Origin of the sequence: Brevibacterium linens ATCC 9172 (assembly GCF_900169165.1) — a bacterium.
GTDB classification, from domain to species: domain Bacteria; phylum Actinomycetota; class Actinomycetes; order Actinomycetales; family Brevibacteriaceae; genus Brevibacterium; species Brevibacterium linens.
The window spans coordinates 1-40,632 of record NZ_FXYY01000027.1 but is presented as its reverse complement, the minus strand read 5'-3'; the positions used below and the strand labels follow the sequence as shown (position 1 = coordinate 40,632).

The window sequence follows — 40,632 nt, the reverse complement described above, 5'->3', positions numbered from 1 at the left end:
AGCTTCGAGGGCGTCGAGGACCATGCGGACTGCTCGTTCGCGTAGCTCGAGGGGGTACTTCTTTTGGGGCATGACAGGGAAGTCCTTTCCGTGGCTTCACTGTCTCCATTATTCCCGGGGCGAATCACCCTTTCCAGAAGCCGCCGATGCAGTGCCAGACCGTGTTGTGATTGCCGCGGGCAATCCACAGCTCTATGTCCACGCTGTCGGACTCGGAGTACCGAAATCCCTGGTCGGGACCTATCAGTCAGTGGTCACCGAGGACGCTTACACCTTGTTCGACCCGACCACTGGTGAGGAAGCGGTGTATTTTCCGCTGCCAATTCGCACCGCTGAAACAGTCAGGCGGTATCCGTTGTGGAGAGTCGTTGGAGCCAGAATGCGTGGAGCTACGAAGACGTGGCTGACGAAACAGCATGACTATCTGCTCAAGCATTTCCCATCCGAGGCACCAGCTGACCGGACCGTCACGATATGTCACTGAAGAAAAGACAACCCCGCCCAGAGTGTCTGCAACCTAGTGAGTCAGGTTGTCAGCACGCTGGTGAGCGAGGTTGTCAGCAAGGTAATGAGTGAGGTTGTCAGCAAGGGGGACTGATGCAAAGAAAGGTGACAGTTTGAGTGTCAAGCGGCGAGAGCAGCTGGCTCTATGATTGCTTCGTACTCTACTGGTGTCAATCGACCCAACCGGGCTTGTCGGCGACGTCGGTGATATGTCCGCTCGATCCAGGTCACGATCGCGATTCTCAACTGGTCGCGAGTGGTCCACCGCCACCGAGACCGCCGACGGACAGCGGGCCGCACGTCTGGCGACCCTACTCGGCCACGACGGTGACCAGGCCGCACCCTTGTTCCCGTTGGGGCACTGGCTGCATTTCTCTGAAGATGATGTGCCGATGAGCGAGCTCGGAGCCGACGGGCACGCAGCGCTCGGCGGTTTCATGCCGCCGGTGCCGTTGCCGCGGCGGATGTGGGCCGGCAGCGACCTGACCTTCCACGCCCCGATCCTGCCCGGACAGGCGATCGAGCGGGTGACGACGATCGAATCGATCACGGAGAAGACCGGCAGCACCGGCCCGTTGTGTTTCGTGAAGCTGCGTCACGAGGTGTCTGCGGCTGGGGTTTTGGCGACGACGGATCGGCACACGATCGTTTACCGGGAGGCTACTTCGGCACCGGAGGGATCAGCAGCGAAGCCCCCACGTGAAGACCCTGCTGTCCCGGACGAGTGGGACTGGTCGCGCTCGGTTCGGCCGAGTGAGGTCATGCTGTTCCGGTATTCGGCGCTGACGTTCAACTCCCACCGCATCCATTACGACCACCCGTACGTCACCGAAGTCGAGGGTTACCCCGGTCTCGTCACGCATGGTCCGCTGACGGCGACGCTGTTGTTGGACGCGTTCATGACCACTCACCCCGAGGCGGCTGTGACCGGGTACCGGTTCACGGCGAAGTCCCCGTTGTTCGCAAATAAGCAGATCCATCTCGTCGGTCGGGAGACCGAAGCTGGTGTGCATGATCTGCAGGCCGTTGCCCCGGGTGGGAAGACCGCTGTTGCTGCCACCGTGACGACGAAGAACTGAGGAGAACCCATTATGACCGATACTCGCCCCGCACCTCTGACCGGCCTCAAGGTCGTCGAGATCTCTGCTTTCGTCGCAGCCCCGCTGGGGGCGATGACCTTGGCACAGCTCGGTGCCGATGTTATTCGCATCGACCCGATCGGTGGGAACATCGACGCGAATCGGTGGCCGATCAGCGATGACGGCACCAGTATCTATTGGGCGTCCCTGAATAAGGGCAAGCGCTCGGTCACGCTCGACCTCAAGTCCGAAGAGGGGCAGAAGATCGCCACGCAGCTGATCGCCGAGGCGGGCACGCTGGTGACGAACCTCCCGGCCCGCGGTTGGTTGTCGTATGAGAACCTCGTCCAGCATCGCGAGGATCTCGTCATGCTGCGGTTGGGGGGATGGCATGACGGTTCGCCGGCGGTGGATTACACGGTCAACGCGGCTAGCGGTTTCCCGATCATCACCGGCGACGACGATCGACCGGTGAATAATACTCTGCCTGCCTGGGACGTCGCGGCTGGTCTCTATATTGCCAACGGGATCATGGCCGCCGAATTGGATCGTCGTGCTTCGGGCAAGGGGCAGGAGATCACCCTGGCGCTGTCCGATGTCATGCTCGCCACCGTCGGCAATCTCGGCTATATCGCTGAGGTGCAGGCGACAGGGAATACCCGCGGTGCCCTGGGCAACGGTCTCTACGGTGCTTACGGGCAGTCATTCGAGTGTGCGGATGGCCGTCAGGTGATGGTCGCTGTCATCTCCAACAAGCACTGGCGAGGTCTGGGGAAGGCGACCGGGCTGAGCGAGAAGCTCGAGATGATCGGGCCGCTACTTGATGTCGACTTGAATACCGAGGGGGGTCGGTTCGAAGCACGTGAGGCCATCGATGCAGTGGTGCGCCCGTGGTTTGCGGCGCACACCCTCGCAGAGGCGGTAGCTGCGCTCAAGGACGCTGGTGTACTCGTCGGCGGATTCCAGACCTTCGAAGAGCTAGTCACCAGCGACCCGCGGTGTTCGACGGAGAACCCAATGCTCACCGAGATCGACCAGCCGGGTGTCGGACGCGTGCTCGCCCCGCGTGTGCCGTTGCAGTTCAGTGGTTCGCCGGTGGCTAATGCTACCCCGGCACCGGCCCTGGGTGGCGACGCCGCGGAGGTGCTGGAATCCGAACTCGGACTCACTGCTGATGCACGCGATCAGTTGGGTTCAGCTGGGGTCGTTCACCTCGGGAAGTAACAGGTCGGCCGGGCTGACGGTGTAACCGAATGCCTGGGCCGATGTAATCTGGGCTGTCGACCTGACTTAGTTCATACGCAGGAACAGTTCAACGCTTCTGTCGAAGGCGGTAGCCTGCGCTATTAGACGAAGATCGAGACCAGCTCTAAGGAGTGACCTTCTGGCTTCCACATCAAGGAAATTATCGAGGTCGAATTGCCGATATTCCGGCAGGAAACGAGAGCGCACTAGCAACCAGCTATAGGATCATAGTGATGGTTCGTAGCGAATTCAGACGTCAGGAAAGAGAATCATTCTCTAGTTGCTGACTCTGCAATAGGGTCGCGTTTTGAGGTCTTGTTTGAAAAATCCAGTATGTAGTCGCCATTCTTTAGTCGAGATATTGTTACATAGGTTCGACCGTATCGTAATAGATCTTCAATTCGAATCAACCCGCCATATGGAACTCCGATTCGTCTTCTCAAATAGGTTCCAAGAGTAGCGTTAGTTGGCCAGGTTGAGAGATCTTTTCCTGATCTCGCCGAGCCACTGGCCCCACGCAACATCAGAATCTCGCCGTCGTCACACACTATGTCGAACGGCGTGTTCTTTGTCGGAAAAAAGTCGGACTGTCCGATGTCGGTTGGAATTGCAATGTAGGCTTCATCTTGCGACATCCGATTCTGTCTGATGCCCCAATTGACTCCTGCGCCTCCGGAGTAACTCTGTCGTTTGCGCCGACTGTATAGGTAAAAGTCCTTCGATTCTTCAATTTCAAATTCAGATTGCCCTGAAACTAAGTCGAAGTTTGTGGCAGCTCCAAACCGGGAGGACTCAAGTGGCACTCGGCTTAGAACGTCATCAGCAACGCAGCTGATTCCCGATTGCCACCGCGAAAGCGCATATTTCAGTGCCTCGTCACAGGGGATCGGATGCAAGTGATTTTCTTGGCGCTGCGTCGAGATCCCCAACCCTTGCATCGTTAGGTTCGCCGACCCCGCCCACGCTCGAGTAGCTTTCATGGATGGATCCGACCAGGCAAAGAGCTTACTGTGTATATCTCGATCCTGATCACTTTCTACGTATCTAATTTGGACTTGTCCATGCGAAGCCAATTCAATCTGCTGGAACGCAAGGTGATCTTCTCTCGTAACGCTGCCGGTGGCAGACATACCGACCAAGAGTTGCAGACGGGGCATCGAGGAATCGAATTCGAAATCTGATGCCGACCCAAGCTTCGAGTCGTCGCCTCCGTGAAGAATCCACATCACCGTAGTTGCGGAGGCGTACCCGGTCACAACGTGAAGCGCAGATTCTCCCGGTGCCGATTGGAAAATGTTACGAACAGCCTCGGGGTTGTCCGGAATTACAATCATCGAACGAATCCTTTTTAGGTTAATCTAGGCCTGGACTCCCGGTATCGTGAGATTCGGCTCTATCGATGGGTAGGGTATGCGCTGTAGCGATCGAAAAAGAGCCTTAAAGATCACTTTTGCGCCACGGGGAGGAACTGCCATACCGATCTGTTTCCTGACACTCTCTTTGCTTCCCTTGAACTCAAACCAGTCAGGAAAGGTCTGCAGTCGAGCTCGCTCTCTATTTGTCAATGCTCTTGGTTCCGACCAATGATAGACATGGGTCCCGCCACCACCTGAACCAGTGACCGTATATGCAGGTTTCGAAGGATCGAGGCGTTTGTATATCTGGCTCAGACGCGCGCCCTTGACATTGAGTCGAAGGTGCTCAGGGAGATCTGCAGTGAAGGCGTTTTCTCCAGGAGCAATGAGTTCGAGGCGTTGGCGGACAACTGCACTCTGGCGAGTGAACTCATGGTTGAAAGCAGCCTCGGGGATCTTCGGAATGGTGATTGCTTGGCTCGCGGTTTCCGGGACGTACTCTTTCAGCGATGAATCTGGTATCTCGAAAGTGATCCCGTCCTCGGCTAGGTCGTTTCGGATCCCAACAACAATGATTCTATGCCTAGCCTGGGGCACTCCATACTTTTCAAACTTGTACTTGTGTACGACTGGTACGTACCCGGCTCCTTGCATCTCCTTCAAAATGTGTTGGAACGCTTTTCCGCCATTGGCGCCCGTAAGCCCCCCTACATTCTCAGCCACAAACCATTTGGGTTGCTTCTGGTGTAGAACATTGATGCCGTATTGGAACAGCGGCCCGTAGGAACCTTGAAGGCCTCGATGTTCACCAACAACGCTGAAGTCATTGCAGGGAAAACCGAATGCGAATCCGTCAATGTCGCCGAGCCTGCTGACGTCAAGAGTGCGCACATCCTCTACGGGGACACTACCGATACTTGCCCCAGGGATATTGTGTACGTAAGTATCAACGGTCGACTGATCATAGTCCGAAGCCCATTCGTGTTGGATACGCACGTCGGGCACATCCTCCGCAGCCAGATGGGCGCCCAGTGCCATCCCTCCAGGGCCGCAAAACAGCTCGCCTAGCTTGTACTCGTACTCGTTCAATGTTCTTTCCTCCGCCTGCGCCTTTCTGGCACTCTCCGATTGTACGGTTCACCACTGACACTGCAGCTTAGGTGGCACTTGAACCGATTGCAACTGACGATGAGCGCGTCAGTTCGATACCAGCCAGGATGGGAAGATTTGGCCTAGTCTGTGTAGTTGAAGACAGATGACGTTGGCGAGGAGAGTCGGTTTGTATTCAGAAGAGAAGCTCATGAGTGTAGTGCCACTTGTTAAATCTTGGGCTGCAGAGGGCAAAACTATCGGGGAAATCAAGAGCAGTGCCAGACTGATCGAGGCAGATGTCAATCTGATTGAAGCCGCTATTTCTTTGATGCTGGATCTTGACCGTAAGTCGTCTGAAGAAGTCACGGTAGTGGAGGACACTGAGGCCAATCGACTTCCCTGGTATCAAGGAGCGCAGTCCTCGGACCAGCATTGGCCAGCCCTGAAATCGCGGTTGTTGAAACAACTTGGCAATGATGCGGTGGGCACCATAGACAACACTACCGACTCGATTCTGCGACGAATGAGTTCGCCGAACTCGGCACACTTCGACACGAAAGGGCTGGTGCTCGGCTACGTCCAGAGTGGAAAGACTACGAATTTTATGTCTCTTGCAGCCAAGGCCGTGGATCGTGGTTACAAGCTCATCGTCATTCTTTCGGGGATGACAGAAATTCTTCGTAGTCAGACGCAGGCTCGTATCGATGACATGCTGGTAGCAGATGACCTGAAATGGCATCAGTTGACTAATATCGATTCGGACTTCGCAGAGACGAGTGCCGCTGGCTCGTTGTTCAAAAACTTTGCAACATCTCCTGGCGGAGCGATGATCGCAGTGATCAAGAAGAACCCTGCGCGTCTTCGCCGATTGCGAGATTGGTTGCTCGGCGCAGGTACACATGCAATGAAGCATGCTCCGATGATTGTCATTGACGACGAAGCTGATCAAGCGAGTATTGATGTAGGCAAAGATGCTGTCTCGACAATCAATAGCTTGTTGAAGAGTATCCTTGGGCATCCAAAATCCGCATACGTTGCGTACTCAGCAACACCTTTTGCGAACATGCTGATTGATCCTAACGACGAGGAGAATCTGTATCCGCGAGACTTCATCGTTCCAATGCCAAAGCCAGCCGGCTACTTCGGCGCCGAAGACCTCTTTGGCGATGCGTCTGACCCCGACTCGACAGGCCTCGACGTTGTACGTCGGGTTCCTCCGGAGGATATCTCTTCAGTTCGGCCCGAAAACCGGGCCGCGCTAAAGAAGGGCTGGACGGCAGTCGTCTCTCCTTCACTTCGCGATGCAGTGCGCTGGTTCTTGCTTTCCACCTCCGCGCGTCGGATGCGAAATGGCCGGGCCCAACATTCAAGCATGTTGGTTCATACTTCAATGCTTTCCGATGTGCATTTTGAGCTCAAAGCCGCACTGGAGGCAGAAATTGCGAAGCTTCGGAAACAACTCGCTTCGGACTCATTCGTAGGATCGAAATTGGACACTGAGTTCAGGCAGATGTGGCAAAAGGAATGCAACCGTGCGCTACCCGAGGGCAACGGATACGCTCCTATGTCCTGGGAGACGGTGCGAACAGCAATCTTTGGAGTTGTAGAAGATATTCGATTAGTTGTCGACAACTACAAGTCGACCGACCGACTAATTTATGCCAGCGGGGACCCTGCTACGGTCATCGTGTTGGGAGGAAACACCCTGTCTCGGGGGCTGACACTCGAGGGGTTGATCTCCAGCTATTTCGTTCGATCGGCCTCTGCCTACGACACACTGCTGCAAATGGGTCGTTGGTTTGGTTACCGCCAAGGGTATGAAGACCTCTTCCGGATGTGGATGCCTCGAGACCAGTCAAGTTGGTTTCGTGACTTGTCGTTGGTTGAGTCGGAGGTGCGAGAACAAATTGACAGATATGCGGTTGAGAGCCTTACGCCGCGGGAGCTCGGTGTGCGAATCAGAATGCATCCGGCCCTAGCCATAACTGCAGCCGCAAAAATGCGAAATGCTGACGTTGTTTCAGTCTCGTTCGGCTCAAGTCGGCCACAGACTACACTCTTACCGCTTAGACCTGCGACTCTTGCCAACAATCAGAGTGCCATAGAGCAATTCCTCAAATCGGCTTCAAACGGAGGTGAGAAGACTGACTTTCAGGCGGGCTCCTCGGCCTCGTCGAGGAGACTAGGTTTCTCTGGAATCAAGTCTGAAGAGATCCTGAAATTAATATCAGATTTTGAGTTCGCCGAGAATCAGACGCATTTCACTCCCAAAGCCCTCTCTGACTATATAAAAGCTGAAGTCAACTCCGGGGGCCTGAACGACTGGCGAGTCGTTGTCATGGAAGGTTCAGGAGAAAAGGTTGATCTTGCTCCAGTCGGAGTGGTCAGGACCGTGATTCGAAGTCGCTTGGACGATGGGCACGACACAATCGCAAATATTAGGGCGCTGACCAGGGGCCCCGACCGGGTGATTGGGATTGACGGTGATAGCAAGCCGACTGATTCAGCGGCTTCAACAGATCTGCTTAGGCAGAAACTTCATCCGAAAACGGGAATTCTGAGAATCTATCCGATCGACCGAAACTCCGTCCCGAAGGGCGATTCGAGGCAGGAGAACGGACTTGACAGAGTTCCACTGAATGCAAATGCGACGGTTTATGGATTGGGATTTGATTTCCCTTCGTCGATGGAGCCGCACCGTGCAATTAAGTGCGCAGTAGCCAATATTCCCGAAATGGATATTGAGAGTTTTGAGACTGATTTAGATGAAGCGCTATACAGCGATGAACAAGTTGCCATTGCGGACTCGGAAATTGGAGACAATGACTAGATTAGACCGTTTCTCAGAACCTTTTCCTCCCACAGGAGCAATCGACGCGAGTGCTACAAAACGGGCGCTGGGCAAGCCAAAAGCTGATTTCTGGGACGTGCTGTTCAAAGAAGCGGTACAGAATTCATGGGATGCCAGAACTGGAGATAAGATCGATTTCGATGCTTATGTCCGCTCATTTTCATCCGCTGAACAGCAGGTGCTCAGAGATCAGGTGTTTCGTGATGCGTCAGGAGTTGCCAACTCCGGGCTAAGAGCGGCTCTAAATTCTAATGACATGACGGTGCTTATTCTGCAAGACAGGGATACTCGAGGTCTCGGCGGACCAACTGACGCCTCGGCTGCCATTAGCGAAACTGTGAAGTCGGATTTCAGAAATTTCATATTCGACATTGGGAGGGATGCTCGTCGTGAAGTTGGCGGCGGAACCTACGGACTCGGCAAGGGGATTCTGTATTCCGCGAGCTCTGTATCAACCTGTTTGGTGTACTCCCAGTATAGAGATTCCGGTGGCCAACTGAATTCTCGGTTTATCGCCGCATCCGTCTCTGAACAACATGAGGAAGAGGGCTACAGATTTACCGGAAGACAATGGTGGGGGCGAGTTGATCTCAGCAATGGCGCAAAGCGCGTAGAACCGGTCGAAGGCGAACCGGCGAGAGGACTTGCGATCCAGCTCGGAATAGATCTTCCTCAAGACGTGACTGGAACGTCGATTGGGATACTTCTGCCGCGTGAGGCAGGTACGAACTCGGCTGCCGAATCGAAGGCTGGGATTGCCGACGCTCTAGTCCGTGCTATGAAAAGGTGGGCGTGGCCCCACATGGTGGAAACCGACGGATCTAGCACTATTTCCTTCGGCGTGTTCGAAGATGGAATAGGCAAAGAGGTTTCAATCGACAACGATCCGGACTACCAACCGTTTGCAGAAGCTTATAGAGCAATTCTGGCTCGACAAGCGCAAGCAGATTCTGCGGTGCCGTTTACACTTAGCGTGGAACGTACGCCGACAGATTCCGAAAGAGCTCAGACCGGCTGGTTGGCATTGAAGAACATCTACGTCAGCGAAGCTAGGCCTGCTATGAACAATCGAGTGGCCCTGATGCGCGGGCCCCGTTTCATAGTCGACTACAAATCTGTGAAACCACCGGAGCACGGTATGCCACGTGTCGGAGTTTTCGTAGCTGATTCCGATACTGAAGTAGAACGAATTTTCGCAATGAGCGAACCCGTGACGCACGATAATTGGAAGCGAGAGCACGGTAGGTCCAAGTCACGTCCAATTGCTTGGACGCTTGATTCAATTGACGAAGCTACTGGGCCGAAGTCGAAGCTACAGGCTCCAAATAGCCAGGGTGAAGGCGCATTCGGTGTTTCGAAAGTGAGCAGATTGCTCGGCTCGTCGCTCATCGGACTATCGGGTTCGGGAGCAGAGTTGTCGCCTACCCCCTCGCCGTCAAGGAAGAAGGTGGGCGGAGGTCGGGCGAAACGGGCTACCGCACAAGTAGACGGCCCTCCTAAGTTTGTAAATGCGGACTCAGAGTTGGTATTGGTCGAGTTCCCGATTTCTGTGGCTGTCGCTAAAGGGGTCGACATGTCCGATCTATTGGTTCGCCCACAGGTTCGTGTAATGACGGAAGCGGGCGAGGACTCGAGCCCGGAATCGGAAGATGTCCAAATTCGAGGCTGGTTCGCCGCCGGAAATGAAGTATCGACTGACGCGAAAGGCATCTTGCTGAGCGACACGATTGATGGCGCTGATCTTTGGCTTCGCGTTGCGCATAGTCGCGATGTCGCGGTGTCTGTGCGAGTAGGTATCGAGTCGAAGAAGGTAGCGGAATGAGCGCATTGAGTCGTGGCTATCGTATGTCCTCAACCGAAGCTGCCTCCATTCTCAGCTGGGAAATAGAAGTAACTGATGGAGTCGCACTTAAGAGTCCTCAGTTTCTCCCGGACTGGAGCTATTTCCACCCGTTTTCAGCGACATTGAAGTTGCAGGCCGACATCCCTCTTTTACTTCATACGGCGGGTGTGTCTGATGACGCCACAATTGGGCTTTCGTTGAGTTGGTCTACGCAGAAAGTAGGGCGAAGCGGAGTCGCTGAGGTGGTCCCGATTGAGGCTCGCGAAGTAACTTCGATTGTCCAAATTCCACGTGGAACCGTCGGCGGCAATCTTAGGTTGGGAGCAAAGGTAATTATGCTCGAGCCGGGTTTGGCCAGCGACCGCTTTGCGCCAAATGAGATAGGAGCAATCCTTTGGGAAGAGTCTATTGAAGTCAGACTTGAAGGTGATGCTCCTCGCCTTCCGGTGGTAATTATTCCAGACGGCGAGCCACCATTTTCTGGCAGCTCCAATGCAAGATGGCATATTTGGATCAATCATGAGGATTTGACTCTCCCTGTGGATATAGCAGTTAGAATTAACCTCAATCAGGCGAACCCGGCAATTTCCGATATGCTGGATGGGAATGGTGGAGCTCAGGGTCAGGTTTTGTTAGCGTCACTGATGTTGGATTTGCATCGAGAGCTTGTTCGCAGAGCGTTGCTAGACGTCGATGATCTAGAATCCGTATTTTTTGACGCATCTGAGACTGCTTCGCAATCTCGTTTTCCAGACGGCTCGCTGGGATCGGCGATGGAATCGGACTTGCTCCTCCTCGGTGGAGATATCGAGATGTTGAAGAATCAAGCGGAATTTCGATGGGCGGAACTGGATGTAGAGATCCAGCGCTTTCTGAATATTGAGGTCGCAAATGGCTGAATTGCCAGTGCCAGTCTGGCCGAGAATTGATCCTTCTGAGGCTGAGGCCGAGTTTGACGTTCTTCTGAACGGAGGAGTGGATGAAGCGACAGATTTAGTAAATCTGTCAGTCGACTCTGTGAGATTCTATGAGACGGGAGCGTTCCGGGTCGATAGTGCAAAACTTGGCGATCTTCGCGAGAAGGTGATTCGTTTGGCGTCTCATTATGGATTTCCGAGCGCAATAGTCAAAGATAATAAACTGGAATTTGATCGAGAGCTTGCTTTGGTGTTTGCACAAGAAATGCCAATGCTAGAAGTCGAAGCCTCATTGGCTCAGGTGTGGAACTTCCTTACGCTTCGGGTGCTGCCGGATGTAGCTATTTGGCGTTGGCCCGGCAACGAGCCAAGTGCAAAAGCCGAGGTAGAGGGTGGTCGTCAGAGAGTGCACCGACTTAAGTTGGTAAGGAGAAATGTTTTCCGCCAGGCGTGGTTCCGGCAGGACTTGCTCGGTGTCGAGGCATGTAAAGTCTTTGAAGAGGACGAATTCGTGCAGCTGACAGATCGTATCACTCTACTTGGTAATAGTTTTCTCAGTCAGATCATCGCGCAGGAGGCGATTCGGACAAAGCGCCGAAACGGGTACAATCGTGAAGTTTTGCGTCGCGGATTACGGCTTGTCGGCCAGGCATGTGGTCGTATCGCGGTGGAGGCATTGAGCCGAGACGTCGTTTCTCGCATGATTGCGGATTGTTTTGATCGTGCGTTTGTCGAGAAATCCAAAACCGGCTCTTCTGGCTCTAATAAGAACGGTCCGGATTGTTCCGGAGCTCGGCCGTCTATCGAGAGCTCACGGCAGCCTCCTCCGTCTGGCAACCTGTCGGTTGTGGAAGAAGATTATCTAAGGCTCGCTGGCGACCATCGGAGGATGGTGATGAACACTTTGGGTGCGTGCGACTTCAAAGAGGCGAGATACCTGTTGGAACGGTCTTCGGACGTACTCCGTGGAAACTTCCGTCCACATAGATCACGGCAACTTAGCGCTAGGCTTGAAATGCTGATTGAGAATTGGGCCTCGCTGACGATGAGCCAGCAGTCCGTCGCCGCATCAGCCCTTCGTATTTCTGCTTACAATACACAAACCGAGACCACCAATCGCTTCAAAGACCTGAACGTGCCAGAACGAGTCATCAATGCCGCGTATATGGCGTTGGGGATGTGAGGTGTCCTTATGAGTAATGTTGCATAGGCTTATGAGTAATGTTGCATAGGGGAGGACATGAGTCGTGGGCATCATCTGAACACGCAAGGCGTACGATGCGAGCGAACCGGCGTCGAGACACCAAGCCAGAGCTGGCTTTGCGTTCGATCCTGCACTCGCGTGGACTGCGTTTCCGTGTGGACAGTTCTCCCATGAAAGGTGTCAGGTCGCGGGCTGACCTGGTGTTCACTAAGGCAAAAATCGCTGTGTTCGTCGACGGTTGCTTCTGGCACGGATGCCCGGAGCATTTCTTCATGCCCAAGACGAACACGGATTATTGGTCAACGAAAATTGGTCGAAATGCAGCTCGTGACAAGGCAGTTAACCAGACATTGTTGGATAAGGGATGGACTGTGATGCGGGTATGGGAGCATGAAGACTCCAGCGCCGCTGCGGATCGTATTGAAGCGGCCTGGAAGCAAGCGACCCGGTAACTTGAAGCACTGAGACGGCAGATATTCGTGGTCCGAGTTTGGACGGCCGAGTTACTTGTCCGGGTTCGTCTGAATGGCTTCCCATGCAAAGGTCGCGATCCAGTGGGACGACACGTATTCGTCTGACACCGCTGCTTCGAGTCCCGGCGACATCAACGGGTCGATCCTAGTGAGCATGTCCTTGGCCTGAGCCACGAATTCATCATCGCCAGTGTTCTCCGCAATCGCTTCGAGCCTCGGCGCCAATCGCATCACTGACGCCGCGACCGAGAGGCCCAAACCGTAGAGGTGGCTCTGTTGGCCGTCAGTTGGGTCGAGGACCTTGACCGGTGTGAGCGCTGGTGACTCCGGCGAGAGTTCGGATAGAAACTCAGGTAACCACGTCGCCAGTTTGTCGTCGGTGAGCACTTCCGCCATGAGGTCGGCTTCGCACAAGCCGGGGGAGAGGAAATCGTGACCGCTACGCTCCTGAGTGAAGCTCCACGCAGCATCCTCGGTGAAGAATCGACGCGCTGCACCCGCGATGGCATCGACGACATCCCGCCGGTCTGCAGCCCGAGCCCCGAGGAGAATTCGGCGCAAACCGAACGCCGTGTTCGAATGCACCCCATGCCGCACCGGCTCAGCGACCTTCGGCAACCAGGCGGTCACGAGGTCGAAGACGGTCTCAGCGAGCACCTGCGTGTGAGTACCAAGCGCACGCAACTCTGAAACGTCGCTGGCATTGAGGACCCGATTGAGTTCGACCGCCCACGCCCAGCCATACGGCCGCTCCCACGAAGGATTCTCACGGAGGAAGGCCGCCTCGGCGAGCATATTCTCCTCACTCAGGTGCGACGACAGAACCTCGAGGGCACGATCGCGCCAGCTCGCACCGTGGGCCTCTTCGGTCTCCAGCAGCGACACCAGCAGGTAGTGCATGTGCACGCTCGAATGCCAGTCATAGGAGTTCGCGAACGCCGGGTGCTTCTCCACCGCGGGCACGATGTCGGCCAAACTCCGCGCCAGATGATGGGAGGCGAACGGATACTCACGGGTGATGTTGCTCAGCGCCACCTCGGCGAAAGGGCGAACGTAATCGTCTATCTGCGGCATGGATCCTCATCGGCTCGGGGTCTTCCACTCTACTGGGATGATCACCGAACCAGGTGGCGAACCGCAGCGGCTAGGCTGGATCGGACCAGGACCAGCTCTCGTCGCGACATGCAGGAAGGATGGGCGAGCAATGGCGGGGACTCCCGAAGTATTCGGCCCGACCGTCGACGAGCACACTCGGTGCGTTCACTACGCCACCGAACTCGACATCATCGCCATCCGCTTCGCCTGTTGCGACCGCTACTATCCTTGCCACCTTTGCCACTCTGAGACTGTCGATCATCCCGCGCAGCAATGGCCAGGGGAGAAGTTCGACCAGCCCGCCGTCCTGTGCGGAAACTGCTGGAGCGAACTGACGATCACGGCCTACAAAGCAGCCGACAGCTGCCCCGAATGCCACGCGCCTTTCAACCCCCGTTGCGCGGCCCACTCGGACTACTACTTCGGTTCCTGATCTCACACCGATCTCTCCTTCGGTCGGCGGCCGAAATGTGAGATTGTGAAACCACTATGACTGAGTCGAACGCCTCCGCAGACCCCAACACCGCCTCTCTTCCCCTCACCTCGCCGACGACGAGCCAGATCCCCACCAGCCAGAACTTCCCCACCCGCACCGAGACCGACTCGATCGGCAGCCTCGAGATCCCCGACACCGCGTACTGGGGAGTGCACACGGCCCGTGCGAACGAGAACTTCCCCATCGCCCGCCGCCCCATCTCCGTCTATCCCGACTTCGTCCGCGCCTTCGCCTGCGTCAAACAGGCCGCAGCCCGGGCCAACGCCGAGATCGGAGCGCTCGATGACCAGCGCGCGAACCTCATCGACGCGGCCTGCGAAGAGATCAAAGCCGGCAAACTCCACGACCAGTTCGCCGTCGGCGTCGTCCAGGGCGGAGCCGGCACCTCGACGAACATGAACGCCAACGAGGTCATCACCAACCGTGCGCTCGAGATCGCCGGCCGGTCCAAGGGCGACTACGCGTTCATCCACCCCAACGACCACACGAACCACAGCCAGTCGACGAACGACACCTACCCGACCGCGATCAAGATCGCGCTGGCGTTCTCACTGCAGAACCTCCTCGGCGAACTCACGCTCCTCGCCGATGCCTTCGCCGCGAAGGGCCGCGAGTTCGCCCACATCGTCAAGGTCGGGCGCACCCAGCTCCAGGACGCCGTGCCGATGACGCTCGGTCAGGAGTTCAACGCCTTCGCCACCACCCTGCGCGAAGACGTCGAACGCCTCGAGGAAGCCGTCGCCCTCCTCGGCGAGGTAAACATGGGCGCCACCGCCATCGGCACCTCGATCAACGCCCCGGTCGGGTACAAGGAAGCGGTCATCAAGCACCTGCGGCAGATCACCGGACTCGACCTGAAAACGGCTGGCGACCTCGTCGAATCCACCTCCGACACGGGCGTCTTCATCACCTTCTCCGGTGCGCTCAAGCGCAGCGCGCTGAAGATGTCGAAGATCGCCAACGACCTGCGCCTGCTGTCCTCGGGGCCGCAGGCCGGCATCGGTGAGATCAACCTGCCCGCCCGCCAGGCGGGATCGTCGATCATGCCCGGCAAGGTCAATCCCGTCATCCCCGAGGCGGTGTCCCAGGTCGCGTACTCCGTGGCCGGCGCCGACGTCACCGTGTCGATGGCCGTCGAAGGCGGACAGCTGCAGCTCAACGCCTTCGAACCGATCATCGCCCACTCGCTGTTCCAGTCGATCACGTGGCTTGAACGCGCGGCCCAGACCTTCCGCATCAACTGCGTCAATGGCATCACCGCCAACGAGGCGCATATCGAGGACACCGTCGACCGCTCGGTCACCGTCATCACCGCGCTCGCCCCGGTCATCGGCTATGTCGCCGCGGCGAAGCTCGCGAAGGAAGCACTGGCGAAGAACGAACCCATCGCCGATCTCGTCGTCGAGCACGGACTGCTCGAGCGCGATGAGCTCGGCGAAATCCTTCGCCCCGAACGTCTGACCGGTATGCCCGCCGATGATTCCGTGAACAACACCGCCACCAGCGCCGAGGTGGTTCCCCGGGATGAGGTGACGACCGAGCTTCCGATCATTCCCGACCCGGAGGGGTGACAAGCGGCAAGCGGCTGTGCCAGGTGCCTTATACGGGTTCCTGGCACAGCCCATAATTGTTTGTTGTCTCAAGGTGTCCCGTGGCGAAAGACCTCAAGAATTTCATCGACCCCGGCCCCCGCGAGTCCGAGAGAGTCGACGGTACGGCCTGTCTCCTTGAAATCGACTCCACACAACACGCTGCTGATGGCGATGAACCCGTCGGTGAGCGGCATTTTCACACCCACCTCGTTCCCAATCGAGCTCCAGACGACCAACCCGAAGGGGATGTCTTCGGTGAAGTAACGGTGGGTGAGCGAATCCGGCTCTGGGAACGCCTGCCGACCATAGCCTTGGACGACGCGGTCGACGAACGATCCTTCAGTTACTCCATACGCGTCGGCGAGGAACTGCCAGAATCCGGTCGTGTCCGTGTGTAGAGTCGAGGACAGCGACAACCTCTCTTGATCGAGAGCCTCGATGGCCTCGGCGATCCGTGGAGTCACCAGAGTGTGTTGGGGCAGACGGTCGGCGTCCTCAACCGTCTTGAAATTGAGCACTGCCGGCGGAACGTGATAGATCGGGTTCGAATTGCTCAGCCCTACCGCTAGGCTGTCGACGGCAGGGGAATAGTGGTCTCCGAAGAAGCTCGCCAGCCGTTCGACGACCTCCTGAGTTCGGCTGTTCGGCAGGCTCGAGATCCGGATGGAATCCTTGACCGCTCCCACATACACCCGTGCCGGTTCCTTCAGTCGGCAGGTGTAGAGACTCGTCGCGCTCTCGGCGATGAGGCTCGGCGGACGATTCTCCAGGACGAACTGCCGGGACAGCTCGACACCGCTGCCGAGCACCGTGGGCTGGAAGACGACGAGCTGGTCCGGCTCGAGGACCTGCGCCAATGAAGCCGAGAGGCCCGGATGCGCGAAGGCCGGTGCGGCGACGACGACGACCTCGGCACCGGTGACTGCGGTCGCGATATCGGTGGTGAGCATCTCCGGCATCGCGCTTCCGTTGATCTCCCCGAAGAGTTCGATGCCCCCGCGGTCCTGGATCGGATCGAACTCTCGATCCCATACGGAGTACATCCGAACCGAATGCCCTTTAAGCGTCATGTGTCCGGCAATCGTCTGTCCGACGTTGCCTGCACCGATGACGGCGATCGTTCCCATTTCTCTGTTCCTTTCGTTCTTACTGCAGTTGTTCGGTCGGCACCGCAAGGCGCGAGGTCAGCGCACAGGTACACCCGGTCCGAGAGGAATCCCGATGAGGTACCAAAGGACGAAGAAGGCCGTCCATACGATGAGCACCGCGACGGCGAGGGGAAGGGTGAACGACAGCATCGTGCCGACGCCGGCTCCTTTGCGGAAATGCTGGACATATCCGAGGGCGAGCACGAAGTAGCCATTGAGCGGCGTGAGGCAGTTGGTCACAGAGTCGCCGATCATGAACGCGACCATTGCCGATTCGGGACGCATGCCGATGTACATGACCAGCGGGACGACTACGGGGGCGAGAATCGACCACATGGCCGAACCGCTGGTGATGAGCATGTTGAGTATGCAGATTGCGACAACGATGAGCAGCAGCAGCACGAGGTGCGGAGCACTGAGCTGCTTGAACAGCTCAGCACCATTGACGCTGATGACCGACCCGATATTGGTCCACTCGAAGTAGGCGAGGAACTGCGCGACGACAAAGAACAGTACGAGCACCGGTGCCAGTGTCCGGATGCCCTCGGCCATCGCAGGCGGCACATCGCCTAGGGTGGGAATCGACTTCGTGATCCGGCCATAGACGATTCCGAGCAGGCCGAACACGATGGCGATGAAGATCGCGATGTTCTTGAGGACGGGCGACTGGACGATACTGCCGCCCTCACCGCGGAACGGAGAGCCGGGCATGAGCATCAGTGCGATGCCGACTGCCGCGACGGCGAAGACGACGGCAGACACGATGAGTCCCCGACGCTCCTCTGCGCGCAGGGTGACCGAGCCGCCCGCCTGCATCGTCGGATCGGTGTTGAACAGCTTGTCGGAGACGGCGAAGTCGGCGTCCAAGCGACTCGGAGAGAATTCTGGGCGACGGGTGAGCAGTTTGTCGACGACGACGGCGATCGTGATCGAGAGGATCACCGATGAGGCCGCCGTGAAGAAGTAGGTCGCGAAAGGCGTGACGACGTAGTTCTCGTCGACGATGTGCGAGGCGGCCATCGACAGGGACGCGCGGATCGCATCAGAGGGTGTGACGAGCGGGCTGGCGTTGAAGCCGACGGCGGTGGCCGCGTAGGCGACCATGAGGCCCAGCAGCGGACTGCGTCCTGCGGTTCTGAACGCCAGTGCACCGAGCGGAATCATCACGAGGTAGGCGGAATCCGACATCACATGCGCGATCATCGAAGCGAAGGCGATGGAGAAGGTCAGCCATGCTCTCGGCAGGCGTCCGACCGTGACTCGCAGCAGAGCGGTGAGCATTCCGCTGCGCTCGGCGATGCTCACGCCGAGTAGGACGACGACGATCATCGCCAGCGGCGGGAACGTCGCATAGTTCGTCAGAGCGTTCTCGATGGCGAAGAGGGCGCCGTCGATCGAGAACAGGTTCTTGACCTGCGCTGTCGATCCGTCGTCCGGCAGGACTACGGAGACTCCGAGCCCAGACATGATTGCGCTTGTGATTCCGAGCAGGATGCAGAGGATGGTGAAGAGCCAGAACGGGTGAGGCAGTCGGTTTCCCGCGCGTTCGATCGCACTGAGTACGCGGTAGAAGCGGTTGTCAGGGTTGATTCCCGGATCGGCGTCGACGGTTCGGGGTGTCATGAAGGCCCTCCTGCGGGTCGTGGACTCGTGGCACGTCGTTGTGGTGAGGTCCTCGTCGAGGACTGGCAGCCAAGTTGTTTAATCCAACTTACGTACATGAAATATATAACAGGAATGCTAGAATTCGAAAGCAGATGAAGTCAACCCGCAGCGAACACTCGGGTTGGGACTCGAGAGCGGAAGTGGGTGTTCGATGGCTTCGAAGGAGTCAATGGCCGATCGGGCCTATGCCCGGTTGAAGAGGGATATCATCGAAGCACGACTGCGCCCGGGGACGGTTCTGTCGGATTCGGCCCTCGCCGAACAGTACGAGATGAGTCGTACGCCGGTGCGAGAGGCGATCAACAACCTCCGCCGAGAAGGGCTCGTCGTCGTACTTCCGAAGCGGGGAACCTTCGTCAAACCACTTGACTTCGGCGAAATCCACGATCTCTACACTCTGCGGACCCTTGTCGAGCCCGAGGCGGCGGTGCTCGCCTCTCAGAGAAGCACAGAGGGGGAGCTCACCGAGCTCGAGGAGCTCAGCGCGCTGAGCACGGACCCTGACGTCGAGAAGCTCGTGCTCAATGAGCGCAACAGCAGGCTCCATGTGCGCATTGCCGAACTTTCCGGCATCTCCCTGCTGGCGACGACGGTGCGGGCGATCCATGAAGAGATCGAACGCTGTCTCAACCTCCGCCGAGAACTCGGTCGTCCCTACAAGGCGGTCAACCACGGCCGTCTGATCGACGCGATCATGACTCGAGATGAGGCCGTCATCCGCAGCACTGCGCTGAGCGGGATCGAGCGGGCGCGCGACCATATGATGAGTGTGCTCACACGGCACTCAGGAGTCGCCGGAGAGAGCGACTCATAGTTCTCCCGGAGTTGGCTGTAGTTCTGCGCCGGTGGGGCCACACGCCGAACGACCAGATAAGCGCAGGGATGACTGCAATCAAGGCGATGTCCCATCGAGCGACGCGCGGCACGACGGCTTACTCCCCGGTCCACTCCACCGGGGTCTTGGTGAGGAATCCTTCGACGGCGTTCGCGAAATCCTGGCTGCCGTAGACCTTTGAGACGACATCCGCATCGTCGACGGGTCCGCCGGCAGCCAGCCGGCGGAGGTTCTCCTTGATCGCCCACTGCGTCAGGGGTGCCCCGGAGACAACCCGCTCAATGAGGGCTTCGGCCTCGGCGTCGAGATCCTCATCGACCGCGGTGAGGAACCCCGAGGCCAGCGCCTCCTGCGCGTCGACCTTCCGAGCGGTGATGAGCATCGACGCGGTCCGCGGTACCCCGAACGCCCGGACCAAGCGGCGCAGGGTGTTTGCCGAAAGTGTGTTGCCCAAGGTCCGAGCGATGGGAACGGAGAACGCCGAGGCAGCCGACCCGATCCGCACATCCGCGCAGCACGCGATCCCCAGACCTCCGCCCACACAGTGGCCGTCGATGACGGCGATGACCGGTTTGCCGACCGCGGCCAGAGTCCCGAGCACCTCGTCGATGCGCTGCTCATACGCGACTCCGTCCTCACCGGTGAACCCCCGGAACTGCGCGATGTCGGTACCGGCCACGAAGGCTCCTGACTTCCACAATTGGGCTCTGATTTCGCGATTCTGCTTTTGTTTGTGCTGGTCACAGGGTCAGCAATCGTGTTGGTGGGACACTAATCGGCTGTCTACGATGGGGTTATGTCGCCTCGTCTACGGAAAGTCACCACTGCCTCCGGGGCCACAGCCGTGCAAATCGTGCGCAAACACCGCGGTAAAGTCACCGTTCTTGAACACCTCGGATCCGCTCACACCGAGGCAGAACTGACAGCCCTGCTCGCCGCCGGCGACGAGAAGCTCACCGACTACGGGGCAGCGGAACAACTCGAACTCGAATTGGGCTTACCCGCCGATACTGCTGCACCGCCACGAGCGCGAACCGTTGTGGGATCACGGTCATCGGTCCTCATCGACGCCATCACCGAGTCGTGGAAGAGACTCGGTTTCGCCGACGTGATCAAAGACAACGCGTTCTTCCGCCTCGTTTTGGCACGGCTGGTCGAACCCACCTCGAAGGCAGACAGTCTCCGTGTCCTTGCCGAGCTTGGTATCGAGCCACCGCATCACAACACGTTCCTTAACTGTCTCATCCGGGCCAACGAACGCGACTACCGAGGAAAGATCGCCGAGAAATGCTTCAGCCACAGTGTCGCGACCACCGGCATCAGCCTGCTCCTTTATGATGTGACGACTTTATATTTCGAGGCTGAGAAGGAAGACGCTCTGCGCCAGGTCGGGTACTCGAAAGAACGTCGCGTTGACCCTCAGATCGTCGTGGGACTGCTCGTTGACCGGACCGGATTCCCGTTAGAGATCGGCTGTTTCGAAGGAGCGAAAGCCGAGACCCACACGATCATTCCCGTGATCAAAACCTTCCAAGACCGCCACCAGGTGGCGAACATGGTCGTCGCCGCTGATGCGGGCATGCTGTCGGCGAAGAACCTCAAGGAACTCGACGATGCTGGGCTGCGGTTCATCGTCGGGTCCCGGCAGACGAAAGCACCACATGACCTGGCGACGCATTTTCGGTGGAACGGCGAATACACCGACGATGGACAGATCATCGACACGATTACTCCGAAAGGGGTGAAGCGACTCGACCCGGAGCGGGTGAAGAAGCGACGCGAACCCGTGTGGTCGGCTACGGAACATCCGGGTGCGTGGCGAGTGGTGTGGCAGTACAGACGCAAACGGGCGATGCGTGATGAGCAGACGCTGAACCTGCAGCGCAACCGCGCACTGGCAATCATCGATGGGGAGAAGCCGGCGAAGAAGGCCCGGTTCGTGAAAGTCACCGATGAGGAGAAAGCCTTCGATGAGAAGGCGTATGAGCGGGCGATGAAGCTGACGGGGTTCAAGGGCTACGTGACGAACATTCCCGCCGGGACTATGCCAGCGACCGAGGTCATCGGCAGCTATCACGACCTGTGGCACGTCGAGCAGTCTTTCCGGATGTCGAAGACCGACCTGCGAGCCAGGCCGATCTTCCACCGGAAACGGGATGCGATCGAGGCGCACTTGCCGGTCGTGTTCACGGCGTTGGCCGTATCGAGGTTCATGCAGGCCGCGACTGGGGAGTCGTTGAAGAAGATCATCACATCGTTGCGGCCATTGCGGGAGTTCACCGGGCGGGTCGGTGGGCAAGACATCACCTTCGATCCCGAGGTCGCCGGGGAGGCGAGAGAAATCGCGGCTGAGCTACTGCCCGGCCGGTTTGCGGGGCACTAAAGTTGTGGAACTCAGGTCATACGCGACTCCGTCCTCACCGGTGAACCCCCGGAACTGCGCGATGTCGGTACCGGCCACGAAGGCTCGGCCTCCGGCTCCACGGAGGACGAGGGCACGCAGCTGCGGGTCCGCGTCGACCTGGGCGGCCGCCTCGGCGAGCTTCTGGTACATCTCGAACGTCATCGCGTTGCGCGCCTCGGGACGGTTGAACGTGACGCGAAGCGTGCGTCCGACGACCTCGGTGAGAACATCGTCGCTCATGACCGAACCTCCTCGGTGATGGTGTCGGTTCCGGCAGGGGCGGAGTCCGAGCCGGACCTGGCCGTCCCGGTACTGCTCGCGAACTCCGCGAGCACCCGGTCGGTGTCCGCACCGAGCGACGGTCCGGCCCGACCGTGGATCAGCTGCGAACGGGAGAAGCGCATCGGGTTGCCCAATTGCGTCACCTCGCCGAGGCGGGGGTGCTGAGACGACCAGAAGAAGTTCCGCTGCCGCAGATGGTCGTCGGTGAACACCTGTTCGTAGTCGTTGATCGGTGCGGCCGGGACACCCACTCGATTCATCTCTTCGACCACCTCGGCGATCGAGCGGTTGCGCAGCCGATCCTCGATGACGGCGATGAGGGCCTCTCGGTTGGCGAACCGCATTGCTGGCTCGGCGTACTTCGGGTGGTGCTCGAGGTCGGCGAGGTCGAAGGCCGAGCAGAACCGCGTCCACGTGGCCGGGGTGTTCGCACCGATGGTGACGAACCCGTCGCCGACCTCGATCGCCTGATACGGTGCCTGCGCCTGATGAGCCGAACCATTCGGCCGACTCACCGTCCCAGCACCGAAGTACCCGCCGGCTTCCCACACCGCCAAGGACACCGCCGACTCGAAGAGGGAAACGTCGAGGTACTGGCCCTGCCCGGACTCGCGCCGCTCATAGAGGGCGGAGACGATGCCGAGCGCGACGTAGAGAGCGGTCGAGAGATCGGAGATCGGCACCCCGACCTTCGCGGGCGGGTGATCGGGGAATCCAGTGATGCTCATCAGCCCCGACCGAGCCTGCGCGAGGATCATCCCGAGCTTGTCGGCGTCACGTATCTGTTCGCCTTGGCGAAGGACAACGGCACGGTCGATTGGATCGTCCATATCCTCGTCAAGGCCGTCGGCGGTCGAATCGCGCTGATCCCGTGGGTGTTCTTCGTCGTCACGGCTCTGCTCTCCGGCTTCGGTTCCGTGGAGCCGGCGGCCATCGCGATCATCGCGCCGATGGGGATGGGATTCTCCCGGCGGTACGGCATCCGGCCGCTGCTCATGGGGCTCATGGTCACCAACGGAGCGACGGCCGGCGGGTTCTCGCCGCTCAGCATCTTCGGCACCATCACCAATCAGGTCGTCGAACGCAATGACCTTCCGGGCAGCCCGCTGCTGCTGTTCCTCGCGTCCTTCGTCTTCAACGTCATCCTCGGCTTGGTCTGCTTCTTCCTCTTCGGCGGGCGGGAGCCGCTGGGCAAGCGCGATCTCGGGCACGGACTCGAAGACAAAGACGGGGAACCTGCCAGTGGAGTCGGACCAGGATCGGCCGACACTGGTGCAGGCGGCTCGGGTGGAGCGGACGGCCCTGCCGGCGGCGGACCGGGCGGCTCTCCCGCGCCGTACCACGACCCCGAGCGCAGGGCGGCTCGACGGTCGGTGCAGACGACGATGGTCAAGGACGCCGACGAGGACGTCGAAATCACCACCTTCGACCTCAACCGCATCGTCACTCTCGTCGGTCTCATCGTTCTTGCGGTCATGGTCGTGCCGCCGCTCAATCAGGACGTCGGGTTCACCGCCATCAGCATCGCCGTGGTCATCTCGTTCTTCTCGCCCCGCATCAGCAAGGGTGCGGTGAGCAAGATTGCGTGGCCGACAGCGCTGCTGGTCTGCGGCATGGGAGCTCCGCTCTTCGCCGCACTCATCATCTGCTTCATCGGTGCGGTGGTCTCGGCATTCGCGTCGACGACGGGCATCCTCGGTGCACTCATTCCTCTGGCAGTGCCGTTCCTGCTCACTGGAAGTGTGAGCGAGATCGGCCTGATCATCGCACTGGCGATCTCGTCCTCGGTGGTCGATTCCTCACCGTTCTCCACCTCGGGTGCGCTTGTCGTGGCGAACTCGCCGGAGGATCAGCGGGACAAGGTGTTCAAGCAGCTCATGGTGTGGGGATTCTCGATGGTCGTCATCGCGCCGATCGTCACCTGGCTGACCTTCGTCGTCCCCGGGTGGTGATGAGCGGTGTTCTCTGTCGGTGGTGGCAGATGATGTCCTCGCGAATCACCTGCGAGCCTCGGTGAGCTCCACATAGGCGAGGTGCCGATCCGCCGAATAGCAGACGATTTTGCCCTTGTGGTTCTTGGTCTTCCGCAGAATGCCGGCCTCGGCGAGCTCCACCAACGCTCGGTGAGCCGCGGCAGGTGTCACGCCGTGCTCGGTGGCAACCGAATCGATGGTGATGACGGGTTCGCGAGCAAGGCGGTCGAGGATCTTGAGGATGACGGACCCGGATCTCGGCTGCACCGGGGATTTGCCGATGGACCGGCGGTGATCCACGAGGTCGGTGCGGATGGTCTGGTCCAAGGCGATGATGTCCTCGTCGAGGTGAACGGCACTTTCTGCGGAACGCTCGGCCGCCTCGGCGAATGAGGCCACCCAGGCGCTCAGATCCGCGGGATCGCGGCGGAATGCGGTCAATCCGCCGATGTAGGCCTTCGTATCTGCGGCGAAGACGGTGCTGATTGGGACGAGGGCGCTGCGGAGGGCGTCTGACCGTTTGAGCACGGTGTGCACGAGTGCTCGACCGGTGCGGCCATTGCCGTCGATGAACGGGTGGATCGTCTCGAACTGGGCGTGGGTGATCGCGGCCCGGACGACGGGGTTGCCGTCTGTGCAGGAGATGAAGTCCGCCAGGTTTGCGATAAGTCTCGGCACCTCCGACGGGGGCGGCGGGATGAAGTCGGCACGCAGCGGACTGTTGCCTGGACCTCCGACCCAGTTCTGCTCGGTCCGCAGGCCCGGCTCCAAGCGCGGTTCGATTGCGTGCTGAAGATCGACGATGTCCGCGACAGTGACTTGCCGGACGGGATCGGAGAGGGCGTCGATGGCGTGTTCGGTGGCTCGGACATTGGCGATGACGTCGAGTGCAACGCGATCACCGTGTTGGAGCCGTTCGGCGATTGCGAGTTTCTTCGGAGAGAGCCGATTGCCCTCGATCCACGACGACGAGATGCTCTCCGAGCGGATGAGCAGGTGATTGAGGTAGCGGCTGCCCGATGACCTGATCCGTTCGTCGAGCCGGGCGAGAATGAGTGCAGCCTCGTCGGCCGCTGCTGTGGCCTCAGGGCTGAGGGTTGGAAGTTTGAGAGGGAGCTCGTCCGGCACATATGCGTGGTAGGTGCCGGAAGCCCGATCTTTCCTGCTCAATCCGGCGGTGTTAGGCGGAGACCAGTGGAGCTCGACGGTGTAAGGCATGGCGCTGACCGCCTTTCCTGAGCAGTCCTAAGATCAACACGAGCTGAAGAATATTTACTTTAGTGTACCTAAAGTAAATATTTTTTCAGGATCTATGAGGTTAGATGGAGTCACCTACCCCTCGAGCAGCCCCTTGATGTCCGCGGCGGTCACGGTCTGGCTGAAGGCTTGGCCGCCGGGTCCGCGACCCTCATAGGTGCCGGCATCGGACATGAGCTCGTCGAAGAGTTCGGCCTTGCGCTTCTGCAGGGCGAGCACCTTCTCCTCGATCGTGCCTTCGGCGACGTAGCGGTAGACCATGACGTTCTTCGTCTGCCCGATCCTGTGCGCCCGGTCGATGGCCTGATTCTCCGAGGCGGGATTCCACCACGGATCCATGAGGAAGACGTAGTCCGCCTCGGTGAGGTTGAGCCCGAACCCACCGGCCTTGAGACTGATGAGGAACACCGGCGCCTCACCGGTCCGAAATGCATCGACGACCGCCCCGCGGTTGCGCGTCGACCCGTCGAGGACGACATAGGGAATCCCGCGCGCGTCGAGCTCCGCGGCGACATTGGTCAGGAACGACGTGAACTGGCTGAACACGATCGACCGATGCCCCTCGGCGATGACGTCATCGAGCCGCTCCAGGAGCGCAGCCAACTTCGACGAGGGCACCTCGGCATGCTCGGCATCGACGATCGAGGGGTCGAGCGCGAGCATCCGCAGCAGCGTCAGCGACCTGAAGACGATGAACCGCTGCTTGTCGTATTCGCTGTCGATGAAGCCGAGGATCTTCTTCCGCTCCTTCTGCAGAATCCGATCGTAGAGCTTCCGGTGCGCGGCATTGAGCTCGACGGAAATGACCTGCTCCTGCTTCTCCGGCAGATCCGCGGCGACGAGATCCTTCGTCCGCCGCATCATGAATGGCCGGATCCGCCGTTGCAGGCGCTGCATCCGTCCCGGGTTCTCGCCGGATTCGATCGGTCGGACGTATTCCTCCTCGAACCGATGCGGTGACGGAAACAGTCCCGGTGATGTGATCGAAAACAGCGACCACACGTCCTTCAGCGAGTTCTCCAACGGAGTCCCGGTCAGCGCGAGCCGGAACGGTGTGCGCACTTCCTTCGCCGCCAGGTGCGTCTGTGCCGACGAATTCTTGACGAACTGCGCCTCGTCGAGGATGAGTCCTGCCCACTCCATCCGCGAGATCGGGGTCTCCTCCAACCGGAGCATCGCGTACGACATGACGATGACATCGGCACCGCGAGCCACCTCGGCGAGATCGATCCCACGCGCTCGCGTCGACTCGGCCACGACACGAACATCGAGGTCAGGGGTGAACGCGGTCGCCTCCTTCACCCAATTCGGCACCACTGAGGTGGGAGCGACGATGAGGAAGGGGGTGCTCGCTTTCGCGTGCTTGATGAGCGCGAGCGTCTGCAGGGTCTTGCCCAAGCCCATGTCGTCGGCGAGGATCCCGCCGAGGCGGCACCGGTAGAGCAGTGCCAACCATCGGAATCCCTGCACCTGATACGGGCGCAGGGTCGCACCGTTCAGGTCGGGCACCTCGGTGGCGGGCAGGTGTTCGAGGTCGGCCAGTGCGCGCACCGAGTCTCTCCAGGTCACGGCTGGTTCGGACTCGTCGGCGAGGTCCTCGAAATCCGACCACAGACCCACATGCATGCGGGAGATCTTCGGCGCTCCGGGCTCCCATTCGGGGATGAGGTCCGCCTCGGCGAGGAGGGCCTTGAGCTTGTCGAAGATCGGCTTGTTCAGCGACAGGAACGAATCGTCGGAGAGCTTGATCTTCTTCGTCCCGGCCGCCAGCGCCTTGTACAGCTTGACGAAGGGGACCGGGTGGCCGTCGATGCTGATCTGGAAGCCGAGGTCGAACCAGTCGTTCTTCTCCGACTCGACTGAGGTGATCTTCACGTTCGGCTCCCCGCCGAGCTCCCGGTATGGCTGCTTCTTCCCGCGCGTGATGACCTTGACGTGTTCGATCTCTTCGAGCCCGGGCAGGACGTTGACGACGAAATCCGCGGTGTCGGCGTCGTTGAGTTCGACGTCTCTGATGGTCGGCAGGGCGGAGCCGGTTTCGTGGGTGTCGGCGAGGAGTTTGTCGACCTCGGTGACGACGGCATCTTCGAAGTCGAGTTCGCGTTGCTCCGCGTATTCCCTCGCCGAGGCGGCGCTGAGCTTCAATCGATCGATGACGGGGAAGGTGCGGCGGGGGCCCTGGTATTCCCAGTACCAGCGCAAGGAGAGTTTGTCCCCGGCGCCGAAGGCGGCGAAGACAACGAGGCAGGGCCGGCCGTACTGGGGGAAGGCGACGGTGGCGTCGCTGCTGATGACCTCGGCGCTGGAGCGCAGCTGCGGGTAGTACTCCGCGAAGAACTCTTCCGTCTCGGCCTCGGGGATGGTGATCGGCCCGGGGGACTGGAGCACGGGCAGCGCGGATTCCTTCGTCGGGGTCTCCGTAGGGGCGAGGGTGACGGTGAAACCGCTGGTGACATCGATGCCGAAGATGCCGTGCGTCCAGATGGGTTTGATCAGTCCGGGGGCATATTCGCGTTCGTCGATCGTTGCCCGCGTCTGCACCTGCAGGCGGTTCTGGCTGCGGCGGATATCGATCGCGGCCTTCGCGGTGTGCCCGATGCGGATGGCCATGGCGGGATTGATGCCGACGAATTCGATGCCGAGTCTCTTCCCCTGCGTGAAGTGATCCCACAGCAGCGGAGTGCGGAAATCGCCGAGGTGGTACGGCGCCCCATCGGGTGTGAAGTCGGTCTTCCCGCGGGTGCGCAGTCCCGCGAGTTGGGCGAACCATTCCTGGTGGGCCGGGTCGATGTCGAACTGCCGGGCCATCCGGTCGATGGTGCGCCAGGACAGCGACTTCTTCACCCAGTTGCCGGACTCGCTGAGCATGAGCGGGCGGATCGCGAGGCTCGGATTCGCGCCCGGGGTGACGTCGTCCTTGTCGAGGAGGACGGAGTGCTGGGCTTCGAACCATGTGCGGGGGATGACTTGGACGAGCTCGAATCCCAGCGCCACGGGCGTGTGCGAGTGCGGAGCCGCCTCGGCGAGTGGGGCGAAGGCATCACGCCAATCGGCGGGGATGGCGGTGTGGGTCGGTCGATTTTCGGGCACGGAGACATCCTCTCACCGCTCACCGTCGTCAGTCGTCGTCCGGTCGTCCTCGTCTCGGCCATCTCCGTCCGGTGCGTCCGCTCGTGAGCTGCGGTCGAAGAGGACGATGAAGGTCGCGACCGCGAGCACGAGTCCGGAGGCGACGACGGCGATCGGTCCGAAGCGGAAGGGCAGCACCTCGTGGAGGAGGCCGCGTACCGTCGACGTCGGATCCGCCAGCGTCGCAGCGGTGAAGATCGCGACGAGGACGGACACGCCGAGAGCCGCGAGGCGATTCCACCGGCCGTCGACGTGGTGGGACAGGAGCCGGCCGGCCTTGATGATCCGCCCGGTGCGCAGGATCCGCAGGGCACCGATGAGGCGGATGAGGCGGAAGAGCTGCACGGGTCCGAGGGCGAAGAGCACGCCGAGGATGATGAGGATGGTGAGGACGATGAGCCACAGGTGGCGGCGCAGCCACGCGACGCGGTCCTCGGAGACGATGAAGAGGATGAGCGTCTCGCCCACGAGCACGAGCCCGGAGAGGAGATTGACGATGCGGCCGGCGGCGCTCCACGGCTCCGAGAGGAAGGAGAGGAACACCGCGGGAATCGACACGAGTGCGGCGATGAGCACCGGCATGGCCAAACGGCTGCGCCAGCGGTCTTCGCGGGACGCAGGCATCGGATGATCAGTCATGGCAGTCCCAGGATACGGGCCTCGGTCGGAGTCAGGGGCGCGGAGTAGCCTGTGCCCTATGCATGAGAACACTGAGGTCGACACCGCTGTCGAGGTGGCTGCATCGACCGCACACAGCATCTGGGTCGACGTCACTTGGACCTACCACGGAGGTGCCCTCGACGAGCGGAACATGTACCAGCTCGTGCGGACCGACGAGGGCTGGAAGATCGCCGTGCTCACCCCGCTGGAGTACTGATGAACCCTGCGAGACGGGAGAGGGGGGCACCGGTGTCGGACCGGGATGCCCTCGAGTGCCAGCGTGAGCGTGCGGAGGACTTGGGTGCCCGGCTGCTGCTCGACCGCACCGACGATGACGACGAGCCGCTGTACGTCTTCGCCGATCCCTCCGGCCACCCGTTCTGCCTCTTCGTCGGATGAGCGTGGACGACTACACCGACGACGAGAAGTGGCTGATCGTCACCGGGCGGAGGTGGCGACGAACCGATCCGGGCCTGGAACCGCGCGTGGTCGAGGAGCTCAAGAGCCACCTCGGTGCGGCACGAAACGCTGTCGGGAAAGCGAAGAAGGCGGGTGCGGAGGACGATCTGGCCGAAGCCCGGCGGCGGGTGAACGCCGCGAAGATCGGGCTCGGCGAACGTGGCGACTACTGGTGGGAGATGGCGATAGAGGATCGGCGTGCGCGCGCGGAAGCGGCCCTGAGCGAACTGCGGTGAGTTCGCTCAGGGCCGCCGGAAGCTAGCGGGCGCTCCGCAGGGTTGTCCAGCGGATTCCCGGCAGCGTTCAGTCCTGCGAGACCGCTGCGGCGAGATTGCCGAGCGAGGACTCGAGGTCCTGTTCGCTGACGACGGGGAAGCTGATCTTCTTGAGCAGCTCCTTGTCGGTCACCGCACTCCAGTCGTAGGTGACAGAGACCTCGGTCGAGTGCCGACCCAGCGGCGTGAGTTCCCAGACCCACTCCCAGCCCGGAGGTTCTTCGCCTGCCGGCGCGGTCTTCCAGGCCAGCAGCTTGTTCTCCTCATAGCCGATGACGTGGTTGTCGGTCTTGTAGTCGCCGCCCATCTGATCCCACTGCATGTTCATGGTGAACTTCTGACCGGTCCTGGTGATGCGATCGCTCGTGTCATCGGAGACCACCATGCCCGAACCGTCGAGCTGCGCGTGACGCTCCGGATTGTTGAGGACGTCGAAGATGTCCTCGGGTGCCGCATCGATCGTTCTCGAAGCGCTGACTTTCGTATCGGTCATTGACTTCGCCTTTCGTTGACGGTCATCAGATCTCAGGGCTCCGGCACGGGAGACCGGTGCCCGGTTGCCACGCTATACCCTCTCCGGTGCGGCGGCTAGAGGGGTCGGCCGCGGCGGATGCGCAGCCGGCAGGTCTCAATCCGGTGACGCCGAGGCGGTATTGACGGAGAGCTTCGAGCGCGCTGATAAAATGCTGGGAAGAACTGCAGTGACGATGCGCAGAAGCATCGTTCGACTCCGAAGGGAGGGTCCTCATGGGCTCCCTGTTGATTATGATCATCGGGCTGGCGATGCTCATCGCCGGCTATCTCCTCTACTCGAAGTTCCTCGGGCGCAAGATCTTCAAGCTCGACGACTCCTTCACCACTCCGTCGCACGAACTCCACGACGGGGTCGACTACGTGCCCACGAACAAATACATCCTGTGGGGCCACCATTTCACCTCGGTGGCCGGAGCCGCGCCCATCGTCGGCCCGGCCATCGCCGTCATCTGGGGCTGGCTGCCCGCCCTGCTGTGGGTGACATTGGGTACCGTCTTCTTCGCAGGCATGCACGACTTCGGCACGCTCTGGGCCTCCGAACGCAATAAGGGACGGTCGATCGGAGCCCTGTCGGCGCGCTATATCGGCAAGCGCGGGGCGAACCTCTTCCTCATCGTCATCTTCCTGCTGCTGCTCATGGTCATCGCGGCCTTCGCCGTAGTCATCAAGAACCTGCTCATCAGCACCCCGTCTGCCGTGATCCCGGCCTGGGGTGCGATCGGCGTGGCGCTCATCGTCGGTGTCTGCGTCTACCGTCTGCGGGTGCCGCTCATCCCCGTCACCATCGTCGGCGTCGTCCTGCTCTACGGCCTCATCGTGCTCGGCAACTATGTTCCGGTCGCCCTGCCCGATGACTTCCTCGGCGTGGGACCGGCGACCTTCTGGATCGTCGTGCTCTTCGCCTACGGAGCGATCGCCTCGCTGCTGCCGGTGTGGGTCCTGCTGCAGCCGCGCGACTACATCAACGGCGTGCAGCTGTTCATCGGACTCATCCTCCTTTTCGGCTCCGTGCTCACGGCGACCCTGTTCTCGGCGACGAAGCCCGAGATCGTCGCCCCCGCCATCAACACCGCAGTGCCGGAGGGCACCCCGAGCATGGTGCCGCTGCTGTTCGTCACGATCGCCTGCGGTGCGATCTCCGGGTTCCACGGCATGGTCGCCTCGGGGACGAGTTCGAAGCAGCTGGACAAGGAGACCGACGCCCGTTTCGTCGGCTACTTCGGGGCTGTGGGCGAAGGGCTGCTCGCCCTCGGCACCGTGCTGGCCATCATCGGCGGCATCAAGTCCACCGCAGCGTGGCATGAGATCTACTCGGCCTTCGGCGAAGGCGGCGTCGGAGCCTTCGTCCAGGGCGGCGGCGCCCTCATGGAGCACGGCCTCGGCCTGCCGGCGTCGCTGTCGGCGACGGTGCTCGCGACCATGGCGGTGCTCTTCGCCGCGACGACGATGGACACCGGCATGCGTCTGCTGCGCTTCGTCATCCAAGAGGTCGGCGACGCCGTGAAGATCAAGATCACGAACGTCCCGGCCACGCTCCTCGTCGTCGTCATCGGCCTCGGCCTCACCTTCTCCCAGGGGCTCGGCGGAGAAGGGGGACTGCGGATCTGGCCGCTGTTCGGCACGACGAACCAGCTCATGGCATCCCTGTCGCTGTCGATCATCGCCGTCATCCTCATCCGCAAGCGGCGCAACCCGGCACCGGCCCTCGTCCCGCTCGTGTTCGTGTTCGTCATGTCGTTCTGGGCGGCCATCGAGCAGCTCGTCAGCTTCACCACGCCGGGAAATCAGGACTGGCTGCTCTTCGCCATCGACGTCGTCATCATCATCGCCAGCATCTGGGTGGCGATCGAAGCGATCCAGGCGATGCGGCGAGCATGGGCGGAACCGCCCGAGGACCCGGACGCCGACGAGAAGCTCGTCGCGACCCGAGAGAACGTCTGAGCCGATGTCCCAGTCGCATTCCGGGAGCTCGGGTGGTCTCGGGCAGTGGTGGTCGTCGTTCCGGGACGGACTCGTCGAGTTCTACGTCGGCCCCTACCGGCAGACCCTCAAGCGCGAACAGCAGGCCGAGGACGACTTCTTCACCGTCGTCGTCCTCGGTGAGGCCCTCGGGGTGCCCGACCCGGCGGCCTACTACACGGCCGAGCTCATGCCCGCCCTGTGGGAGAACTTCCATGCCTGGCATCGCCGCATGGGGCTGCCCCGTTCGCCCCTGGACCACATCGCATGCTGCTAGACATCGCGCGCGACCACCGGTGCCTGTTCGTCGGCGGCAAGGGCGGGACAGGCAAGACGACCGTCTCCTCGGGCCTGGCCATGGCCCGGGCCGACGACGGCGGACGCGTCCTGCTCGTGTCCACGGATCCGGCGCACAACCTCGGCGACATCTGGGGACAGGAGCTCGCGGACGAACCTCGGCGGGTCCATACGGGTGAGCGCGGATTCGTCGATGCCCTCGAGGTCGACCCCGAAGCGACGATCGACGCGCACTTCGCCTCCGTCGAACGGATGATGACGCGGATGCTGCCCGAGAGCACTCACCGCGCGGCTCGGGCGCATCTGGCCTCGGCCAGGTCGGCTCCCGGCAGCCACGAGTCGGCGGTGCTCGAGCGGATCGCGACGATCCTCGCCGAGGCGGCCGACTACGACCTCGTCGTCGTCGACACGGCGCCGACCGGCCACACCCTGCACCTGCTGGCGCTGCCGGAGCGACTGACCGATTGGGCGGAGACTCTGTTGTCCAACCGCGACCGGTCCGAGCGTTTCGCCGCCGCGGCCCGCCACCTGGTCAGCCCCAAGGAGGAGACGCCGACGCCGGATGCCGAACTTCGGCAGAGGCTGCAGGCTCGTCGCGATCGCTTCGCCGCCCTGAGACGGTCCATCTCCGACTCGCGGCAGACCGGGTTCCTCATCGTCACGATCGCCGAGCAGCTGCCGGTCGCCGAGACGCTCGGTCTCGTCACCGACCTCGGCGGAATCGGCATCGAACTGTCCGGGATCGTCGTCAATCGACGCTCACCGGCCGACGCCGGAGAGTTCCTCGCGGACAGACGACAACGGGAGGACGAACACGTGTCACGGCTGAGGTCCGCGGTGCCGACGGTTCCGCTGGCACAGCTGCCGCTGACCGCGACCGAACCGACCGGGGTCGGGGGGATCACCGGTCTCGCGGCTCTGCTCGCCGAGCGCTGAGCTCGGCGGGACTCCGCGCGCTGCGGTGGCCGCTCGACCGTGTGCCGAGCGTGGCCGTTCCGATCCGGCTCCACCTATGCGTCCGTTCCAATTAGACTGGTGCGCATCCGCGATCGACACGGCACCGGCGGAAGGACCTGACCGTGGGGTGGAGCACGAGCGAACTGGCGCGCCTGACCGGCGCCACGGTCAACACCGTTCGGCATTATCACAAGCTCGGGCTGCTCACCGAGCCCGAACGGATGAGCAACGGCTACAAACAGTACGGTGCCTCCCACCTGCTGCGACTCCATCAGATCCGGCGAATGCGCGAGCTCGGGATTCCGCTGTCCGACATCGGGTCGGTCGACGACGACCACGAACAGCAGCAGCTCGCCCTCAAACAGCTCGAGGGTGACCTCGATGAACAGATCGCAGCTTTGGAAAAGGCCCGCGCCGAGGTGGTCCAACTCCTCGAACACGGGGCGCCGATCGATACGGCCGCGGGTTTCATCGACATCGCCGCGCGGATGTCGAGCGCGGATCGCAGCCTGATGAACATCTACTCGAGCCTCTACGAAGACTCCGCGTTGGCGGAGATGAGAACCATCATGTCCGAGACCACACCCTACGATCGGGAGATCGACGAACTCGCCGAGGATGCCGATGAGGACACGCGGACGCGTCTGGCCGAGCAGATCGCTCCGAGCATGAAGCGCCATCTCGAGACCAAACCCTGGCTGCTCGCGCCGACCGAGCGGATGACCGGGGACGTGAAGATGGGACAGGCTGCGATCATCGGCACGATCAGCGAGCTGTACAACGACGCGCAGATCGACGTCATCCAGCGGGCGTTCATCGCCGTCTTCCCGACGCTCGAGATTCCGGACGAAGATCGCGAGCGGTTCATTGCCTTCATCAAGCACGTTGCCGCGCAAGTGGAAGAGAGCTGAGGATTCGCAGGGTTCGACGATGAGGGCTTGACCCTGTTCCGAGAACACAGTCTGTACTGAACGTATCAACCGTCAGATCCGGCTCTTCCGGGCCGGGATCTGACCAACACGTTCAGGAGGACACCATGAACCCGATCATCGAATTCTTCCAAGGTCTTGCCGCTCACGTTCCCGACCTGCTCCAACCATTCATCATCGCCGCCGCCGGAGCCATCCCCTTCATCGAGGGAGAGATCTCCTCGATCATCGGCGTCTGGGCTGGGATGAACCCCGTGCTCGCCGGCATTGCCGGGGCCATCGGCAACTTCGTCTGCGTCACTGTCATCGTGCTCCTCGGGGCACGGGCCCGTCACGCGGTCGTGAGCCGTCAGAGGGGAAAGCGAGAACTCGCGGCCGTCGGCGCAGGCGGTGGGGGCGGGTATGCCGGTGCCGTGACGGCTGAGTCCGCGGCGTCGAACTCCGGTGCCGATCTGTCGGGGACCGATGCTCCCGCCGACCTCTCGTCGATTGAATCTCCCGTCGATATCACTGCAGGCAGAACGGCCGCGGAGGGCCACCTCGGTGAGGGTGAGAAGTCCGAGTCCAAAGGGCGAGTCAAGTTCAAGAAGTTTCTCACCCGTTTCGGCGTCCCCGGGGCGAGCCTGCTCGGACCGCTCGCGATTCCTACCCAGATCACCTCGACGATTCTCGTCAGCACGGGTGTGAAGACGTCGTGGATCCTGCTGTGGCAGGGCATCGCGATCATCGCTTGGACGACCCTGACCACTCTCATCGCCACCGGCGCGCTCACGCTGCTGGCCGGCTGAATTCGGCTCATTCGCACTGCGCGAGAGAGGAAGCTCCGTGACTTTCGCCCACCGCCGCCCGGTGCTCGGCGCGCAGGAGCCTGAAGATCGTAAGATGGAGTGGATGTCTGATTCCGGGAAAACTCACACCTCTTCACCGGCCGTGCTCGGAGCGCTGCTGTTCATCACCGCGCGCAGCCTCGACGACGCCGACGTTCCCGGCACGCCGGCGAGTGCCGACCCCGCTCAGCTGAGCCCGGCAGACAAGGAGATCCTCGCCGAGGTGGAGCTCGCCCTGACCGCCCAGACCGACGATTCCGGTCGGTCCGAGAGCTCAACCCCGACCGACGATTCCGCGCAGTCCGGAGCAGCCGCGCCGACCGACGACTCGACGTCGTCGGTGACATCGACCCTCGCCGAGGTGGCCGCCGCCTTTGCGCACGTCCGTGGCCGGGCGGAGGTCCCGAGCCTGACCGCCAGCCGGTACGACCGTCTGCGCAAGACGGTGCTCGAGAGCCTCGGTGCCGCCTCGGCGCAGGGGGCCACGATCTGGCCGCCGACCAGCCAGACCGCGGTGCAGAGGTTCGGGTCGTGGAACGAAGCGCTCAAGGCAGCAGGTCTGGCGACGAACAAGACCGGCCGAGCCAAGGGGCAGCTGCGCTTCGATGCAGATGCCTATGCCACGGCGATCGCCGAGTTCCTCGCCGACTGCGAATCCCGTGGGACCGCCGCGACCTACAAGGCCTACACGGAATACGCCGCCGAGCACAAGGGCGAGGTGCCCTCGGCAGCGGCGGTGCGGAAGTTCTACGGTTCCTGGAACGCCGCGCTCGCCGCCGTGCGGTGAGGGAAAAGCGCAGGAACTGTGCGGTTCTGCCTCGTGACCGACTGATCACCGGTACGGCTGTCCCGGAGATTGCGGGACTTGTCTGACGGGGACTTCTTCGCCGTCGACCCCACCGGTGCTACCGTGGACAATCGAGAATGACGGGGCTGTCGGCATCGGTGGTTTCGTGCCATGACCGACGACGGAAAGACAATTGATCGTGATCTCGACCAAACTCGCCCGGGGCCTCGCCGGTGCGGCCCTCTGCGCTCTGGCCCTCACAGGCTGCACCTCGTCGCAGGATTCGGACTCCAACGACAAGGACTCGGCGGCCGACGGCGGGAACGGCAGCAGCGACGGCGCGGCGCCCGGCGTTGAGAACATCGATCCCGACGACGTCATCGTCAAACAGGACGTCACTGTCCCGGGATCCGACAAGAACAAGGCGACCATTGCCATCCACTCGCTCGAGGTCGACGGGAAGACGCAGACCTTGACGATGGTCGTCACGCCGCACTTCACCACGGCCGACAGCGACGCTTCGATCAGCGTCTACGACGTCTGGGGCGAGAACAAGTTCGACCCGCAACTTGTCGATACGGACAACCTCAAGGTCTATTCCCCGATCTCGGACACCTACGAAATGTGGGCCTCGGATTCGGTGTTCACGGAGACGAAGAACAACCGGCCGATGATCGTGTGGGCCGTCTTCAAGGCTCCGGAGAACGACATCGATGCCGTCGACATCCGGGCTCAGGAGAACTGGCCGAAGTTCACCGACATCCCGATCACGGAGTCATGATGCGTCGAGGGAACACCAGGAAGTGCACCGCTGTTCTCGTCGGCGTCGGACTGCTGATCGGTTCCGGGGCAGGCGCGACGGCCGGTGCCGGCGCCGGCATCGCCGCCGAATCCGATCCGACGTCCCCGGCGGACCTGCCTGAACCGACACAGGAGCAGCTGGATTACTCGGTCCAGCGGTGGGAGCCGAACAATGTCCAGGAATGGAACACCTCGGAATCCGTCGTCCCACTCGTGACGAACAAGAAGGACGGCGACGACGCGGTCATCACCCTGGCCAGCGACATCCTCTTCGACTTCAGCAGCGCCGAGATCTCCGACAAGGCCGAGAAGGCCATCGCGAAGACCGTGGAGAACGTTCCCGACGGTACAAAGGTCACAGTCTCCGGATACACCGATTCGATCGGCGACGATGCGGCGAACAAGAAGCTGTCGAAGAAGCGGGCGCAGGCTGTGGCCGATGTCATCGCCGACTCACGGTCCGGCCTCGACCTGACGGTCAAAGGCCTCGGCGAAGCAGACCCGGTGGCGAAGAACACGACGAAGAAGGGTGAGGACAACCCGCAGGGACGGGCGAAGAACCGACGCGTCGAAATCAGCTACGACGACAGCTGAGTGTCGGGCAGTGCCTGTTGAGGGCCATTCTTCATCGACCGCGCATCGTCCCACCGACCGCTCGCGTTATACGCTGCGCGGTCGACGCTAAGTTGAGCGCTCGGCGGCCCAGCTACCGCTGGCTGATCGCTCGCGGGCCCAGCTCCCGCGGGCTCATCGTTCGCCGGCCCAGCCACCGCGGGCTCAGCTCCAGCGGGCTCAGCGCTCGCTAGCTCACCGAGCTGCGGCATCACCGCCCAGCGGCGAAGGCCTCCAGTCGGTCGCAGGCGGTGTTGATGGTCTCGTCCGAGACCGCGAAGGTCAGCCGCAGGTAGCCTTCGCCGGCCGGTCCGAAGGCCGAACCGGGGATCGTCGCGAGGTTGTGGTCCTCGAGCAGGCGGGTTGCGAGCTCCCATGATGACAGGCCCCACTCGGACACGTTCACCCAGGCGTAGAACGTCGCCGCCGGACGCAGCAGACTCAAGCCCTCGATGGCATTGATGCGCTCGACCATCAGCTCACGCCGCCTGGCATACGAGGCGACCATCTCCTCGACCGCGGTCTGCGGTCCCTCGATTGCGGCGACCGCTGCCTCCTGGACGAACCCGGGCAGACTCGAGGTCAGGCCCTCCTGCAGCAATGCCATCGGCGCGATGAAATCTTGCGAACCGATGACGAAACCGCACCGCCAGCCGGTCATGGCATAGGTCTTCGAGAAGCTGCCGATGGCCAGGAACCGATCGAACTCAGCTCCCACCTCGGCGGTGGACGGTTTCACCTCGGCGATGGAGGTGTATTCCACATCGAAGACCATCTCGTCATAGACCTCATCGGAGATGACGGTGAACCCATGCTCATCGGCCAGCGCAGCGATCTGCTCGAGGTCGGCCCGATCCATGACCGAACCCAAAGGGTTCGACGGACTGTTGATGATCACGGCCGCGGTCTTGTCCGTAATCGCAGCGCGGACATCCTCGGCGCGGAGCTTGAGATCATTGTTCTCGGTGACACGAACGGACACGGCAACTCCGCCGAGGCGGTGCACCTGACCCATGTAATTGGGGAAGCTCGGGTCGGGGATGATGACCTCATCCCCTGGAGCGACAGTGACGTCGAGGGCGAAGGTGAGCGCCTCCATCGCGCCGAAGGAGACCATGACGTTCTCGGGCGTGATGCTGCGATTCCACCGGGCCGAGTACTTTCCGGCGATGGCGGAGCGCAGTTCGGGGATGCCCGCATTGGCGACGTAGCGGGTGTTGTCGTTCTCGATCGCACGGATGCCGGCGGCCTTGATGTGCTCCGGAGTGGTGAAGTCCGGTTCGCCGACGGTGAGCTTCACGGCATCGGGGAAGTCAAGGGCGAGGTTGAACATCTTGCGGATGTCTGAGGCCGGGTAGGAGGCGGCCATGGGGGAGATGCGGGATTTCGTCATGGCTTCAGTCTGCCTCTTCCTCGCGAGCGGAGGCAGAGGGCACCGCTGCGTAAGACCCGAGGACGGTTCCCACGGGCTCCGTGTCGGCTTGGTGGAACGGTCCTACGTCGGTCCTACGTGCCTCGCTCCGCCGTTTACGTGCGCGGCGTCACAGCGCCTACAATCTGCACCATGAGGAACACCCGCGGCCACGAAGCCGAGCGAGAAGAACCACACCAGATCGATGGCCTGGCACAGCGACTCAACTGGCTTCGTGCCGGAGTGCTCGGCGCGAACGACGGCATCGTTTCGACCGCCGCCGTCGTGGTCGGAGTCGCTGGCGCGACGAACAGCTTCACGCCGGTCCTGCTTGCCGGCGCGGCCGCCGTTGTCGGTGGGGCGATTTCGATGGCCCTCGGCGAGTACGTTTCGGTCTCGAGCCAGCGTGACAGCGAGCGGGCCCTGATCGACAAAGAGCGAGAGGAGCTCCGAGTCGACCCAGATGGCGAGCTCGAGGAGCTCATCGGGCTGTATGAGACTCAGGGGCTCACGCGCAGCACCGCGGAGGTGGTGGCGAAGGAGCTCACCGAGAAGGATGCGCTCAAGGCGCACCTCTCGACGGAGCTCAACATCGACGAGGACGACGTTGTGAACCCGTGGCAAGCAGCGCTCGCCTCCGCGCTCTCGTTCTTCGTCGGCGCGCTCCTGCCGATGCTCACTATCCTCTTCCTGCCGACGTCGATGAATATCCCGGTGACGTTTGGTGCGACCATCGTCGCCCTCGCGATCACCGGCTACGTGGCGGCGTGGGTCGGCGGCGCGAACAGGTGGTCCGCCGTCGCCCGCACCTGTATCGGCGGCGCGATTGCGCTCGCCGCGACATTCCTTGTGGGTATGCTGTTCGGCACCTCGGTGGCCTAGGGCCTGGTTCGTCACCAATTTTTTGTGGAGCTGGGATCGTGGCGAGAGCTGCCCTAGTTCTACGGCCCCCAGCAGGCCATGCGGTCGGTACGCGTTGCACCAGTGAACCCAATCTGCAGTGGCGATCTCGACACCAGCAGTGCCCCTTCACGGCCCCCTATTTCGAATCAGCTCGGCTTTGCCACGTGAGTTCAGTGCCTTGGCAAGGTCATTATCGGATGAATCGCCACGAGATCCGACAGGCCCGACGGTGTCTTGTTCGGCCAGGTCCTCGCGACAGCGGAATGCTCGATACCGGACCCTGGGATTCGAGCGATGCACCAGACCGGGCAGATCCCCATCGGCACGTCGACGCTGGCAGATCCCCATCTGCGGGGCGTCCCGAGCCACCTCGGTACGCGACGACCTCGATACCTGCCAGCCGACGATCTCGCAGGTGATCACGACCGACGTAAGCCCGCTCTGTGAACATTGGAGGTGCCGCTTTCCGAGGGGGCAGGTGCGGTCCGCCGCGAAGAAAGCCGACTACAGGATCTGGTCAGCTCGGAGCAGTTTCCGGTTCTCTTTCTCGAGATCTATGATTCGCTGGACATCAGCGGTGGTGGTGCCGGACCGGTCACTCTCGACCGGCCTACTCGTGCAGGCCCGCCAGCCGGGATCCGAGTCGGGCGAGCAGGGTCAAGTCCCTTTTCGTGGTGTTCTTCGGTAGTTCCTTTAACTTGGTATTAAGCAGCGGGGTCGGGCTACGAATCACGCGGTCAGCGGCATCACCACCCCGACCGGGTCGACCTCGGTCTGCCCAT

The 40,632-nt window shown here is 61.1% G+C and carries 37 protein-coding genes; 24 read left to right on the top strand and 13 right to left on the bottom strand.

From position 1 onward, the window contains the following. Window positions 1-713 precede the first annotated feature (713 nt). Both BLIN9172_RS15390 and BLIN9172_RS15385 read left to right on the top strand, forming a co-directional pair. Entirely contained in the window at window positions 714-1,583 is an 870-nt protein-coding gene (locus BLIN9172_RS15390) for an HTD2 family dehydratase (RefSeq protein WP_101555828.1), read from the top strand. A gap of 12 nt (window positions 1,584-1,595) precedes the next feature. Then, on the top strand, window positions 1,596-2,807 hold the full coding sequence (locus tag BLIN9172_RS15385; protein ID WP_101555827.1) for a CoA transferase: 1,212 nt from the start codon (window positions 1,596-1,598) through the stop codon (window positions 2,805-2,807). Window positions 2,808-3,097: 290 nt separating this feature from the next. Here the strand turns inward: BLIN9172_RS15385 and BLIN9172_RS15380 are convergent, their stop codons facing one another. Together BLIN9172_RS15380 and BLIN9172_RS15375 are read right to left on the bottom strand one after the other, a co-directional pair. After that, on the bottom strand, window positions 3,098-4,162 hold the full coding sequence (locus BLIN9172_RS15380) for a restriction endonuclease PLD domain-containing protein (RefSeq protein ID WP_101555826.1): 1,065 nt from the start codon (window positions 4,160-4,162) through the stop codon (window positions 3,098-3,100). Between the two features lie 24 nt (window positions 4,163-4,186). Further along, on the bottom strand, window positions 4,187-5,272 hold the full coding sequence (locus BLIN9172_RS15375; protein ID WP_240812191.1) for a DNA cytosine methyltransferase: 1,086 nt from the start codon (window positions 5,270-5,272) through the stop codon (window positions 4,187-4,189). 190 nt (window positions 5,273-5,462) lie between these two features. Here BLIN9172_RS15375 and BLIN9172_RS15370 point away from each other — a divergent pair, with 190 nt between their 5' ends. Genes BLIN9172_RS15370 through BLIN9172_RS15355 form a run of 5 tightly spaced genes read left to right on the top strand, consistent with a single transcriptional unit; the run spans window position 5,463 to window position 12,542 of the window. Then, window positions 5,463-8,105, top strand: coding sequence for a Z1 domain-containing protein (locus tag BLIN9172_RS15370; RefSeq protein ID WP_170286947.1), 2,643 nt, complete (start codon window positions 5,463-5,465; stop codon window positions 8,103-8,105). Then, on the top strand, window positions 8,041-9,948 hold the full coding sequence (locus BLIN9172_RS17965; RefSeq protein ID WP_145997981.1) for a hypothetical protein: 1,908 nt from the start codon (window positions 8,041-8,043) through the stop codon (window positions 9,946-9,948). The genes BLIN9172_RS15370 and BLIN9172_RS17965 overlap by 65 nt, the downstream gene beginning before the upstream one ends. Next, window positions 9,945-10,868 (top strand): hypothetical protein, encoded by a 924-nt coding sequence (locus BLIN9172_RS17960; protein WP_145997980.1) that lies wholly within the window; start codon window positions 9,945-9,947, stop codon window positions 10,866-10,868. The genes BLIN9172_RS17965 and BLIN9172_RS17960 overlap by 4 nt, the downstream gene beginning before the upstream one ends. Continuing rightward, window positions 10,861-12,069, top strand: coding sequence for a DUF6339 family protein (locus tag BLIN9172_RS17955; RefSeq protein WP_145997979.1), 1,209 nt, complete (start codon window positions 10,861-10,863; stop codon window positions 12,067-12,069). Before BLIN9172_RS17960 ends, BLIN9172_RS17955 begins: the two co-directional genes overlap by 8 nt. Before the next feature lie 38 nt (window positions 12,070-12,107). Then, window positions 12,108-12,542, top strand: a complete 435-nt coding sequence (locus BLIN9172_RS15355) for a very short patch repair endonuclease (RefSeq protein ID WP_101555822.1) — start codon at window positions 12,108-12,110, stop codon at window positions 12,540-12,542. Window positions 12,543-12,593: 51 nt separating this feature from the next. Here the strand turns inward: BLIN9172_RS15355 and BLIN9172_RS15350 are convergent, their stop codons facing one another. Beyond that, a complete protein-coding gene (locus BLIN9172_RS15350) occupies window positions 12,594-13,637 on the bottom strand; it encodes a DUF2891 family protein (RefSeq protein ID WP_101555821.1) in 1,044 nt (347 codons plus the stop codon). 130 nt (window positions 13,638-13,767) lie between these two features. On the opposite strand from BLIN9172_RS15350, the gene BLIN9172_RS15345 reads away from it, so the two are divergent. Then, entirely contained in the window at window positions 13,768-14,091 is a 324-nt protein-coding gene (locus tag BLIN9172_RS15345) for a CHY zinc finger protein (protein WP_101555820.1), read from the top strand. A gap of 56 nt (window positions 14,092-14,147) precedes the next feature. After that, window positions 14,148-15,725, top strand: coding sequence for an aspartate ammonia-lyase (locus BLIN9172_RS15340; protein WP_101555819.1), 1,578 nt, complete (start codon window positions 14,148-14,150; stop codon window positions 15,723-15,725). Between the two features lie 68 nt (window positions 15,726-15,793). Here BLIN9172_RS15340 and BLIN9172_RS15335 read toward each other — a convergent pair whose 3' ends face one another. Further along, window positions 15,794-16,873 (bottom strand): NAD/NADP octopine/nopaline dehydrogenase family protein, encoded by a 1,080-nt coding sequence (locus tag BLIN9172_RS15335; RefSeq protein ID WP_101555818.1) that lies wholly within the window; start codon window positions 16,871-16,873, stop codon window positions 15,794-15,796. A gap of 57 nt (window positions 16,874-16,930) precedes the next feature. Beyond that, complete coding sequence (locus BLIN9172_RS15330) at window positions 16,931-18,517, bottom strand: AbgT family transporter (protein ID WP_101555817.1); 1,587 nt, start codon at window positions 18,515-18,517, stop codon at window positions 16,931-16,933. A gap of 211 nt (window positions 18,518-18,728) precedes the next feature. On the opposite strand from BLIN9172_RS15330, the gene BLIN9172_RS15325 reads away from it, so the two are divergent. After that, on the top strand, window positions 18,729-19,373 hold the full coding sequence (locus tag BLIN9172_RS15325; protein ID WP_170286946.1) for a GntR family transcriptional regulator: 645 nt from the start codon (window positions 18,729-18,731) through the stop codon (window positions 19,371-19,373). Window positions 19,374-19,491: 118 nt separating this feature from the next. Here BLIN9172_RS15325 and BLIN9172_RS15320 read toward each other — a convergent pair whose 3' ends face one another. Next, entirely contained in the window at window positions 19,492-20,106 is a 615-nt protein-coding gene (locus BLIN9172_RS15320; RefSeq protein ID WP_101555815.1) for an enoyl-CoA hydratase-related protein, read from the bottom strand. Between the two features lie 84 nt (window positions 20,107-20,190). Between BLIN9172_RS15320 and BLIN9172_RS15315 the strand changes: the two genes are divergently transcribed. Continuing rightward, entirely contained in the window at window positions 20,191-21,777 is a 1,587-nt protein-coding gene (locus tag BLIN9172_RS15315) for an IS1634 family transposase (protein WP_101555814.1), read from the top strand. Here BLIN9172_RS15315 and BLIN9172_RS15310 read toward each other — a convergent pair. Next, window positions 21,748-22,038: an enoyl-CoA hydratase/isomerase family protein gene (locus BLIN9172_RS15310; RefSeq protein ID WP_240812188.1), complete on the bottom strand. Its 291-nt coding sequence runs from the start codon at window positions 22,036-22,038 to the stop codon at window positions 21,748-21,750. The genes BLIN9172_RS15315 and BLIN9172_RS15310 overlap by 30 nt on opposite strands. Continuing rightward, window positions 22,035-22,910, bottom strand: coding sequence for a CaiB/BaiF CoA transferase family protein (locus tag BLIN9172_RS15305; protein ID WP_240812187.1), 876 nt, complete (start codon window positions 22,908-22,910; stop codon window positions 22,035-22,037). The genes BLIN9172_RS15310 and BLIN9172_RS15305 overlap by 4 nt, the downstream gene beginning before the upstream one ends. Between BLIN9172_RS15305 and BLIN9172_RS15300 the strand changes: the two genes are divergently transcribed. Further along, window positions 22,872-24,032: an SLC13 family permease gene (locus BLIN9172_RS15300; protein ID WP_240812186.1), complete on the top strand. Its 1,161-nt coding sequence runs from the start codon at window positions 22,872-22,874 to the stop codon at window positions 24,030-24,032. The two genes, BLIN9172_RS15305 and BLIN9172_RS15300, sit on opposite strands and share 39 nt — an antisense overlap. A gap of 45 nt (window positions 24,033-24,077) precedes the next feature. Here BLIN9172_RS15300 and BLIN9172_RS15295 read toward each other — a convergent pair whose 3' ends face one another. The 3 genes from BLIN9172_RS15295 to BLIN9172_RS15285 form a co-directional block, all read right to left on the bottom strand. Beyond that, window positions 24,078-25,271, bottom strand: coding sequence for a Fic family protein (locus BLIN9172_RS15295; protein ID WP_101555813.1), 1,194 nt, complete (start codon window positions 25,269-25,271; stop codon window positions 24,078-24,080). 114 nt (window positions 25,272-25,385) lie between these two features. Next, window positions 25,386-28,400 carry a DEAD/DEAH box helicase gene (locus tag BLIN9172_RS15290; protein WP_101555812.1) on the bottom strand — a complete coding sequence of 1,005 codons (3,015 nt, stop codon included), beginning with the start codon at window positions 28,398-28,400 and terminating at the stop codon, window positions 25,386-25,388. Between the two features lie 12 nt (window positions 28,401-28,412). Continuing rightward, entirely contained in the window at window positions 28,413-29,078 is a 666-nt protein-coding gene (locus tag BLIN9172_RS15285) for a hypothetical protein (protein ID WP_205751073.1), read from the bottom strand. Between the two features lie 58 nt (window positions 29,079-29,136). On the opposite strand from BLIN9172_RS15285, the gene BLIN9172_RS15280 reads away from it, so the two are divergent. Genes BLIN9172_RS15280 through BLIN9172_RS15270 form a run of 3 tightly spaced genes read left to right on the top strand, consistent with a single transcriptional unit; the run spans window position 29,137 to window position 29,794 of the window. Next, window positions 29,137-29,316 (top strand): hypothetical protein, encoded by a 180-nt coding sequence (locus tag BLIN9172_RS15280; protein ID WP_101555810.1) that lies wholly within the window; start codon window positions 29,137-29,139, stop codon window positions 29,314-29,316. Continuing rightward, window positions 29,316-29,498, top strand: a complete 183-nt coding sequence (locus BLIN9172_RS15275) for a VOC family protein (protein ID WP_170286944.1) — start codon at window positions 29,316-29,318, stop codon at window positions 29,496-29,498. The genes BLIN9172_RS15280 and BLIN9172_RS15275 overlap by 1 nt, the downstream gene beginning before the upstream one ends. Continuing rightward, complete coding sequence (locus BLIN9172_RS15270) at window positions 29,495-29,794, top strand: hypothetical protein (RefSeq protein ID WP_062860599.1); 300 nt, start codon at window positions 29,495-29,497, stop codon at window positions 29,792-29,794. The genes BLIN9172_RS15275 and BLIN9172_RS15270 overlap by 4 nt, the downstream gene beginning before the upstream one ends. 67 nt (window positions 29,795-29,861) lie before the next feature. Here BLIN9172_RS15270 and BLIN9172_RS15265 read toward each other — a convergent pair whose 3' ends face one another. Next, window positions 29,862-30,326, bottom strand: coding sequence for an SRPBCC family protein (locus BLIN9172_RS15265; protein ID WP_101555809.1), 465 nt, complete (start codon window positions 30,324-30,326; stop codon window positions 29,862-29,864). A gap of 254 nt (window positions 30,327-30,580) precedes the next feature. Between BLIN9172_RS15265 and BLIN9172_RS15260 the strand changes: the two genes are divergently transcribed. The 8 genes from BLIN9172_RS15260 to BLIN9172_RS15225 all read left to right on the top strand — a co-directional run bounded on the left by BLIN9172_RS15260 (window position 30,581) and on the right by BLIN9172_RS15225 (window position 37,518). Beyond that, entirely contained in the window at window positions 30,581-32,308 is a 1,728-nt protein-coding gene (locus BLIN9172_RS15260) for a carbon starvation CstA family protein (RefSeq protein WP_101555808.1), read from the top strand. A 4-nt stretch (window positions 32,309-32,312) separates the two neighbouring features. Continuing rightward, window positions 32,313-32,603, top strand: coding sequence for a cory-CC-star protein (locus tag BLIN9172_RS15255; protein ID WP_025777499.1), 291 nt, complete (start codon window positions 32,313-32,315; stop codon window positions 32,601-32,603). Next, window positions 32,594-33,559 (top strand): ArsA family ATPase, encoded by a 966-nt coding sequence (locus tag BLIN9172_RS15250; protein WP_101555807.1) that lies wholly within the window; start codon window positions 32,594-32,596, stop codon window positions 33,557-33,559. The genes BLIN9172_RS15255 and BLIN9172_RS15250 overlap by 10 nt, the downstream gene beginning before the upstream one ends. 143 nt (window positions 33,560-33,702) lie before the next feature. Next, a complete protein-coding gene (locus tag BLIN9172_RS15245; protein ID WP_164742744.1) occupies window positions 33,703-34,491 on the top strand; it encodes a helix-turn-helix domain-containing protein in 789 nt (262 codons plus the stop codon). Window positions 34,492-34,616: 125 nt separating this feature from the next. Beyond that, a complete protein-coding gene (locus BLIN9172_RS15240; protein WP_101555805.1) occupies window positions 34,617-35,297 on the top strand; it encodes a small multidrug efflux protein in 681 nt (226 codons plus the stop codon). Window positions 35,298-35,400: 103 nt separating this feature from the next. Beyond that, window positions 35,401-36,123, top strand: a complete 723-nt coding sequence (locus tag BLIN9172_RS15235; protein WP_145997978.1) for a homing endonuclease associated repeat-containing protein — start codon at window positions 35,401-35,403, stop codon at window positions 36,121-36,123. A gap of 199 nt (window positions 36,124-36,322) precedes the next feature. Beyond that, window positions 36,323-36,904, top strand: coding sequence for a hypothetical protein (locus BLIN9172_RS15230; RefSeq protein ID WP_145997977.1), 582 nt, complete (start codon window positions 36,323-36,325; stop codon window positions 36,902-36,904). Beyond that, window positions 36,901-37,518 carry an OmpA family protein gene (locus BLIN9172_RS15225; protein WP_240812185.1) on the top strand — a complete coding sequence of 206 codons (618 nt, stop codon included), beginning with the start codon at window positions 36,901-36,903 and terminating at the stop codon, window positions 37,516-37,518. Before BLIN9172_RS15230 ends, BLIN9172_RS15225 begins: the two co-directional genes overlap by 4 nt. A 229-nt stretch (window positions 37,519-37,747) precedes the next feature. Here BLIN9172_RS15225 and BLIN9172_RS15220 read toward each other — a convergent pair whose 3' ends face one another. After that, window positions 37,748-38,929, bottom strand: coding sequence for a pyridoxal phosphate-dependent aminotransferase (locus tag BLIN9172_RS15220; RefSeq protein ID WP_101555801.1), 1,182 nt, complete (start codon window positions 38,927-38,929; stop codon window positions 37,748-37,750). A gap of 171 nt (window positions 38,930-39,100) precedes the next feature. On the opposite strand from BLIN9172_RS15220, the gene BLIN9172_RS15215 reads away from it, so the two are divergent. Further along, window positions 39,101-39,829 (top strand): VIT1/CCC1 transporter family protein, encoded by a 729-nt coding sequence (locus BLIN9172_RS15215; protein WP_101555800.1) that lies wholly within the window; start codon window positions 39,101-39,103, stop codon window positions 39,827-39,829. Window positions 39,830-40,632: the final 803 nt, after the last annotated feature.

Excerpts from the sequence above, each read along its gene's own strand:
- BLIN9172_RS17955 (WP_145997979.1), top strand. The coding sequence starts at position 10,861 with ATGGCTGAATTGCCAGTGCCAGTCTGGCCGAGAATTGATCCTTCTGAG.
- BLIN9172_RS15250 (WP_101555807.1), top strand. The coding sequence starts at position 32,594 with ATGCTGCTAGACATCGCGCGCGACCACCGGTGCCTGTTCGTCGGCGGC.
- BLIN9172_RS15255 (WP_025777499.1), top strand. The coding sequence starts at position 32,313 with ATGTCCCAGTCGCATTCCGGGAGCTCGGGTGGTCTCGGGCAGTGGTGG.
- BLIN9172_RS15280 (WP_101555810.1), top strand. The coding sequence starts at position 29,137 with ATGCATGAGAACACTGAGGTCGACACCGCTGTCGAGGTGGCTGCATCG.
- BLIN9172_RS15330 (WP_101555817.1), bottom strand. The coding sequence starts at position 18,517 with ATGACACCCCGAACCGTCGACGCCGATCCGGGAATCAACCCTGACAAC.
- BLIN9172_RS15380 (WP_101555826.1), bottom strand. The coding sequence starts at position 4,162 with ATGATTGTAATTCCGGACAACCCCGAGGCTGTTCGTAACATTTTCCAA.
- BLIN9172_RS15225 (WP_240812185.1), top strand. The coding sequence starts at position 36,901 with ATGATGCGTCGAGGGAACACCAGGAAGTGCACCGCTGTTCTCGTCGGC.
- BLIN9172_RS17960 (WP_145997980.1), top strand. The coding sequence starts at position 9,945 with ATGAGCGCATTGAGTCGTGGCTATCGTATGTCCTCAACCGAAGCTGCC.
- BLIN9172_RS15305 (WP_240812187.1), bottom strand. The coding sequence starts at position 22,910 with ATGGACGATCCAATCGACCGTGCCGTTGTCCTTCGCCAAGGCGAACAG.
- BLIN9172_RS15315 (WP_101555814.1), top strand. The coding sequence starts at position 20,191 with ATGTCGCCTCGTCTACGGAAAGTCACCACTGCCTCCGGGGCCACAGCC.
- BLIN9172_RS15260 (WP_101555808.1), top strand. The coding sequence starts at position 30,581 with ATGGGCTCCCTGTTGATTATGATCATCGGGCTGGCGATGCTCATCGCC.
- BLIN9172_RS15385 (WP_101555827.1), top strand. The coding sequence starts at position 1,596 with ATGACCGATACTCGCCCCGCACCTCTGACCGGCCTCAAGGTCGTCGAG.
- BLIN9172_RS15295 (WP_101555813.1), bottom strand. The coding sequence starts at position 25,271 with ATGCCTTACACCGTCGAGCTCCACTGGTCTCCGCCTAACACCGCCGGA.
- BLIN9172_RS15310 (WP_240812188.1), bottom strand. The coding sequence starts at position 22,038 with ATGAGCGACGATGTTCTCACCGAGGTCGTCGGACGCACGCTTCGCGTC.
- BLIN9172_RS15270 (WP_062860599.1), top strand. The coding sequence starts at position 29,495 with ATGAGCGTGGACGACTACACCGACGACGAGAAGTGGCTGATCGTCACC.
- BLIN9172_RS15240 (WP_101555805.1), top strand. The coding sequence starts at position 34,617 with ATGAACCCGATCATCGAATTCTTCCAAGGTCTTGCCGCTCACGTTCCC.
- BLIN9172_RS15345 (WP_101555820.1), top strand. The coding sequence starts at position 13,768 with ATGGCGGGGACTCCCGAAGTATTCGGCCCGACCGTCGACGAGCACACT.
- BLIN9172_RS17965 (WP_145997981.1), top strand. The coding sequence starts at position 8,041 with ATGAAGCGCTATACAGCGATGAACAAGTTGCCATTGCGGACTCGGAAA.
- BLIN9172_RS15355 (WP_101555822.1), top strand. The coding sequence starts at position 12,108 with ATGTTGCATAGGGGAGGACATGAGTCGTGGGCATCATCTGAACACGCA.
- BLIN9172_RS15285 (WP_205751073.1), bottom strand. The coding sequence starts at position 29,078 with ATGACTGATCATCCGATGCCTGCGTCCCGCGAAGACCGCTGGCGCAGC.
- BLIN9172_RS15215 (WP_101555800.1), top strand. The coding sequence starts at position 39,101 with ATGAGGAACACCCGCGGCCACGAAGCCGAGCGAGAAGAACCACACCAG.
- BLIN9172_RS15335 (WP_101555818.1), bottom strand. The coding sequence starts at position 16,873 with ATGGGAACGATCGCCGTCATCGGTGCAGGCAACGTCGGACAGACGATT.
- BLIN9172_RS15235 (WP_145997978.1), top strand. The coding sequence starts at position 35,401 with ATGTCTGATTCCGGGAAAACTCACACCTCTTCACCGGCCGTGCTCGGA.
- BLIN9172_RS15340 (WP_101555819.1), top strand. The coding sequence starts at position 14,148 with ATGACTGAGTCGAACGCCTCCGCAGACCCCAACACCGCCTCTCTTCCC.
- BLIN9172_RS15325 (WP_170286946.1), top strand. The coding sequence starts at position 18,729 with ATGGCCGATCGGGCCTATGCCCGGTTGAAGAGGGATATCATCGAAGCA.
- BLIN9172_RS15350 (WP_101555821.1), bottom strand. The coding sequence starts at position 13,637 with ATGCCGCAGATAGACGATTACGTTCGCCCTTTCGCCGAGGTGGCGCTG.
- BLIN9172_RS15390 (WP_101555828.1), top strand. The coding sequence starts at position 714 with ATGTCCGCTCGATCCAGGTCACGATCGCGATTCTCAACTGGTCGCGAG.
- BLIN9172_RS15275 (WP_170286944.1), top strand. The coding sequence starts at position 29,316 with ATGAACCCTGCGAGACGGGAGAGGGGGGCACCGGTGTCGGACCGGGAT.
- BLIN9172_RS15220 (WP_101555801.1), bottom strand. The coding sequence starts at position 38,929 with ATGACGAAATCCCGCATCTCCCCCATGGCCGCCTCCTACCCGGCCTCA.
- BLIN9172_RS15265 (WP_101555809.1), bottom strand. The coding sequence starts at position 30,326 with ATGACCGATACGAAAGTCAGCGCTTCGAGAACGATCGATGCGGCACCC.